Origin of the sequence: Sphingobium quisquiliarum P25, from assembly GCF_000445065.1 — a bacterium.
GTDB lineage: Bacteria > Pseudomonadota > Alphaproteobacteria > Sphingomonadales > Sphingomonadaceae > Sphingobium > Sphingobium quisquiliarum.
Map to the genome: position 1 here is coordinate 1 of NZ_ATHO01000023.1, position 57132 is coordinate 57132.

The window sequence follows — 57132 nt, forward strand, 5'->3', positions numbered from 1 at the left end:
GCGCGGAGCGGCTGCGCGCTTGTGGCGCGGGGCGGCCTTGCGGGCCTTGGGCAAGTTCTCGGTCTCGTCTTTTTCAGGCTTGGGTGCGGGGTTCGTCATGGGCAGTCTCCTTCGGTGGTAAAACTGAGTGGTGGTGGCGGACTGGGATCAGGAGCCGTAGCTGCCGTCGTCCCAGGAGGGGTCGCTCCGGCGGGCGCCGTAGGTGGCGTCCCTGCGATTCTGCTCGGCGACGGTCAGCTCCGGCGCCGGCGTGCTGTGCGGCGCGTCGCGGCGATCGCGGGAGTTGGCGCTGCCCCTGCCGCCCTTGCCGCCACGCCTGGCGCGGCTGCCCTTTGCTCCGCCGGCCGCGCTACGCGGCATGCGGCGCTTGGCGTCGCGGCGCGTTGAGGTACGGACATCGTGCTCGACGACGGACTCCATTCCGGTGGGCGACGACTTGATGCGCAGGAGTTCCGCGGTGTCGCCCAGATAGGTCTGAGCCTCCTCGGTATCCTTGAGGCGCGCGGCCGCCCGGCGGTCGGCGAAGTCGGCCTCGGGCACGTGGCGGGCGACCATCTTCGAATACTCCTCGCGGACGTGGAGCATCTCGTTGTCCTCCTCGAAGGCGAGACCCTGCGCCTTGGCGTAGGCCTTGACCCGTTCGTGGAGCCAGAGCGGCAGGTTCTCGGAATAGCGGCGCGTCGTGCACGGAACCGCGACGTACTCCTCGGTGTGCTCGTCGAAGACCCACGCCTGGCTGAGGTCATTGGGGTCGTACTTGACCTTCACCTCGTCGAACGTGCGCTTCTTGGTCTGCGCGACGGTGCCGCGCGCGAGGGCGAAGTGGTAGAGGAAGGTCTCGTTCGACTGTGGGAAGCGATCGTCGGTCCCATTGGTGCCGTAGCGCAAACCCTCTTTGATCCGGAAGCCATCACCGCGGAACTGGACCTCGTCGTAGCGGCCGACGGCGCGCTGGAAGTGGTCGGGATCGCGGACCCAGTCCCGGCCGTGCTCAGTCACCTGCTCGATCCAAACCTCGAGCGGGGGACGGTCGGTGAGCCCGGAGTGGCCGTGGGTGTGGTAGTACGCCACCACCTCGGCGAAGACTTCGCGGAACTTCGCGATGGTGACGACCGCGACCTCGGCAGGATTGTAATCGAACTCGCGCATGAGCGGGATGGCCCAGGTACAGCCGGGCAGCTTCTCGCGAATCATTTTCTGGAGGGCCCCGAGCGTGGCTTCGACAACGCCCTTGTGCGTCGGCTGCTTCGCGCCGGCCCAGCGTACGCCGGTGCCGATGTCGCCGCCGGCGTCCTGCGCGGCGCGGGCCGCCTGGTGCTTGGCGTTGTCGACCATGTACATGCCGGCTTTGCCGCACAGGAGCGCGAGCTCGCTGATGCCGGAGAAGCTGGAGGGGATGGCCTTGGGGAGCGCGGAATGCAGCAGCGTCCGCATGAAAGTGGCGTGGCAGGGCGGATCGAACGAGATGTCCCATCCGACGATGACGCGGGTGTAGACGCACACCGCGATGGTGACGGTGGGGGTGCCGACGACGAGCCGCCGTATCGGATCATACACCAGCATCAGCGGGAACGGCGTGTCGTCGATCTGGACGTATTCGAGGTAGCGGGTGGGCTCCTGGGCAGGACCGCCGCCGCCGAAGCGCTGGTTGCGGGCGGCGTTTCCGAAGGCGACCTGCATGGCCTGCGCACCCTTGGCGCGCTGGACCTCCATCTGGAAGATGCGGCGGCAGCACATCTTTACGTCGTCGATGTTATCCGGACGCTGGAGCTCGCGGTCCTCGAAATTGTGGAGTTCGAGCGCCTGGCCCTTCTTGTAACGCTCGATGTCGTCCTTCGCCTTGCGGAAGTAGGAGTTCCCGTACTGGTCCGGGCGCTTCTGGCACTCGTTGGCCCAATGCTGGATGATGGCGAGCGCCATGACGTGGATGCGGCGCTTGCGGGGGACGACGCCGCTTTCGGACGCGTTGTCGGCCGGACGCTGGTCGCGCCCGCGGTAGCGCGTCTTGATCCAGCGGACGAAGGTCGTCGCGCCCGGCACGCGGCCATATTCCTTCTTTATGACTTCGAGGCCGATCCTGTCGTCAAGCCACCCGTTGATGGCCTTGGCGTGCAGTTTGCAGCGGCCATCTATGTCCCGCCACTCTTCACAGACGCGCTCGCGCAGGGTGAACCGGTGGTCCCGCTTGCGCTTGCTGCCGTCCTTGACGGTAGCGTCGATAAGCTGCTGGCGTGTCCGTTCCAGGCGGCGTGCGCGCTGGCGGATGGGATCGTCGAGCGGCTTGGCGCGCACGATGAGATCCATTGACGCCAGAAGCACAAGAACCTGGGCCTCGGTCGGCCAGACCGGCATGCCGGTGTCGGTATCGGGCACCTCGAGGGTCCAACCGTCTCCGGACCTGAACAGGCAGCGGTCGTCCGTCATTCCGAGGTAGACGCATAGGCGACCCCGGTAGGCGAATTCGGCAAACTTGAGTTGTGACAGCTGGCTCAACGCGGGTCCTTCAGAAGTCGATCAGGGAGGTGAACTCGGGTTCCGGCAGCAGCCGGACGGGCGACCCGCCGAACAGGTAGTGGTCGAGATCGATCGAGACGCGGCCGAGGCAGATGAGGGCGTGGGCCATGGACTCGCCCTTCACGCGGGAGGGGTGGAGCGCCTCGGCTAGGGCGCCGAAGGCCAGGTCGGGCGTGTCGAGCACCAGCCGCTCGAAGCGGTCCATCGCGTCGTGGGGCACATGGACGGTGCGGTGAGTGTAGATTTGGCCGAAGTTGAGCTGCCGCTCGCCGCCGCCCTTTACCCCGTCCTCGTAGACAACGCGGAACTTCTGCCCGAGGCCCGCGAGGATGCGGGCGAGCGTGTTGAAGCGGGACCGCTCGGCAACGTCGCCTAGATAAGACATGTTAGGCTTGCACTCGATGGCCTCAACGACGTCGACGCCGTTCACCCGAATGTGGCGCAGGTGGTCGCAGATCCACTGCTCACGGTGGCCCATGTGGATGTAGCTGATGCGATAAGCCTGCGTCCTGTACTTGAGAACATCCGCGCGCAGCTCGCTCTCCTGGATGAGGGCGTATTCGGTCGCGCCCTCGTAGGGATTGGAGAAGCCGGTCTTCTGAGAAGGCTCTTCGCCTACGAAGTGGCGGTGGTTGTCGCCGACGATGGTGCGCAGCGGCCCACCGTCGGAAGCGACGTGGATGATAGCTGCGGGACGCGACAGGGCGGCCGCGTCGCCGCCGGCCTCGACCACCCGAAGCCGCTGCTTCGGATGGACCAGGCCATGGGCGGCGAGTTCCACCGCCGAGGTGCGGGTTGCCAAGGCTCAGCCCTCCTTCCGAGACCGCTTGGCCGCGAGTTCGATCGCGCGCATCACGCGCCAGCGGATGACGGTGCGTGCCGACGGACGCGGCCCCCACAGCTCCGCCATGGAGCGCTTCCAGAAGCGGTCGAGCGCAGCTTCGATCTTCGAAGCGTCGTTTGGAACGAGAAGACGGTCCATGAGGATGCAGATGTATGCGCGCGCCTCGGTACGGCGCTTATGCATCATGGCTGCTGTGGCTGTGCTGCGGTGACGGCGCGCAGCAGGTCGACCGTTTCCACGACGCCAGGTGGCGGCGCGGCGGATCTCTTCGGGGCTCATCAAAACGGGGGGCAGGCTCATGGGCAATCCTTCACAGAGAAAATACATCTATGTTCGAGATGCCCACTTAGGAATGGGATCCGATTCGCACAAGGAAAAAGTACGATACATTGAAGTATTCTTGCTGTATCGTTCTAAAGAAAAGGAAATGGCGCCTTTTTAAGCACCGTTTGGTGCCGTTCCTGTTCGAAGGGCTGGTCGAAGCAGAAGGCGAGGGTAGGCGTGGAACGGGTGTTCGGTTCGACGAGATAGCCCGCTCAGCGGCCGTCACCGTCACCACGCGGCCGCGCTTGTTCGCTTGAGGCTGAGCGTGCCAAGCGCTTCCCGCCGCTTGCACTTCCAGAACGGCGTCGCGGCGCAGCCCTGCTCCGCGCCGTCCTGTTGCTGATCGTCTTACGTATTCAGGGCGGATGGCCGCGAATGCCCGGATCGACATATAGGAGTATTTTATATGCAAACGCGGTCGTTTTGATAAACGTTGTAGTAAGTATGGAACTTCGGTAGATTTGATCCGTGAGCGATAAAGGCGAGATTGGGAGCAGCGGTGCGCTGTTCGGTGAGGAGACCCGGCTTGACCCGGGCGGGCAGCTGCGGGAGGCGCTAGGGCGCCCCCCCCGCGAGGACGAACTCCGGGTGTGGGCGAGAATGCCTACGGACCGGCGGATGAAGACGCTGGACCGCATTTTGGTGCTCCGTCGGTGGACCGAGGAGCCCGGCGAGCTGACGCCGGCGGAGGCCGCCCAGAAGGCCGGCGCGGCGGTCAGCCGATTCTATGAGATCGTCAACGCCTGGAAGGCCGATCCCTCGATCGGGTCGGTCGGCACCTTTGGGAAGAAGCCAGGACGTACGGGCGAACGGCTGGACGGCGAGGTCGTTAATGCTATTCAGTCCGTCCTGCCCAGACTGGTATCCAGGTACAAGGACGGCAAGGTCGCCTTCATCGTTGAACTCCTGTCCCGTGAGCCTGCCCTGCAGGGGGTCAGTCTTCCGCACCTCAACACACTGCGGAAGATGGTGGAGCGCGAGAAGCGGCGGCTGCGGGCGGAGGAGCAGGTCGGCAGCCGGCCCGGCTTCGACGCGGTGGGCTGCGACCTGCTGCGCGAGGATGGCACGCACCACGTCGTCTTCGGCGTGGTCGATCGGACGTCTCGCCTCATCCTAGGGTTCAGCGTCGGCCGCATCGAGGACAGCCTGGCGGCGTACCGCCGAGCGGCGCGCGATGCACTCGACCGGATCGGCCGCCGGGACGCGCAGGCACTGCCGTGGTCCGACGGCACCACGCGCGTCGACGTCATCGTGGGCGAGGATGCGCAGGCATGGGCGGCGGTCCATGCGGCCTATGTGGCCGATCCCATCGGCCCGGTCTTCGAGCTGGTTGAAGCCCCGCGCCGCTTTGGGCGCTACTTCAAGATCGTCGCTGGCACGAAGCTGGGTGGCATGAAGATCTGGCCCGGTAGGACCGGCGTGAAGGACGACGCCGCCGTCAGCGAGGGCGACGCATACACTAACGAGGCAGCCACCACCGCGATCGAGATAGAGATCGCACGACACAACGCGCAGGTCATGGCGGAGAGCACGGCTACCGGTTCGCCCAGGCCGGCGCCGGAAACGGTCCGCATTCTGGAGTTCTTCGCGCGCGCGTAGGCGCGCGGATGCTCACGCGCGGGCGTGCCGTGCGTGCGGGCGCGTCACGCGTATATAAGAAGTGTGGGGGAAATGGCGGTGATGACGTTCGACGAGGCGATCGAGGACTCCAAGCAGTTCAGTAAGCGGCACCTGCTGCTCGGCAACGGCTTCAGCATCGCGTGCCGGGCTGACATCTTCCACTACGGGTCGCTCTACGATCAGGCCGACTTCTCGGCGGCACACGAGCTCGAACAGGTCTTCGCGGCCCTTGGCACCAACGACTTCGAGGCGGTGATCCGCACGCTCGAGAGTTCGGCGACCATCCTGCCCGCCTATGTGGCGGACGGCGGAGCGGCGCCGCAGAAGATGCTTGAACATGCCGCGATGCTGAAGGAGATCCTGGTCCAGACCATAGCGGGCAACCACCCTCACATCCCGACCGATATACCCGACGACAAGTTCGACGCCTGCCGCCGGTTCCTTTCCCACTTTCTGTCGGGCGAGACGGCCGGTTGCGTCTTCACCCTCAACTACGACCTGCTTCTGTACTGGACGCTGATGCATGAGGATCCCTTCTTCGGCGCGGCCGTCGATCTCGCCAAGAACGACGGCTTCGGGAACGACGAGGACGAGCCGGATGCGGAATATGTCGTGTGGCAGGGGGAGACGAACGCGCACAGCGCCAGCGTCATGTTCCTACACGGGGCGCTGCACCTTTTCGACTCCGGAAAGGACCTTCTGAAGTACACCTGGGTGCGCAAGGGGGTGCCCCTGATCAACCAGGCCCGCGCCGCACTTGCCGGAAACAAGTTTCCGCTGTTCGTGGCGGAGGGCACCAGCGCGCAGAAGAAGGCCAAGATCAGGCACAACGCTTATCTCTATCAGGGGCTGAAGCAGTTCACCGCCAACGTGACGCAGGGCAGGCACTGCTGGTTCATCTTCGGTCATTCGCTGGCGGCGAACGACGATCACATCCTCACCCGCATCGGACGCGGCAGATTTAAGAAGCTGTACGTCGGCCTCTACGGCGATCAGATGGAGGCATGGAACCTGGAGATCACGGCGCGCGCGAACTGGCTAAAGAGCCTGCGCAACGACCGGTGGCCGCTGGAGGTCGAGTTCTACGACGCCGAGACCGCGCACGTGTGGGGCTGATCAGGCCTCGGCGTCGGCGCGGCCGGCGACCTTGTCGTTGTGGGCCGCGACGGCGCGCCTGATCGCATCGATCGAGTCGACGGGGCCGATGCCGCGACTATGCCGCGCGCTCAGCAGGCTGTCGGATGCGCGCACCTTGCTCAGCTGATACACGACGCCGATGTCACCGACCTTGGTGCCGAGCACCCGGTTGAGGGTCGGGGCGCCGGTGCGCGGGCCCGTCTCGGCACCGATCGCCATGCCGATGGCCGGTTCTAGGTGGGGTGCCCGCATCGGCAGCTCCCGAGCGGCGGCGTCCATGCCAGTCGTGAGTCTTTCCGCCAGGATTTCGGCGGACGGGGCCACGTCAGGGTCGAAGCTGACCTCCACGTCGAGGATCTCGCGCTCTGGCAGCCGCACTGCCATGAGCACGCGGGGCATGATCACGCTCTCGCCGCTCACCACCGGCAGCTTGAGCGAGCACTCGTCGATTAGGATCTCCGGCTCGAAGTCGGCTGGGCCAGTCATGTCGGCACGCGCCTCGGACAGGAGTTTCGTGACCATCGTGTTCGAGGGTCGGTCGATGCCCATCGCTTCGGCACGGCGTCCGACCTCGGCGATCACGGCGACGCGGCGGGCCATGGGTCCGAGGTCGCGGATCGTGCCCTGCACCATCTCGACGGTGCGCGCGGGGAGCCTGCGCCGCTTGGCCACGCCCACCTTCGAGCGGGCGCCGGGGATCGCCGCGGCGGATCGGCCGCCCCGCCAGATCTTCACGACCTGCATGAAGTGGGAGAGCGACATTCCCATGCGGTCAGCATATTCCTGACGAAGCCCGACCGGGCGGCCGGTCAGGCCGACGAATTCGTCGAGGAGCGCCGCACGCCGGCGGATTTCCGGCCAGCGCGCGGGATCGACGCCCGACAAATCAATGTCCTTTTCCATCTCAATGTCTCCTTCGGAAATCTCCGTCATTTCAAGGAAGCGTGTGCCGGATCGGCGAGGGACGCCGTCACTGGTCGTCCAGCGCGCGGTGTGCTCAGGTCGAGCGCGCGGATGTGCTGCGGATCGGGTAGGGATGAGACGCGTCCGGACGCAGCGACGGCGCGCAGACCATCATGCCGGTGCACGGCATGTCGTCGGGGCAACGCCCTGTTAAGGTCGGTGCGCTAGAGCATAATCCGACCTAACTGAATCTGGACGATTCCTTTTCGTTGGAAAATCTGATTCAAGATGTCAGCTGGACAAGGAGGCCAGCCTGGCATGACGAAGTCCATCTCAGAGGATTTACGTTCGCGGGTGATTGCGGCGGTTGACGGGGGCCTATCACGGCGCGCGGCAGCTGAGCGTTTTACGGCCGCTTTGCCCACCGGTTGACCGTCTAGCTGCGGGCCGGGGCGAGGCTGCTCCACAGTCTGACTGGCGAACCAAGCGATCGGCCGTGCCGACACGACCTGCAATCAGGGGAAGTTAGCGATGAAAGCAAAAGTGTCGTTGCACCGCCAGATGGTAGACAGCAATGCCAGCGCCTGGACGATCCTGATCCGCCTCGCAGTGGGGCTGGTCGTGTTTTTTCCCGAAGGCATCCAGAAGCTTATCTTTCCCGCAATTCTGGGCGCGGGCCGTTTTGCCAGGATCGGCATCCCCGCCCCCGAGGTCATGGGTCCATTTGTGGGCGTGGTGGAACTGGCCTGCGGGGCGCTTGTCATCCTCGGGCTGTTCACAAGATGGGCAACTATTCCGCTGATCGTCACAATGCTCGTGGCGCTGGTCGCGACCAAGCTTCCGATCCTTCTGGGGCACGGGTTCGGCCCGTTCAGCCTGCCCGACTTCAAGCGCTATGGTTTCTGGAGCGCGCAGCATGAGGCGCGCGCCGACCTGACGATGCTCCTGGGCTGTCTGTATCTGTTGATTGTCGGGGCAGGCCCATGGTCATTGGATCGACGTTGGTTTGGCACGGGCCGTCAGCCTTGAGCCGCGCTTTCCCTCCTGGGTTGGCTTTCACCACGGAAGCTCGTCGCCCGATGGGTTCGGCAACGTGACGGACATCAAGCGCGCAAAGGCATCGTCGCGCCGACCGCCTCACCACGTGCACTCGTTCTGGCTACTGACCAGAGCGACGGGTCATCGAGAGCAGTTTCTTCGCACCTATCGCACAATTGAGCTGCTATTTGACTAAATCACATCCCGCCGGTTCGTGCAGGCTGGCGATGACCTGCTCGGTTCCGGCAAGATCATGTCCGGATAACAGAAAAGCGAGCTCAAGAGACTCAGATCCATAGTGAATGAATTCTGTTCCGATCTGGGCGAGGTGGAGACACTGATCCTGAAGCTCAAGCCCTTCCTCGACCGAGCGGAAGAGATGTTCCAGTGTACGGCAAGGATGGCTGCCTGAGGTGACCACAGCAGCCATCGACCCCATGCATGACGCAGCTCTTCTGCGGCGCCAGACTGTTCAAGGGGTCCATCCATCTGTTCGATGGCGTTCTCGCAAGGAACCGACGACGCTGTCGCCGATGACATTGGCGAACCCGGGAACAAACCGGGCTTCCAGTTTCGTTCATCGGAGCGGGATTCCAGGTTTGGATGAACGGCAGGATTTGGCATGGGCCGCCATTCATCCGGTTCTCTGTGAACGGCCTATCTTGGTCGCCTGCCGCCGAAAGGTCATTAGTAAATCCGTGAAGACTCGGTGCTTTGCACAGCGACAAGACCGACCGATTGTACTATGGCGTTAACTATCTTGATTGGTCGATGACCGTACACGCTGCGATGGAAACCGCAGCACTGCGGCAAAGCCAGCATCATGCGAACAGAATTCCAGCATGCCTTCGGCAGGAGCGATCGCTGCCTCGACGATCGAAAGGCCCAGCCCGGTGCCGCCCGACATGGCGCGAGGGCCACGTTCGAACCTGTGACGCACACGTTCAACCTCTTCCGCCGCGATACCTGCGCCACCATCGATGACACGCAGTTCCAATCCATTGCTGGCGGCGCACTCGATCCGCACCGGGCCGGTGCTTCCATGGTGCAGAGCGTTCTCCACCAGATTGCCCAGCGCCAGGCGAAGCGCTTCGGCATCAATGGCAAGTTCGACATCGCGCAGCGTACAGGCGGTGACGATTGGCCGATCACTCGTCGCGGCGAGATGCGCATAGTCGCTGGTTACACCGTTCACCACGTCACGCACGCGGGAGAAGCGATTGGCTGGTTCAGCCTCTCGCCCCTCCTGACGGGCCAGTTCCAGCAGCTGACGTACCAATCGGCTGGTGCGATCCACGGAGATAGCGATCCGCTCCAGCGCATGATCGCGCATGGCCGGGTCCGTGGCGCGACGGGCCACTTCCGCCTGGGTTTTCAGACCAGCGAGCGGCGTCTGAAGCTCGTGCGCGGCGTTGGCCACGAAGTCGCGCTCTGCTCGTCTGGCCCCTTCAAGTCTGGCGAGCAGATCGTCCATTGCCTGCACCAAGGGCCGCAGCTCTTCGGGTACAGGGTCCACGGCGAGCGGTTCAAGGCTGTGGGGCGAACGCTGCTCGATGGCGCGCGCGATGCGCCCCAGCGGGGAAAGACCGCTCCTGACGCCAAACCAGAGCAGCAGCGCGAGCGCAATGAGCCCGACTGCTGCGGGCAACAGCAAGCCCAGCATCAGATCACTGACCAGATGCTGGCGGACCGCCAGGCTGTCGCCGACCATCACCCTGATCCCACGCGCTGTGTCGACATGCGTATAGACGCGCCACTGTTCATTCCCGATCTGCCGACTGGAAAAGCCGGGCGCGCGCCCAGCCAACGGTGCATCGGGCGCTCCGGCTGACTGGCCGACCAGGGCGCCGTTCAGCGACCAGATCTGGCAGGACAATTGTCGGGAATAAGGTGCCGGTGTTAGTCGCCGCGCCGGACCGCTGGCGGGAATGTCGAGCGCAGCGACCATCCGTGCCGCCTCCACCAACCGGCGATCCAGCACCCGCTCTATTTCAGCCCTCGTGGAAAAACTCGTCCAGCCCGCCGCCCCCGCCCAGACCATCACGGTCACGCCGAGGACGAGGACGAATAGGCGGATTCGCAAGGCGGTCATGATCGTGTAATCCGGTAACCCTCACCACGCACCGTTTCGATGCGACTCCGGCCGAGTTTGGCGCGGAGCTTGTGGATGTGGACTTCCACCGCGTTGCTTTCGATTTCTTCCTGCCAGCCGTAGATTCGATCTTCCAATTGGCTGCGCGACAGGACGTGCCCCGGGCGCTCGGCCAAAGCATGCAGGATCGCAAACTCCCGGCGAGAGACGCTAATTTCCTCGCCGTCCAAGGCCACCGATCTACAGGCTTCGCTGATTGTCAACGCACCCAGTTCCAGATGGCCGCTTGCCCGCCCGCTGGCCCGCCGCATGATCGCGCGCAGGCGGGCCGACAGTTCGGTAAGGTCGAAGGGCTTGCCCAGATAATCATCCGCACCGCGATCGAGTCCGTCGACACGATCCGTGACCATGTTGCGCGCCGTCAGTAGCAGCACCGGTGTTTCCATACCGGCCCGTCGCCATTCAGCCAGCAGGTCGAGGCCGGAACCATCAGGCAGGCCGATGTCGAGCACGACGCCAGCATGATCGCCGATCGCGGCGCGTGCGTCGGCAAGACAGGCGACTGCATCGACCTCGAACCCGTCAAGGCCTAGCCCGGCCACGATACCGTCGCGCAGCACGTCATCATCTTCGACAAGCAGTATCCGCATGTCTGCTCCTTTCCCTGCCCACCTTATCGCTGCCTTAAGCCGGATGCTAAGCCTGCCTTAAGAAAAGGCGGCAAGGAGGACCCCCATGGATGGCGTCATACAGATCGGCCCACTTGCCATGGCTACAGACCGTTTGATCGCTATTGCCGTGATCTGGGCGTTTCTGGCAATTGCGGGCGTTATAGCGGCTCGGCTGGATAGTGCGGCAATGCGAGCGGGATGGATGGCTTTGCTGGCCGGACTGCTAGCAGCGCGCATCGGCTTTATCCTTGGCAATCTCGATGCCTTCACTGCCGAGCCCTGGACCATGTTTGCAATCTGGCAGGGCGGTTTTTCAGTCTGGGTAGGCGCCGCCGCGGCGGTCGTCGTCATTGGGGGCATGCTGAGGCGTAAACCTGCAGGCCTCGCAATGATCGCTACGGTCGCCGGTCTCTTTGCGTTTCATCTCGCCGCAGCCACGCTGATTGCACCGGACGTACGGCCGATGCCACGCCTGACAGTGACTGACCTCAAAGGCCGATCGTTGGAACTGGGCATGCCGGGCCGCCCGATGGTCATCAACCTGTGGGCCACCTGGTGTCCGCCGTGCCGCCGCGAAATGCCGATGCTGATCGACGTGGCGCAGAGTTCCAAGGTTCCTGTCCTGCTCGTCAATCAGGGTGAGGACGCCACGGCGATCCGTGCGTTTCTGGCCAAGCAAGGACTGGCCGATGGAGCAATCCTGACCGATCCCGGGGGCGGGTTGGGCCAGGCAGTCGCATCCGCTGCGCTTCCAACCACCCTATTCGTCAACGAGGCGGGCGAAATTGCCGGCCTCCATGTCGGCGAGATATCCCGGGCGGCGCTGACCGCCGGGATGCGTGATCTGCAAAGGACCCAATAAGATGAAGAAACTCCCGATCGTGGCTGGCATCGGCATGGCCGCGCTTCTCGCTGGCGGCGTAGCGCTTTGGAGCGGTGAGGCCGACCCGGCGCAAGCGCGCCAGTCGTCGAGCGACACGCCCAGCGCCGACGCGCTGCGTATTCGCTCGCAGATTCAGAACGATCCTGTTGCCCCGGCCATCGTGCCGCAGGGGTATGATGTCACTGTCGTGGTTTTCTCCGACTATCAATGTCCCTTTTGTCGCAAGCTTCACCCGTCTCTCGAAGCGCTGGTGAACCAAGATCCCAAGGTGAAACTGGTCTTTCGCGACTGGCCGGTCTTCGGCGCCGCGTCCACCGAGGCCGCGCGGGCGGCCATCGCCTCCAAATGGCAGGGCAAGCATGCCGCGTTCAACGATGCCCTGATGAAGACGACCGGCAAGCTTAGTTCGGCGAGTATCCGCTCCGCAGCAGCCAAGGCAGGCGTGGATTGGACGAAACTGCAGGCCGACCTCACAGCGCACAAAGCGGAGATCGACGGTGTGCTGGATCGTAATGGCCGCTACGCCGCGATGCTGGGTCTTCAGGGAACCCCCGCTATGCTGATCGGCCCCTATCTCATCCCCGGCGGCACTGATCTGGGCGGCTTGCGTGAGGCAGTGGCGCTTGCGCGGCGCGACCCGAACGGAACTGCGTCACAATGACAACGTCGGTCGGCACGATGATCGATCGACCACCGCGTCTTGCGGTAAGGCTTTTCGCGCTGTTCGTGGCCGCCTTTCTTGGTATCATCGCCGGACCGGTTGCCGCTCAGGGCACGGCAAATATCGATGCGTCGGTGCTGGTCGAATCCAGTTCCCCAAAGCCCGGCACGACAACGCGCATCGCTATCCGCATGGTGCCACGCACTGGCTGGCATGGCTATTGGGTAAATCCGGGCGACAGCGGGCTCTCGGTAGAGGCGAACTGGACCGCGCCGGACGGCGTGACCATCGGTGACCTACGCCATCCCGCACCAACCCTGCTCAAGCTCGCGGGGCTGGCAAGCTATGTTCACAAAGATGCTTTCACGCTCCTTGCGAATATGAACCTGAACGACGATGTTGCTGCGGGCACTGCCATCCCGCTGCGCGTCAACCTCTCATGGCTTGCCTGTTCGGACACGCTGTGTGTCCCCGAACTCGCCACGTTCGATCTGCAGCTGACGGCGGGTGATGGAACAACCAATGCAGCTGCGGCGCCTGTTTTCCGGGCCGCCAAGGCGGCACTGCCGGTGGAAGGCAGGCTTAAACTGATGGTCGGGCGTCAGGGTGGAGACTGGCGCTTCGACATTGATGGCGAAGCCAGGCTGGATGCATCGTCGGTGCGCCTGTTTCCCGCTCAGGATGGCTGGTTCGCGGCATCGGCGCCGCAGACCGTCGTGCGACGGGAAGGTGGATGGCGCGTGACTGTCGCCGCATCGGACAATGCTGCGCCCAGGCCTTCAGATTTTCGCGGCGTGTTTGCGGATAGTAAGCGCAGTTTCGCGTTGATGGCTTCGGGTGCCCGTGAAACTCCGAGTGCCGAGGCGCCTGTAACACAGTCGGCGCCAGCCTCCACAGCGGCCGCTCTCCCCGACGCTGCCGAGAAGCCCACTCCGGCGCAGGGCTCTAAGCGTGCCGCGCCAGCCGACACGCGCGCGTTCAGAATTGCACTTACCGGTGCGATCCTTGGCGGGCTGCTGCTCAACCTGATGCCTTGCGTGTTCCCGATCCTGTCGCTCAAGGCGCTGAGCCTCGCTCGGTCGGGCGCTGACCGGCACACCGCGAAAGTGGAAGGGCTTGCCTATTTTGCCGGGAGCGTAGCGACGACCACGGCGCTGGGCGCGATATTGGTCGGCGCCCGCGCGATGGGCCATGACATTGGCTGGTCTTTCCAGCTTCAGGATCCCAGGATGATCCTGCTCCTGATGCTCTTGTCGCTGGCGATCGCGCTCAATCTGGCTGGTCTGTTCGAAGTGAGTGGCCCCTCTTTGTCCGGCAATTGGATGACGAAGAAAGGCGGTCTCGGCGCGTTTGGCACCGGTGCGCTTGCTGCGCTGATCGCGACCCCCTGTAGCGGCCCCTTCATGGGCGTCGCGCTGGGCGCGGCACTGGTTCTGCCTGTGCCAGCTGCGCTGGCGGTCTTTGCAGGCCTGGGCCTTGGTATGGCGCTCCCATTCCTGTTGATCGCCTTCGTGCCGTGGCTTCAACACTGGCTGCCGAAACCCGGCGCGTGGATGGCAACCTTCCGCCGCATTCTTGCCATTCCGATGCTGCTGACCGCGATCGGGCTTGCCTGGGTCCTGGGGCGGCAAAGTGGCGTGGACGGGCTTGCGATGGGCCTGCTGATCGCCGCGCTGGCCGCGCTGGGATTATGGTGGGTGGGTTTACGGCAAAGCGGGGGGCGCTCCGCCATGGTCGGGCTGGCACCGGTGATGGCGGCGCTGCTGGTCGCGGTCGCGATAGAGCTGCCGCGCCCGGCCGCCGCGACGGCTCCGGCGGATACCGGCCCACAAGTGTTCAGTGAAGCGCGCTTTGCTGAGTTGCGTGCGCAGGGCGTACCGGTCTTTGTCGATTTCACAGCAGACTGGTGTCTCGTCTGCCAAGTCAACAAGCGAGCGGCGATCGACCGGGCGGACACGCAAGCGGCATTCGCAAAGGCGGGTGTGACGATGCTCGTTGCCGACTGGACGCGGGGCGATCCAGAGATCACGCGCTTCCTGGCCAGCCGCGGCCGCAATTCGATCCCTTACTATCTCTTCGCGCCGCCAAAACGCCCGGTTCGGGAGCTGCCGCAGATGCTAGGCAGCGAGATGCTGATCGGGCTAGCCAATGAGTCGGAAGGAAACACAGATGATGAGCATTTATAACAAATTACTCTTTCTGGGGGGCGCCGCCGTATTGGTGGTTTGTATACCTGCATCCGCTCAGGTTGCGAGGCACCCGGCGGTCGCGGACTATGGCGCGATTGCGCCCATGGCGGAGGTCGCCAACCGTCCCGCCGCGACGGATGATATGCGTGCTCTGTTCGAAATCACCGGCGAGGCGCGCGGGCCAAAAGGGGTCAACCGCAGTCTTGACAGGGTCGCGCGCTATCTCAATCTGCTCGCATCAAGCGGCGTGTCCACCAAACCGGGCGATATCAAGGTCATCATCCACGGGCCAGCTACACCGCTTATTCTGCGTGACCAAGCTTATCAAAAGCGGTTCAAGTTCGCCAACCCAAACACGCCGCTTATTGCCGCACTCAAGCGGGCTGGCGTTGAAATCCATGTCTGTGGCCAGGCCACCGCTGGACAGGGCATTGCGCGGGAGGACATCGATCCGGCGGTCACTCTCGATCTGTCCGCGATGACGACGCTGGCCCTCCTGCAACGCCAGGGATGGCCGCTAGTTTCAGACTGACAATAGCAGTCGTCGCGGCGCGAAACCCATATCAGAAGGAGAGAACTATGCTGCTCGAAAAGATCAAGACGCCGGGCCTTTCCCACCTGTCCTATCTGGTGGGCTCGGGCGGGCAGGCAGCAGTGATCGACCCACGCCGCGACTGCGCCATCTACCTGGAAAAGGCGCGTGAAGCAGGGCTTGAGATCACGCATATCTTCGAGACTCATCGTAACGAAGATCTTGTATCTGGCGCGCCGGTGCTCGCCGGCATGACGGGTGCAAAGGTGCTGCATGGGCCGAACCCGGAACGGCCCATAGTCTATGCGACGACGGCGCGCGACGGTGATTGTTATGCCATCGGCCAACTGGAAATCCGGGCCATGGAAACACCCGGTCATACTGATGACCATCTGGCCTATGCGCTGTTTGATACCGCCTATCCGGACAAGGCGGTGGGCGTGTTCACTGGCGACGCCATGTTCGTTGGCGATGTCGGCCGCACCGATTTTTATCCCGACCGGCGCGAGGAAGTGGCCGGGCTGCTGTTCGATTCCCTCCGCAAGCTGCTGGCGCTCGGCGATCAGGCCATCATCTATCCGGCGCACGGTGCCGGCTCGGTCTGCGGATCAGGCATGGCCGAGCGCGAATTCTCCACTATCGGGCATGAGCGGCTGAATAACCCGCGCCTCCAGATTGTGGATCGCGACGAATTCATTCGGTTGAAAGTGAACGAGAACCACTATCAACCGCCCTATTTCCGGCTGATGGAACGGCTGAATGCGGAAGGGGGCAGTGCGCCGCCGCCGGTGATGCGCCCCCGCCGCCTTTCGCTCGCGCAGTTAAGGGACTGCAAAGCGGAACATCTGGTCGATATCCGCGAACCCATGGCCTATGCCTCGGGCCATCTGCCCGGTGCGATGAGCCTGCCGGTGGATATGATTTCTGCCTTTGCTGGCTGGTTCATCCGCGAAGGGGAAAGCGTCGCGCTGATCGCTTCAGATGAAGATCAACTGGCCGCTGCACTGGAACATCTGGTGCGGATCGCCCTGGACAATGTGGTGGGTGGCTATGTCGGCATGGTGCCTGCTGCCGCGAAAGGCGTAGCTGTGCAGCAAACACCCTTGATCGACACAGACGAGGTTGAAAACCGCTTAGGTGGTGCTGAAGGGTGGACGTTGCTGGATGTGCGCGATGCAGACGAACGGGCCAAATCCGCCATCGACGGATCGCACCATATCTATGTTGGCCAGCTCAATGATCGTTGGCAGGAACTGGACAGGAATCGCCATTACACCCTGATGTGCGCCAGCGGGATGCGCGCCACCGTGGCAGCGGGCTTGTTGGCCAGTCGGGGTTTTGAGAAACTCGACATTTATCTTGGTTCGATGGGCGCATGGAAGGCAGCGCATGACTGAGCGCATGGATTCAGCCGCATTCTGGGACAGCCGCTTTGCTTCGGAAGATTATGTCTTCGGGACGGAGCCGAATGCCTTCCTTCGGCGCGAAGCGGGGCGTTTGCCGCGAGGCGGGCGGGTGCTGGCCGTGGCCGATGGGGAAGGGCGCAATGGGGTCTATCTGGCCCAACAGGGGCTGGACGTTACCGCAACCGACATATCCGCCGCCGGGATCGCGAAGGCGCGCAGGTTGGCGCAACAGCGCGGCGTTTCCTTGACGCTGGAGCAGGTCGATCTGGCCGCCTACGACTGGCCAGAGGCTGCATTTGATGCGGTCGTGGCGATCTTCGTGCAATTTGCCGATCCCATATTGCGGACCAACATGTTCGCCGGCTTTGCCAGAACTTTGCGGCCCGGCGGCATTCTTCTGCTGGAGGGCTATCGCCCGGAACAGCTGGAATATGGCACCGGCGGGCCGAAAGTGGAGGACAACCTCTATACCGAAGACATGCTGCGCGAAGCCTTTGCCGGGTGGGATATTGTTTCCCTGCAAAGCTACGATGCCGATATTCGCGAAGGCAGCGGCCACGGCGGCATGTCCGCCCTGATCGATCTGGTGGCGCGGCGGCGCGGGTAATCGCATCAGCGGAGTGCTGGGGCGGCCCCGTCCTGCGCTCCGCCCCCCAGCGCTCGAACGAGCGTGATCGCCGCCCGCCTTCGCGCCGTCTGCACAGTGATGAAGGCCTGTTGCGCCGCCAGCGCGGCAGTTTGTGCAGTGACGACTTCCAGATAGTCCGCCGCGCCATCGCGATAACGGTCCAGCGCCAGTTCTTCCCCGCGCGCGGCGGCCTGTGCCGCCCGCTGCCGGTCGGCTTCCTCGGCCGCCAGCGCCGCGTTGCTGGCCAGCGAATCCTCTACCTCCTGGAAGGCATTCAGCACTGTTTCGCGGTAATTGGCGGCGAGGATGTTATATTCCGCCTCGCTGACGGCAACCCGAGCCCGCTGCCGCCCGCCATCAAAGAGGTTGAGCACCGCCGACAATGGTCCCAGCGCCCAATATCCGGTTGGGGCGCTGATAAGGGGCGCGCCACTGGCCTGAAAACCACCGGCCAGAGCCAGATCGATGCGGGGGAACCGGGCCGCCTTCGCCACGCCGATGCGGGCATTGGCAGCGATCAGTCGCCGCTGCGCCCCGGCAATGTCAGGTCGCCGTTCTAGCAGGGTGGATGGCAGGCCCGGCGCAATGGCGGGCAAAGCCGCAATGCTATCGGCTGGGGTAATGGCAAATTGCCCAGGCATCATGCCAGTCAATGTCGCGATGCGGTTCTCCAGCGTCGCCCGGCGCGCGGCGATCTGCCGGAACAGCGCCTGAGCATTGGCCAGCTGCGTTTGCGATCGGCTGCGATCCACGCCCGATGCGATGCTGCCTTCATGGCGAATGCGGATCAGTGCGTCTGACGCTTCGTAAGCGTCCACGGTGCGGCGCAGCAGGGCGCCTTCCCGGTCAAGTCCACGCAACTGGAAATAGGCATCCGCCAGCGCGCCATGAAGGCTGAGGCGGACGGAGGCGAGACTGGCCGCTTCGACTGCCGCGTCCGCTTCGCTAGCCCTGACGCTGTGGCGGACCCGGCCCCACAGGTCGATTTCATAGTTCAGCGCACCGCCCAGAATATATTGGTCCGCCGTTACCGGAACGCCGGGACCGATGGGCCGTCCAGCGGACAGCCGTTCGCGCGAAAGGGCCATCTGACCATCCAGTGTGGGGGCGAGGTCCGCACCGGCAAGGCGCGTCTCCGCCTGCGCGCGGTCAAGCCGGGCTACTGCTGCGGCAAGGCTGGGGCTGTCCACGTCCGCCCGCGCGATCAGGTCGTCCAGTACAGGGTCGTCGAAATCACGCCACCATTGCCCTCGCGGCTGCCGGTCCGCCGGCGCGGCATTACGCCACAGCGCGCCATATTTATAATCTTCGGCCATCGGCGTGGCCGGAATGTGCAGAGGCGGCGCCATGGAACAGCCCGCCATCAACAGCAGGGCGGGCGCGGCGAAGTTAATCCTGCGCATCGGCGGCACCTTTCCCCCGGTTGCGGACGATCCGAACCTGATCCCCTTGTGCCAAAGCCTCCGGCGGGGTGGCGATCACGCGGGCCTGCGGGGTCAGGCCGGAAGCGATCTGCACGCTGGCGCCATCGTCCCGTCCGATCACAACCGGGCGCATCGTCACGCGCCCTTCGCTATCGACCAGCCCCACCATCGTTCCCTTCGGTGTGACAATCAGCGCACTGGCAGGCAGCGTTACGGCGGTGCCTGCCGCCATCGGGATGGCCACTTCAGCGTAGCCGCCCGGCTTCAGCCGCTGGCCAGTATTGTTCACCTCGAACTCGGCCAGCACCGTGCCCGATGCCCGGTCCACCGCACCTGCCGTCCGCACCAGTGCGGCGTCGAAACTCTCGCCCGGATATTCCGGTACGGTCAGACTGGCCACCACACCCCGCGTCAGCTGTCCTGACAAGGCCTGGGGCACACGGACGCGCAGGCGCAGTCGGCGGTCATCTGCAATGGTGAACAGGGGGCTGGCCACGCCGTTTCCCGCATTCACCAGGGCGCCTATTTCCGCGTTGCGGCTGGTCACCCGGCCTGCAAAAGGTGCCACAACACGGGTGAAGCCGAGCGTGGCGCGCAATCGTTCGACATTGGCACGGGCGGAACTGGCAAGGGCCGTTGCCGCCGCTAGCCGCCCGCTTTTTTCATCGGTTTCCTGTTGCGATACCGCGTCCTTCGCCCGCAGCGCGTCCCAACGTACGGCCGTAGTTTGCGCCAGTCCCCGGTTGGCTTCTGCCGTGCGCAGGTCCGCTTGCGCCTGTGCCAGTTGTTGTTCAACCTCCGGCGCGTCCAGCACGGCCAGAACCTGCCCCGCACGCACATGATCGCCAATATCGACCAGTCGCCGCGCAACATAGCCGCTGGCGCGGGCATGGATGGCGGCCTCGTTATCCGGTTCCAACATGCCGGGCAGACGAATGGCGCCTGCTTCCGCCGGTTTTGGGTGCATCACATTGACGGTCGGCAATGCATTGGCGCGGGCGAATTCCGCCTGTTCGGTATGGTCCGCATTGCGGGCAACGATGCCGCCACCCACCAGCAGCGCTACGCCAATAGCTGCCGCCGCACCATAAAGGCGGCCCTTTCGCGATGAAGTCCGTGATGGGGTGGGATCAGACATGGCTCGGTTCCAGTTCGATAGTGCGGGTTTTCGGGGCGCCCTTGCGGTGGGCCAGCGCGAACAGCGCAGGCACCAGCACCAGCGTGGCGATTGTGGCGAACGCCAAACCGCCGATCACCGCACGGCCCAGCGGCGCGTTCTGTTCCGCCCCTTCGCCCAGGGCCAGCGCCATGGGCGACATGCCGATAATCATGACCAGCGCGGTCATCAGCACCGGGCGCAGGCGCACCATGCCCGCTTCCAGTGCGGCGGTTGCAGCATTGCCCGTTTCCGCCAGCCTTTCGCGCGCGAAACTGACGACGAGGATGGCATTGGCGGTCGATACGCCCATTGCCATGATCGCGCCGATCAATGCCGGCACGGACAAGGTGGTGCCGGTCAGGAAAAGCATCCATGCAATGCCTGCCAATGCGGCGGGCAACGCGCCGATGATGACAAGCGGATCGATCCAGTTCTGGAAGTTCACCACGATCACCAGATAGATCAGCAAGATCGCCGCGATCAGGCCGAATGCAAGGCCGGTGAAGGCTATGTTCATCGTTTCATATTGGCCGCGCAGTGTGACGGTGGATGCTTTCGGCAATTCCTTTTTCAGCGCGGCGATGGCGGCGTTCACATCGCTCGCAACGGCACCCAGGTCACGCCCTTGCGTAGTGGCATAGATGTTGATGACCGGCTGAATGTCATATTTGCTGACGACGGACAGTGTGTTGCTGCGTGTGATCTGCGCGACACCGCCAAGCGTTTGCGATGCGGCATCGACGCCACCTGCGACTGGCAGCGCAGCCAGATCGACGACGGAGCCTATGTCCCGTTCCGGCAATTGCGCCACGACAGGATAGGACACGCCATTTTCGGGGTTGAGGTAGAATATGGGCGAGCTTTGCGCCGTACCGGCAAGCGCAGTGCCGAGGCTGGCCGTAACATCCCGCTGGCTTAGACCATATTGCGCGATGCGTGCGCGGTCGACATCGACATTCAGTTGGGGATAGCGGGTCGATTGCTGAATGCGCGCGTCGGCCAGCCCCGGAATCTGCCGCACGCTTTTCAACAGTTTTTGCGCATATCGCTGATTTTCCGCGATGTTGCGCCCGCGTATTTGGATATCGAGAGGGGCTGGCGATCCGAAATTGAGGATCTGGCTCGTCATGTCTGCTGGCAGAAAAGCAAAATCGACGCCTGGGAATTTGAGCGGTAACTGTTGGCGCAATGCACGCACATAGTCATTCGTGTCCCCGCGATCCTTTGACAAAGTGATCAGGATATCGCCTTCATTGGTCCCGACCGTGCCGGAATTGGCATAGATATTGTTTAGCGCCGCCAGAGAGATGCCGATATTATCGACCATCGTTTCGATTTCCGCATCGGGGATCACGCTGCGGATATGTTGTTGCACCTGCGCGAAAGTGGCGGAACTCTGTTCGATCCGCGTCCCCGCAGGCGTCCGCACATGCAGGGCGATCTGGCCGGAATCCACCGCCGGGAAGAAGTCCCGACCGAGCAGCGGCACCAGCGACAGCGACAGAAGCATGACGCCTAGAAAGACCATGGCAAAGCCGCGGCGAACATCCAGCACGCGGCGCAGCAACTGGCCATAACGGGCGCGCATCCGTTCGAACCGCTGATCGAAGCCGCGCTGAAAGTGAACGAAAATATTGCGCGTCGGGCGGGTCTTTGCTCCTTCATCATGCGGGCGCAGCAGGAACATCGCCATGGTCGGCACCAGCGTGCGGGCGAGCACGAAGGACGTGAGCAAGGCGAATATCACCGCCAGCGCCAGCGGCACGAACAGGAACCCTGCAATGCCCGGCAGAAAGAACATCGGCACGAACACGATGCAGATGCTCAGCAGCGCGACCAGCGCAGGTTTCACGATTTGCGCCGCACCATCCATGATGGCGGCGATCACGCCCTTGCCCTGTTCCAGATGCCAGTTCATGTTTTCGATAGTCACGGTGGCGTCGTCCACCAGAATGCCGATGGCCAGCACCAACCCGCTCAGCGTCATCAGGTTCAGCGTGTGGCCCACCGCGCCCAGACCGGCAATGGAACCCAGGATCGCCAGCGGAATGGCCGTGACGATGATGATGGTCGATCGCCACGATCCAAGGAACAGCAGGATCATGAGCGACGTCAGCAGTGCAGCGAGAGCGCCTTCGGTCACCACCGACGAAACCGCCGCCTTCACCAGTTCTGACTGGTCACCTATTGCCGTCACCTTCAGCGTATCGGGCAGGCCGGCCAGCGCTTGCGGCAGGCGCCGCTTGATCCCGTCGACAATGGCGAGTGTGGATGCGCCACCGCTTTTAAGCACGGTCATCAGAGCGGATCGCTGCCCATCCACATGGACCACGTTGATCTGCGGGGCGGAGCCGTCGCGCACCTGTGCGATATCGCGCATCAGGATGGTGGCGCCGTCCACCACCTTCACCGGCAGATTGTTCAGTTGCTCGACCGATGCCGGGGCGTTGTTCAGGCGGATATTATATTGCAGGTCGCCGATCTTGGCGAAGCCGACCGGGCTGATTTGCGTCTGCGCGGTCAGCGCGTTCGCTACGTCTTGCGCAGAAAGGCCACGCGCTTGCAACGCGGCCGGATCAACATCAATCTGCATCTGGCGCTGCTTCCCGCCAGAAGGGAATGGCATGGCTACGCCGGGCACCGTGACCAGTAGCGGACGGACCTGGTTCAATCCCAGATCGAATAGCTGCTGTTCGCTCAAGCCCTTTCCCGACAAGGCCAGTTGCAGGATGGGCACGGTGGAGGCGTCGTAATTGACGATCATGGGCGGGGTGATGCCCGGCGGCAGCTGACGCAGGATGGTTTGCGAAATGGAGGTGACCTGTGCCGTAGCCGTGCGGATGTCGACGCCCGGCTGGAAATGGATTTTCACCACTGCGACCCCGTTCAGGGACTGGCTTTCGATCCTCTCGATATCGTTGACCGCATTTGTCAGCACGCGTTCGTAAGGCGTGACGATGCGCCCGGCCATGTCCTGCGGCGACAGGCCGGTATAGGTCCATGCCGTCGCAATCACCGGCACGCCGATGCGCGGGAAGATGTCCACCGGCATTCGCAGGATAGACAATGTCCCGATGCCGAAGATCATCACGGCCATCACGATAAAAGTCAGCGGTTTGGTCAGCGCGGTGCGCACTAGCGCGATCATCGTTCGCCGCGCCCTGATGAATTGGTCATGGTTTCGAGCCTCCCGTCGGGGAGGTCAAAAGCGGCACTACCTTAAGGCAGGCTTATGCCAGGACGATAATTTTGCTGCCGCGCAGCGCGGATCTCGCCGCATCGGCGAGTGGTAAGGATGCCTTAAGCTGCACGGCTATCATGCAGGGCTGCAACGCGCGCGCGATATTCGTTGTACTAACGTATCGCCACCCGCGACGGCCAAGGAGATTGCTATGCCACACTATGATGGTCGCCCCCATGTCCTCATTCTTGGCGGCAATTTCGCCGGGTTGGCCTGCGCACAGAAGGTGCGGCAATATGTGGGGGACAGGGCGCGCATCACCGTGATCGATCGCAAAAGCTATCTGCTTTTCATTCCCAACATTCCCGCTGACGTGTTCGAAGATCGCAACCCAGCACTGCACCAGCGGATGGATCTGGTGCCCATCCTGGCAAAGGATGATATCGATTTTATCCATGGAGAAGTCACTGCTGTCGACATTGCAGCGCGCAATGTAACCTTCAGGCCCGCAGAACGAGGTGGCGCCGAAGATCATGTCGAACATTATGATTATGTCATCTTCGCACTGGGTGCCCGGCTTGCCTATGATCGGATCGAGGGCTTCGCCGAGCACGGCCACACTGTCAGCGACCTGTATCACGGGGAAAAGCTGCGCCGCTATCTCAACACCCGCTACGCAGGCGGCCCGATCGCGATCGGATCGGCAAGGTTCCACCAAGGGGACGGAGCTGACGGTCTGGAACCCTATCCCGGCGGATCGATCCCGCGGGCGCTTGCCGCCTGTGAAGGGCCTCCTGTCGAGGTCATGATGTCGATGGCGACCTGGCTCAAGGATCGGAAACTTGGCGGCCCCGAAAACGTCACTGTCTTTACGCCAGCCCCCATGATCGCGGAAGATGCAGGCGAGGATGTCGTCAAACAACTCCTGACACTCGCGACCAAGATGGGCTTCAACTACTGGAACAACACGCAGGACGTCACGCGACTGACGGCCGACGCCATCGAGTTTGCCGATGGCCGCACCCTGCCGGCAGAGGTGAAGATCATTTTCCCCGACTGGGTAGCGCACGACTTTGTCAAAGGCCTGCCTGTCAGCGATTCCGAAGGGTTCATCAAAACCGACCTGCTGATGCGCAACCCTGACCACCCCGAAGTGTTCGCCTGTGGCGATTGCGCCGCTGTTACGGTGCCCAAATTGGGCGCCATCGGACATCAGCAATCAGACATCATCGGGCTTCAACTTGGCAAGATTTTCGGCACCGTGGACGCGGAAAAGGCTGACGTTCCGCTGAAGCCCGAGGTGCTCTGCATCGGCGATATGGGCGATCGGAAGGCGTTCTGGCTACATTCCAACAGCTGGTTCGGCGGTGACCGCCAAATACTGAAGATGGGGCGCGTGCCCTATTTCCTGAAAATGCGATATCGCGACATGTTCTTCGCCGCCGATGGCAAAGTGCCCGCATGGGGACTGGATGCCGCAGAACTGATCGCGGAAGGGCTTTGAGCCGCCATGACAAACCTGACCATACTGCAACTCAATGATCTACACGGCTATGTGGAGGCCCACCCCGAACTACAGCGGGATGCGCGCGGCGATTTTCAGTTCGCGCAAATGGGCGGGCTGGCGCGGATCAAGACTCTGTTCGATCAGGCGCGGCAGGAAAATCCCGGCGGAGTAATTGCGCTGGATAATGGCGACACGTTCCACGGCACCCATTTCGCCGTGCAGGACCAGGCGCGGGCGATGGTGCCCCTGATCAACGCGCTGGGCTTTGATGCGATGACCCTGCACTGGGAATTCGCCTACGGCCCGGAACGTGTGGCTGAAATGTCGAGGGAACTGGCCCATCCCATACTCGCCGCGAATATTTTTCGCGAAGACAGTGGCGAACTGTTCATGCCCCCCTCGACCATCGTCGAACGCAATGGGGTGCGGGTCGGCATTGTCGGCCTCGCTTGCCCGATTGTGGACAAGACGATGCCGCCCTCCTTCAGCAAGGGGCTTCGCTTCGTCATCGGCAATGCCGAACTGCCCGGCCATATTGCGCGGCTTCGGCAGGATGCCGATCTGATTGTGGTCCTGTCCCACCTCGGTTTTCCGCAGGATGTGCAACTGGCCAAGGACGTGACCGGAATCGACGTCATCGTCAGCGGGCACACCCACAACCGCATGGAAAACGCCGTCGTCGTCAATGGCGCAATCATCTTCCAGTCGGGCTGTCATGGCTCCTATGTCGGGCGGCTTGATCTGGATGTTTCGGACGATGGCCTTCAGGGCTGGCGCCATCGCCTGATACCTGTCGATGACAGCGTCGCGAGCGATCCGGGCCTGGCGGATGGTGTCGCCACGGCTCTCGCAAGCGAAAGGCAGGCGATGAGCGAGGTCGTCGGGCACACGGACGTCGCACTGCATCGGTATGCGATGCTCAACAGCCCGATGGACGACCTGCTGCTCGAAGCCATCGCCGAGGCAGTGGGAACGCCGATCGCCTTTTCCAATGGCTGGCGTTACGGCGCACCGATCGCGCCCGGGCCGATAACGATGAACGACCTTTGGAACATGGTGCCGGTGGACCCGCCTGTTTCGGTTGTTGACGTTACCGGCTCGGAAATCCGCGAGATGCTGGAGGAAAATCTCGAGCGGACCTTTGCGTCGGATCCGTATGATCAGATGGGTGGCTACATCAAAAGGATGCGTGGCGTCCGGCTCGTCTTCAAGGCGGAGAACGATAAAGGCCGCCGTATTGACCGACTATATGTCGACGGCGCTCCGATTGAGGAATCCGCTCGGTACACCGCCGCTTTCATTACTGCCCAAGGTGTTCCAGCGAAATTCGGGACTAACCGGCGTAAACTGCCTATCTCGGCGATTGAAGCTCTGCGTCGAAGGCTTGCGAGACCATGGCTTGGGGCGGATGGCGCAGAAAGCTCGAGCACTGAACTCGTATAATTGCGCGCAATCATATACACGATGACAGAAAGTGAAATATTGTGTTGGGTGCTTCCGGTTTCCTGCGGTAGGGGTCTGTTATCGCAATCCTGAAAGGACCCGACATGACCCTGCACATTGGCGACACCGCACCCGATTTCACCGTCGACACCCAGAACGGCCCCATCAGCCTGCATGAATGGGCTGGCGACTCCTGGGTCTTCTTCTTCAGCCACCCGGCCGATTTCACTCCGGTTTGCACGACCGAGATGGGCCGCACAGCCCAGCTTGCCGATCAGTTCGACGCGCGCAACGTCAAACCGCTCGGCCTGTCGACCGACACTGCCGACGAACACCGCAAATGGATCGAGGATGTTAATGACACCCAGAACACCAACCTGACCTTTCCCATCGTCGCCGACGCGGATCTGTCGATTGCCAAGATGTATGACATGATTCACCCCGATCAGAGCGCGACCGCAGCGGTGCGATCGGTCTTCATCATCGATCCAAAAAAGAAGATCCGGCTGACAATGACCTACCCGATGAGCGTGGGACGCAACTTCGACGAGATATTGCGCGTGATCGATGCGCTTCAACTCGGTGACGCCAAGCGAATCGCGACCCCGGCAGACTGGCAGAAGGGCAAGGAAGTGATCATTCCTCCATCGATCAAGGATGACGAGGCACGCGGCCTCTTCCCGCAGGGCTGGACCGAGCACCGCCCTTATCTGCGCACCGTATTGGTGGACTGAGAGTCTGATGCTGCGAGGCTCTACAGCCTCGCAGCATCATTTGCGTGGCGCGATCCGAGCGAACATGGCCGCGCCGCCGCCGGCCTGCAGTCGGGCCGCGACCGCGTCGGCACGGGATATGGCCACCGTCCCCGCATAGGCATCAAGCAAGGCGCTGACTTCAGCGATACGGGCCTGGTTGATGCGATAGAAAACCAGCTTTGCCTCGCGGCGCGTATGGACAAGGTCGGCCTTCCGCAGGACGCCGAGCTGCTGGCTAAGGCCGGGCTGCACGACATTGGCTAATTGTTCGATCTCACCGACTGAGCGCTCACCATCTATGAGGGTGCGCAGCAGGGAGAGGCGCACCGGATGCGCAAGCGCGCGGAGCAATTCCGCTGCGGCATCGAGATCAAGCGTCGCGATGTCCGCCATCATGCCTGATCCTTGATCGGCGTATAGAACCAGTCGGTGCCGGCGAGCGCGGCCAGCACGTCGGCGACATCATGACTCGGGACCGCGAGCAGGTCGCCGCCCGGCATCCAGCCTTCCGGCGCCAGAGCCGATCCATCATGGACACGCTGAAGCGCGGCGACGAGCCGTAGCATCTCCTCCACCGAACGTCCGACGCTGGCCGGATAGCAGGTCGAGGCGCGCAAAATCCCGTCCGGATCGAGGAAATAGGTCGTCCGCACCGCGCTTGCGTCCATCGCGTTCGGGCCAACCATGCCATAGGCGCGCGCGATCTCCAGCGTCGGGTCTTCGATGATCGGGAAGTCCACGACGACATCGAACCGATCGCGGATCGCGCGGATCCAGGCGAGGTGGGAAAACAGGCTGTCGACCGACAGTGCCATCAGTTCGCAGCCCAGCGCGGCGAATCGATCATGTGCGCGCGCGATCGACACGAACTCGCTGGTGCAGACCGGCGTGAAGTCCGCGGGGTGCGAAAAGAGCGCAAGCCATCGTCCGCGGAAATCCGAAAGTGAAACCACGCCACGTGTGGAGCGGGCGGTGAAGTCGGGGGCTTCCTCGCCAAGGCGCAAAGCGGAGCAGGAGGGGAGCTCAGAAGCCAAATCGAACCTTTCATTCATAGTGATCGCCATTGTCATCCATCTCATTAGTTGACGCAATAACAATACTCGATTATTTGAAACGTGTAATCGAGAAAGTTTGGAGAGTCGAGATGGACCACCCTGATGAGCCGCTCATGCTCGCAACGCAGATTGTCGCTGATACCCACGCCGGGAAGATAACCGCGCCGGTTGTGCGCTCGTTCTTTGACGAGCCGACATTCACGGCAAGCTATGTGGTGCACGACCCGGCAACCCGGTCAGCCGCCATCATCGACAGCGTGCTCGACTTCGATCCCGCATCCGGCCGCACGGACCACGGCTCTGCGCAGGCGATCATCGATTATGTCGAGGCTGAAGGGCTGAAGGTCGAGTGGCTGCTGGAAACCCATGCCCATGCCGATCATCTGTCTGCCGCGCCTTTCCTTCAGGAAAAGCTGGGGGGCAAGCTCGCCATCGGCCGCGTGATCACGACAGTCCAGAACGTGTTCGGCAAGATCTTCAACGAAGGCACGCAGTTCGAGCGTGACGGGTCGCAGTTCGACCATCTGTTCGATGACGGAGACAGATTCTCGATCGGTTCGATCCCTGCGGTCGCGCTGCATGTGCCGGGGCATACGCCCGCTGACCTGGCCTATGTGATCGGCGACGCGGTGTTCACCGGCGACACGCTGTTCATGCCGGACTATGGCACCGCCCGCGCGGATTTCCCCGGCGGCAATGCGCGAATGCTTTATCGCTCTATCCGCCGCCTGATGGATTTGCCGCGCGAGACGCGCACTTTCCTGTGCCATGATTACAAGGCACCGGGCCGCGACGACTTTGTGTGGGAAACCACCATCGGACAGGAACGCGACTCCAATGTCCATGTCCATGAAGGCGTGGGCGAGGACGAGTTCGTTGAAATGCGCACCCGGCGTGACGCGACGCTGGGGATGCCACGGCTTATACTCCCCTCGATACAGGTGAATATGCGCGGCGGGCATCTGCCTGAGCCGGAAGAGAATGGCACGCGCTACCTCAAGCTTCCGCTGGATGTGCTGTGATGCCTGACTATGCCATGCCGGTGCAGGGACTGATCGGTGGTCTGATGATCGGCACGGCGGCTGCCATCATGCTGCTGGGCGCGGGCCGCATCGCTGGCGTCAGCGGCATGGCGGCGCGGGCGATCGGGCTGGGCGGCGGCGCACCGCGCACGCTCGCGCTGGCCTTCATCATCGGCCTGCCTCTCGGCGCGGCACTTGTCGCATGGCTGGCGGGACCGATACTGTCACGCTTCCCCATGAGCATGGCAATGCTCGCTGTCGCCGGGCTGATCGTCGGCATCGGCACGCGGCTGGGGTCGGGGTGCACCTCCGGCCACGGCGTATGCGGCATGTCGCGGCTGTCGAAGCGATCCATCGTTGCGACATGCACCTTCATGGCGACCGGCTTTGCGACCGTGGCCATCGTCAATGCAGTCGGAGGTGGCTGGTGATGCGCACCGTGATCGGCCTTGCCTCCGGCCTGCTGTTCGGTGCGGGTCTTGCCGTTTCGGGAATGCTGGACCCTGTGCGGGTCCGCGGGTTCCTGGACCTGTTCGGCGTCTGGGATCCCACCCTTGCCTTTGTCATGGGCGGGGCGATGATCCCCATGGCCATCGCCTGGCTGGTCCAGCGGCGGATGGCGGCGCCCGTCGCCGATGCCGATTTTCATCTCCCCGATACCAACCCGATCACGCCGCGCCTGCTCGGCGGGTCTGCCTTGTTCGGCATTGGATGGGGGCTTGGCGGCCTTTGCCCCGGTCCTGCGCTGGCCGCCTTTGCCATCAATCCTGCGGCAGCCGCCGTTTTCACTGCTGCGATGGCGGTCGGCTTCGCGATCGTCTGGGCGCTTGATCGCCCGCCGGTCCACGCCTGAACTTAAAAAAGGAGAGGTTCGATGAATCCTCATAAGCTGGATGAGAAACTGCTCGTTTGCGGCCAGATTATACCTGAAGACATTGCCCAGGCCGCATCTGCCGACATCCGTCTGATCATCAATAACCGGCCCGATGGAGAAGAGCCCGGCCAACCCCTCTCAGCCGACCTGAAGGCACAGGCTGAAGCGCTCGGCATCGTCTATCGTCATATTCCCATCAGCGGTGGCAATTTCGATGAGGCGTCTGTGACGGCTTTCGGCGATGCGCTGGCATCTTTCGATGGCCCCGCGCTCGCCTTTTGCCGGACGGGCACCCGTTCCACGACGCTGTGGGCCTTGTCGCAGGCCGGATCGCGCCCGACCGCCGCCATCCTGAGCGCAGCAAATGCAGCTGGTTACGATCTGTCGCAATTGCGCGATCGGATCGAGGCCATAGGGGCCGGCGGCCCGGACAGCCGGGCGATCGATCGCCCCGCCGCGCGCTATGATGTTGTGATTGTCGGCGGAGGTGCAGGCGGCATCGCGACGGCAGCATCAATCCACAAACGCGACTCTTCTCTGTCGATCGCGATCATCGAACCACGCACCGACCATTATTACCAGCCCGGCTGGACGATGGTCGGCGCGGGCGTTTTCGACCCGAAAACCACTTGTCATTCGATGGCATCGGTGATGCCCAAGGGTGTCACCTGGATCAGGGAAGCCGCGCACAGCTTCCAGCCCGAACAGGATCAGGTGACGACGGCCAGTGGCAGCGTGATCGGGTATCGCGCACTGGTCGTTGCGCCGGGCAACGTGCTGGACTGGGACGCGATCGACGGGTTGGCGGAGACGCTGGGCCGAAATGGCGTCACCTCCAACTATCGCTACGACACGGCGCCCTACACCTGGGAGCTGGTACGCAATCTGCGGGAAGGTGTGGCGCTGTTCACCCAGCCGCCAATGCCCATCAAATGCGCGGGCGCGCCGCAGAAGGCGATGTATCTGTCGTGCGACAACTGGCTTGAACGCGGGGTTCTGAACAACATCGATGTTGCCTTCCACAATGCGGGCGGCGTGCTGTTCGGCGTGAAGGACTATGTCCCCGCGCTGATGGGCTATGTCGAGCGATACGGCATCGACCTCAATTTCGAATCTACCTTGATCGCGGTCGACGGCGCGGCAAAGACCGCGACCTTCCGCGAAAAGACGGGCGAAGTGACGCGCGCGTTCGACATGATCCACGTAACCCCGCCCCAGATCGCGCCGCGCTTCGTTGCCGACAGTCCGCTGGCGGACAAGACCGGCTATGTCGAGGTCGATCAGGTAACGATGCGGCACGTCCGCTACCCCAATATCTTCGGCCTTGGCGATGGCGGCTCCACGCCCAATGCCAAGACCGCCGCAGCGGCGCGCAAGCAGGCGCCGATCGTGGCGGTCAATCTGCTCGCCATGCTGAAGGGTGGCGAGCCGGTTGCAGGCTATGACGGCTATGGCTCATGTCCGCTGACGGTGGAGAAGGGCAAGATCGTGCTCGCCGAGTTCGGCTATGGCGGCAAGCTGCTGCCCAGCTTCCCTACATGGCTGATCGACGGAACGCAGCCTGCGAGACTGTCCTGGCTACTCAAGTCGGAAGCGCTGCCGTGGATTTACTGGAACGGCATGCTCAAGGGGCATGAGTGGCTGGTGAAGCCGCAACCGATCGACCGCGTCCGTCAGGCGGCGTGATCGCCATGCTCGAACCGCTGCAATATGTCCTGGGCCTGCTGTCTGGCTCGCTGGTCGGCTTTTCGCTGGGGCTGGTTGGCGGCGGTGGATCGATCCTGGCCGTGCCGCTGATGGTCTATCTGGTCGGCGTCTCCAGCCCGCATGTCGCCATCGGCACGTCGGCGCTGGCGGTCGCGGTCAACGCCGCAACGGGGCTGGCCAGCCATGCGCGGGAGCATACGGTCAAATGGCGCTGCGGCGGCATGTATGCGGCGGCGGGCGTCCTTGGCGCGCTGGGCGGGTCGACAATCGGCAAGGCGTTCGATGGACAAAAGCTGCTGTTCCTGTTCGCTCTCGTGATGATCGTCGTTGGCATATTGATGCTGCGCGGGCGCAAGGCGCTCGGCATAGCGGGCGCCCAATGCAATCGTGAGAATGCGCCCAAGGTGCTGGGCTATGGGCTGGGCACTGGCATCTTCTCCGGCTTTTTCGGTATCGGCGGCGGTTTCCTGATCGTCCCCGGCCTCGTCGCATCGACCAGTATGCCGATCATCAACGCGGTCGGAACCAGTCTCGTGGCGGTGACGGCATTCGGCCTGACGACAGCCGCCAACTACGCATTTTCCGGGCTGATCGACTGGGCGCTGGCTGGCGTATTCATCACTGGCGGCATCGCTGGCGGGTTCATCGGCACGATCGTGGCCAAGCGGCTGTCTGGCACCGGCACGTTGACCACGGTGTTCGCCGTCCTGATCTTTGTCGTGGCAGCCTATATGCTGGTTAAAAGCGTTGGCGCGATAGTGTAGCATATTGTCCAATTGGAAGATGCCGGTCCGTCTGCAATTGCGGCCTGGGAGTAATTGCCATGTTCGACGCTTTCGATGCCTTGCTGCTCGCCCGAATCCAGTTCGGGTTCACGGTCAGCTTCCACTTCATCTTTCCGGCCTTTTCGATTGGCCTGGCCAGCTATCTGATGGTCCTGGAGGGACTGTGGCTGAAAACCGGGCGGGACATCTATCTCGACCTGTTCCGCTACTGGGTGAAAATCTTTGCAATTGCCTTTGCGATGGGCGTGGTTTCCGGCATCGTCATGTCCTATCAGTTCGGCACCAACTGGTCGGTTTTCTCGACAAAGGCAGGGCCGGTGATCGGGCCGCTGATGGCCTATGAAGTGCTCACCGCTTTCTTCCTGGAGGCAGGCTTCCTTGGCGTCATGCTGTTCGGCATGTCCAAGGTGGGCAAGGGGCTGCATTTTGCCGCTACCTGCATGGTGGCGCTCGGCACGTTCATTTCGGCTTTCTGGATATTGTCGGTGAACAGCTGGATGCAGACGCCCACGGGCTTTGAGATCTCACCCGATGGCCGTTTCCTGCCGGGCCCTTCCTGGCTGGCGATCATCTTCAACCCCAGCTTTCCCTATCGGCTCGTCCATACGGTGATTGCTGCCTATCTGACGACGGCTTTTGTGGTTGGCGCGGTCGGGGCCTGGCATCTGCTGCGCGACTGCAGAAACCTGCACGCGCGAAAGATGTTCAGCATGGCGATGTGGATGGCCGCGATCGTCGCGCCGGTCCAGATTTTCGCCGGTGACATGCATGGCCTCAACACGCTGGAGCATCAGCCCGCCAAGGTCATGGCGATGGAGGGGCATTATGACAGCCATCCGGACGGCGCGCCGCTAATCCTGTTCGGCATTCCCAACAGCGCGGAGAAGCGCATCGATTATGCCGTCGAAATTCCCAAGGCGTCTTCGCTGATCCTGAAGCACGATCTGGACGCACCGCTCGCCGGCCTCGATACGATTCCCGATGACCGCGAGCCTCCCGTGCCGGTCATCTTCTGGTCGTTCCGCGTAATGGTTGGCATTGGCTTTGCCATGCTCGGTCTTGGGTTGTGGAGCCTGTTCGCGCGGATGCGTAAACGCCTTTACGACTGGCCGGGGCTGCATCGCGCTGCCGTGCTGATGGGGCCGTCGGGCTTCGTTGCGGTTATCGCGGGGTGGATCACAACCGAAGTCGGCAGGCAGCCATATACCGTCTATGGAGAATTGCTGACAGCCCAAAGCAGTTCTCCCCTTGCAGCGCCCGCTGTCGGTGCATCCCTGATCGCGTTCGTCATCGTCTATTTCGCGGTCTTTGGTGCGGGCACATGGTATATTCTGCACCTGATGCACAGGCCGGCCGTGCCGCATGAGCCCGAACATGAACCTGTGCCCGTGCGCGCCGCGGGCATAACCCCTGCGCCTGCCATCGTCACCGGGGCGGAGTAAACGCGATGGGCATCAATGTCGATCTGACGGTCATCTGGGCTTTCATCATCGCCTTTGCCGTATTCATGTACGTCGTCATGGACGGGTTCGACCTGGGCATCGGCATCCTGTTCCCCAGCTTCAAGGTGGGGGAAGAACGCGATCAGGCGATGAATTCGATCGCGCCGGTGTGGGACGGTAATGAAACCTGGCTGGTGCTGGGCGGAGGCGGGCTTTTTGCCGCTTTCCCGCTGGCCTATGGTGTGATCCTGACCGCGACCTACCCCCTCATCATCGCGATGCTTCTGGGGCTGGTGTTCCGCGGCGTGGCGTTCGAATTTCGCTGGCGCGATCCACGCCACCGCGCGCTGTGGGATATGGCATTCAGCGTCGGTTCCTTCATCGCCGCCTTTGCACAGGGCGTGACGCTGGGTGCGATCCTCCAGGGCGTTCAGGTCGAAAACCAGGCCTATGCCGGTGGCTGGCTCGACTGGCTGACCCCGTTCAGCCTGTTGACCGGCGCCGGGGTGGTGATCGGCTACGCGCTGCTAGGCGCCACCTGGCTGATCTGGAAGGTGGAGGGGACCGCTGAGGCGCACGCGCGCAGGCTCGCCCTTTGGGCGGCGATCGGCACCTTGTTCGCAATGGCCGCAGTCAGCGCCGCGACCCCATTTTTGCAGTTCGAATATTGGAAGCGCTGGTTCGATATGCCCGGCGTGCTGGCGACCGCACAGGTGCCGTTGCTTACCGCGATTGTCGCATTCCTGTTGTTCCGGAAGCTGCGCGGCGGGGCGACGGCAGCACCGTTCCTGCTCGCGCTGGCCCTGTTCGCTTTGGGATTTGCAGGTCTTGGCATCAGCCTGTTCCCCTATATCGTGCCCGACAGCATAACGATTTGGGACGCTGCCGCGCCAGAGCGGAGCCAAGTCTTTATGTTGATCGGCACCGCGATCATCATGCCAATTATCCTTGCCTACACAGGATGGGCCTATTGGGTCTTTCGTGGCAAAGTTGGCACGCACGGCTATCACTGATGAACGGTGCTCCGGACCCTTTGTGGAGGCGGCTCATCTGGCTTATCGCTATATGGATGATGAGTGTCGGCTCACTGGTGCTGGTGGCAGGGGTTCTCCGATATTGGCTGAAGACTTAGCATCAGCATAAGACGTTTGAGTGCCAAGAGCGAACGTCGAGCACCAACCGTTCGAAATATTCGAACGGCTGTTTCCGTCACAAGCTGCCGCCTGCATCCACTTTCCTAGGCTCAGGACCCATTAAATCGTTTGCGCTGGACGCAAGTGTTTGATTCAACATCAGCACCAAGGAGGTGCTGCCGATGTCCGAATTGTGGTTGTTGAGCGAGGCGCAGATGCGCCGGATTGAGCCCTATTTCCCACTGTCGCACGGCATCCCGCGGGTCGATGATCGGCGGATCGTGAGTGGGATCATTTTCGTGATCAGGAACGGGCTGCGCTGGCGTGACGCACCGGTCGGTTAGCCTGCCGTGATGAGAACGCTTTGCTCCCGCACGATCCGCGACTGAAATTGCCGGAAGAGATCCGCGTAGGGCGAACCGAGCGAAGAGTTCTGCTTCGCTGGCGTCGGATAGATCATCATCTGGTTCGCGGACGCTGGCGGCCAGACTTCCCTGATTGGGAAGAGGCCATGATCGTCCTCGGTCCAAGTGACCGAACCATGCAATTTGCAGAGATAGACGAAGGCGTCGACCGCTGTCCATTTGCGGCTGGCGACGTCGAGCTGCTCGGCTAAGGCGTAGCGAAAACTGGCCGGATTGAAGCGGCGTTCCACCACGCCGGAAAAGCCATTGGCATATGGAATGCCGAGGCGGTCCATCGCCAGTTCGCTGAAATGATCGTAGTTGGTCGTGAACACCCACGGCCGGGGCAAGGACCGATCCCGCAAGACCAGCTTCTTGTAAAACCGCTCGTAGAGGTCGCGCACGGTGGTGTCGCCATCCGTGGCAAATCTCCCCTTGGTGACACGGGTCCAGAGGAAATCCTGGACCTTTTTGATGATGCCATCGAGCACCGCCCGATTGGGGTGAAGAGCAGCGTTCTCGCTATGGCGCAGCACGAACCGCTGCGCGAACAACACCTCCATCAAGCGTTCAAGGTTACGACTGTAATCCTTCGCTAGGTTTCCCCGCAAAACTCCTCCGCCAAAGGCGCCATCGTAGAAATGCCAAGCTCTTTGTCGTCCTTCATCAAAGACGAGCATCCAGCGCCGAGCAGGAATGCGATGTTCTTGGCGCTCATCGCCTCCGAAATGGCCTGACGAGCGCTCTCGGCCCCCCTGTTCCAATCAAGATCTGAAGGTTCAGCGTCGCCTTTCCGCAGAAACTGGAATTTTCGCCCTTCGCACCCTCACCCATATACCCCCATCCCCAATCTTATCTGGCCACGCGATTGGCTCGCGCGGCTATATCTGCACATCGCGCCATGAGCGCCTCGAACGGCTCTGCGTCATCGAAGAGCAGGTGACTAGCGGTCAGCCTTAATCTGGTAGGCGAGACGCTCTCGGCTTTCCATCAAGGCTGCCAGAGCCTTGTTGTACCAGCGTAGCGAAATGAAATGTCCGCGGAGATGTTGGTTGTGTGGCTCCCAATCCCAAACGACTGTGACGTTCAGCTTGATAGAGACTCACCTGTGCGACAATATCGATTTCGACAATTAGTTCAAATATCATTGAACTGTGAATCGAAATCCCTATCTGGGTTGCCTTCCCAACGACCGGAGGCCAAACCATGCAGTTGATTCCGTTCGTGCTAGACGGCGCCGCGCCATCCGTCTGCATCTCCATGCTCGACACGCCCTACGGGGTCGACGCGCTGTCGTCGCCCGTCGCGACATTTGGTGGCAGCGGCGCCAGCCAGCTATACACTGCCACCATGCAGCTGACCTTCGAAGGCTACGGCATCAGCATGTTCCACGCCTGCTGGGCGTCTTCGCGCGACGAAGCGACTAAACGGGTCAGCGTGCGCATCGCGTCACATCTTCTGGCCGAAGTGGAAGTTCATAGCGGCATTGTGCTCGACCATCCCGTCGTCCGACGTCTAGTGCCGAGCGGGGTGGCCCGCCGGCTTGCGGAAGAGGGTGACTGCTGTCCGCGCTGGCGGCCGCTCCAACAGGGCGGCGACCTCCACATTCAAGAGCGGGCCGGCGCGTGAGCCGGATCGATCAGCTCTTATCGATCGCCTTGAGCAGCGTGGCCGCAGTCTCCCGCGCGACCGCAGGCGTGACCCGGTAGGTCACTTCGCGGCCGTTCTTTTCGGACGCGACGAGTCCGGCCTCCCTCAGCACCTTCAGGTGCGTCGACATGAGGTTCTTGTCCACATTAAGCGACTTGGCAATCTCGCCCTGAAGCATGCCATGCTCGCCCTTGCCGAGCAGGAGCTCGAACGTCCGCCAGCGCGTGGGCTGGCCTAGGGCAGCAAAGATGGGAAGTTTATTCAATTCCATGATTCATAGATAATCAATCATTGAATTCTTCGCTAGTCCCATCTTCCTTCGTTTCGGACAAAACAAGAAAAATCAGAAAAGTGACGCGCGGTCGTACGATAGTTCTTGAAATATTGAACAATGTACCATATATGTGACGCTTGCGCGGTGGGAATGAGAGACCGCGATGAGAGGAGCAAACAACAGACGATGGTGACGGAGACGAAACCCATGGACGATTCCTTCAATCACGCCGACCCTATTTACACCTCGTGGGAGGTGGAAGACCCGCTGGGTCGCGATCGCGACACCGACCTGGTCGTCGTCACCACGCGGCGGGCTCTCTGCCGCATGGCATTTGTGGCGGCGGAGACCGCCACCCGCTTCGAACGCGATGGGATCGACCATGATCCGGTCGCCTGGATGATGACGCCGCGGCGGCTCTTCGACGGTGAGAGCGCGCTTGATGCCTGCCTCGACCGGACAGGGTTCAAGCGGGCCGTCATCCTGCACAGCCTGTGCTTCGGCATGGATGCCATGCCGCAGCAGATCGACGACCTTATGGACGACGATGACGATTTCGAGGAGGATGAAATTGAAAAGGCGTTTGCGCAGTCGCAGGCACCGGGGCACAACGGGCGCATGCGGATGATCGGAAAAGGACAGGTGACCCTTGCGGTGCCACACTGCCGTACATCCGTTCCCTACGCGCCGCCGCGTGAAAGCTCGCGTCGCGCGCACCGACCGAAGCTCAAGCGCCGCGCCGAAGCGTTGGGCGCCATGAAGGCGCATCCCTGATGGGCGTGGCCGCCGCTTCGGCGGCGGTCCGACCCCGCTTCGCCGGAAGCGGTAGCCGACAGCTGTATCAGCTCGAACTCACCGAGGGGCCGACCGGCCTCGGCGATCCCGACGCACCGAACATCGCGGTGGTCGTCGACGTCGAGACCACAGGCCTCGACCGGAAGCGCGACGTCATAATCGAGCTGGCCATGCGCCAGTTCCGATATGACGACGCGGGCCGAGTCACCAACATCGGCCGATCCTTCACATGGCTGCAGGATCCCAGCCGTCCGCTGACGGAGGAGATCATGAAGCTCACCGGTCTGGATGATGACATGCTCAAAGGGCAGTCGATCGACAAGGAGGTTGCGGCGCGCATCCTGCGCAGGGCCGATCTGGTGGTGGCTCACAACGCCAGCTTCGACCGGCCGCGCGTCGAGGACGAGATCCCCGAAGCCGCCGGTAGAGCCTGGGGCTGCAGCTGCGTCGAGATCGGCTGGCGCGACTTCGGCTTCGACGGTCGGAGTCTCGGCTATCTGCTGTCGCAGGCCGGGTACTTCAACGGTGCCCACCGCGCCGCGGCGGACGTGGACAGCACGATTGCGCTCCTCGCGCACGAGGTGGCGCCGGGGCGTTCCGCAATGGCGGAGCTGGTGACCCGGTCGGCGCAGGACAGCTGGATGGTGCGTGCCGTCGGCACCGCGTACGAGCGCAAGGACGACCTGAAGGCGCGCGGCTATCGCTGGGACCCGGATGATCGGATCTGGTGCCGCGAGATAGCCGACCGTGAGGAGGAGGAGGCGTGGCTCATGCTTAACGTCTACTCCCCATGGGCGAGCCCGACGTCGGCAGCGCCCGAATGGCGCCGGATTTCGGCCCGCGAGCGCTGGGCCTGACTCACCTGAATGGCTGACCCACCGATCGGGCGGCACCGGTCGCGACCATCCCTTCCGGGATGCCTCGCAGAACGGGAACACTGACCCTTTTCCTGTCCGTCGGGCGCGTCCTCCGCTGCCCTTCATACGCATGGAGATTCCACATGGCTGAACACCTAGCTGACGGTCTGTTCGTCGGACCGGACAACTATGTTCCCCGGCTCGGTACGGGCGACGACGCTTGCACGGTCGAAATCCTCCGGCGTCGGTCGGACGGCCAGATCGTGCCGGTCTGGTCCGTCGTCCTTGACGGCCCGAAAGCGGCGAGGACGCTCTACGACTGGATGATGACAAATCCCCCGAGCTGGAGCATGTGGGGTCGGCTGTCGCTGCGCGTCGGGCCGGAAGCGGCGGGTCGTCTAATCATAAGGGCGGCCGACGAGCACGAGCGCGTCCGGATCGAACAGGAGCGGCTGCGGCGCGAAAATCAGAAGGAGCAGGCGCGCCTCTCCCGGCAGATCACGCTCTATTACTACGATCCGAAGAAGAAGGCGCCGTCGCTCGGACTGGAGCGCGGCAGCGAGAATTCGCCCTTCTTCCGCATGACCTTCACCGAGAAGTGGGAGCGCGACCGGGTTCTGGACTGGCTCACGAATCAGCGCGCGCACTTCGCCGACATGGAGGAACTGTGGGCCGAGCACGGGGCGCTGGCGCTCGAGCGGCACATCCTTGCCGGCATGCGCGAGACCGAACGCGTGGTGAAAGCGCGCGGCGACAGCGCGGGCGGCCGCCGCCCCCTGCGCTTCTGGAGGGGCGAATGATGGCTGGCGGCCTTATTCCCGTGGGCGGCGGATCGAAGCTGCCTGTCGGACCGGCAACGTCCGATCCGGGCCGTGTCGGCAGGCCTTCCATGATGCTCGCCAGGAGCTTGTCCGGCCGCCCGCTGCAGTTCGGCGCCGATATCAAGCTTCCGCTGCGGGGCGGCGATCGCCTCGGTCCGTCGGGGATCGTCTCCGATCTCGAACTCGACTGGGAGCCGGAACTCATGCGTTTCGTGGAGGACGCGTGCCTCGATCAGCGGATCCGGGGTCGCGATTGGTTCGCCTTGCCGCCGGTCCTGCTCGGCGGAGAGGCAGGGGTTGGCCGCACCCATGTCGCGCGCCGTCTGGCGAGGGCTGCTGGCGTGCCGCACATCATGTTCGACGCCACGACGTGGATGTTCACCTGGCGCTGCGCCGGACCCGACGTTCATCTTCCGCTTCCCATCGCTGCGGCTATGGCCGCCAGCGGTTGCGCTAACCCGGTGGTCAGCGTGACAGGTGTGCCGCGCGCCACTCCCGCAATGGTCGACCTGCTGATCAGGCTGGTCGACCGCTCGATCAACGAGAGTTTTGTTGACCAAGCGGCAGGCGTGGTCGTCGACTACAGCGCAGTCACCTGGATCGTCCATGCGCCTCCGCGGCGCCCAGCGTCCGGACCGCAGGCCTACCGTCACTATCAGCAATCGGTCGACCCCGAGCCGCACGTCCCGGCGGCGCTCGCGAGGCACCTGCATCGCATCGATCTGCAGGACGTCGCCCCAGAGCAGTACCAGCTGCTGGTCGTAGACCTGTTGGCCGAGGTCCTGGACGATCTCGGCGTCCCGCTGCCGCCTCTGATGGATCTCCAGGCGCTGTTCGACCTCGCCGGCCAGTGGCGCGATCTCAGCGTGGGCGAGATCTACGACCGGCTCCAGATCGAGGTTCGCCTCCACGTGGATGACCACCCCCTCTGACCACCACCCAACGAAGGAGAAGAAGATGGAAGACGAAAATCCGAAGTTGCGCATCCTGGTCGATGGCCGGGAGATCGAGCTCCCCTCGACTGAGCCGAGCGGGCGCGACGTGCTTGCCGCCTTGGGGGCCGACCCAGACAGCCGCGACGTGCTCATTCGCGTCGATGGCGGCTGGGCCCGCCTGATGGCGCCGAGCAATCCGGTGGTCGGCCTTGACGGCGAGGCACACTTCCGCCTCCACCGCAACGCTACGCTGAGGTACCTGCGCGTCGATGACGCAGTGTGGGAGTGGGGCGCCCCCGGCATCCAGGAGCATGACATCCGCGAGATCGCCGGCATTCCCGACGGGCGGCGCCTGTTCCAGGCCGGCGACGTCCTGCGGACGGGCGAGGTCGTCGATCTCACCGTCGACTGGGTCCCGAAGGTCGAGTCGCGTCCCGAGATGGCGGGCGCCCTGACCGTGCCCGTGGTCGTGAACGGCCGCCGCCAGAGTCTCGCCGTCCCGGAAGTGTCGTTCGAGGATCTGGTGGGCATCGCCTATCCCGACGTTCCGGCGATCTCAAACAGCATGTTCACCGTCACCTACCGTCGCGGTCCTCTCGACCGGCCGGAAGGCAGCCTCGCCCCTACGCAGCGCCTGCGGGCCGTCCATGGAGTGGTGTTCAATGTCACGGCAACTAATAAGTCTTAGTCCGGACCTGCAGCGACTGGTCGACGAAGGCTACGACGTGTCGATCGAGGGAGGATATCTCATCCTGCGGGATGTCCCCTATCTCGATGCGCGTCGGCGCGTGTGTCGCGGTGCGCTTGTCAGCGGGCTCGACCTCGCCGGCGACCGCACTGTGCCGCCGCGCGACCACACGGCCTATCTTGCCGGTTCCATGCCGCACACCGCCGACGGTCGCCCGCTCAGCCGGATGGCCCATGCTCGGTTTCGCCGTGACCTCGGCCACGGCATCGTTGTCGAACACATGCTCTGCAGCAGGCCCTTCGACGGCGAATTCCCGGACTTCCACGCCAAGATGGTGACCTTCGTCGAGCAGCTCTCCGCCCATGCGAAGATGTTGGAGCCAAACGTCACCGCTCGCACCGGACAGGTCATGCTGCCGGAACGGGAGCGTTCTTGTTTCGCATATCTCGACACCGGTAGCGCCCGCCACGGGATTGGGGCCTTCACGTCCCGGCTGGAGGGGCTGAGCGTCGCCATCGTCGGCCTGGGCGGCACCGGCTCCTATATCCTCGACCAGATCGCCAAGTGCCCGGTCGCGCGCATCCATCTGTTCGACGACGACCGCTTCGACCAGCACAACGCGTTCCGTTCGCCCGGCGCGCCGTCCCTCGACGACCTGCGCGCGCGTCTCACCAAGGTCGGCCACCTGGCCAGCATCTACTCGCGAATGCACACTGGCATCATCGGGCATGAGGCGAAGCTGGGTCCGAACAACGCCCATCTGCTCGATCATGCCGACTTCGTGTTCGTCGCGATCGACGTCGGCGTCTCCCGCCGGATCATCGTCGAGCAGATCGAACGCCGCGGACTGCCCTTCATCGACACGGGCGTCGGTCTGGAGGCCACGGACAAAGGCCTGACCGGCGCGGTCCGCGTGACCACCAGCACGGAGCACATGCGCGAGCACGTTCGCGATTCAGCCCGCATCCCGATGGCGGCGGCCGGTGAGCACATCTACGGTTCCACCGCGCAGGTGAGCGACATGAACATGCTGGCGGCCGCGCTCGCCGTGATCCGCTTCAAGAAGCATTTCGGCTTCTATCTTGATCTGGAGCGGGAGCACCATTCGGTCTTCCAGATGGACGGCGCACAGCTGATAAACGACGATCGTCCGGGGGGAGGGCTATGAAGGAAAGGGCTGCGCCGCGCACCGCTATCGGCGAATCGACCCGGTTGGAACTGGCGACTCTGGCACTGGAGGTGCGTGCGCGTCGGGTTCAGATCTACCGCAACCATCTGGCCCGCTCGATCCGGCTGGCGTCGCCGCTGCTGATCGACGCCTGCACGTCGCAGGAGCTGGACGAGGCGACATGGCGGGTGAAGCCCAGTCGCCACTGGCCGCAGGGACCGGACGGCCGGATCGCAGTGCGCGGCTGGTCCGCCGTGAGCCGTCGCGACGATCGCACGCGCGTGAGCGCAGTCAACCGCATGACCGGCGAACGGTTCGAGGTGCTCGAGAAGCTCGTCCTGCGGATGGGCAGCAACACGGCCCACATGATTCTTAGCGTCGGCTCGCTCTCGATAGTGACGAGGCTGCGGGGCGGCATCCTCTCGCTGCCCCGGGTGCTCGCCGACGCCGAGCGGGCGGACCTCGTCGGGGCGACGCTCGATCGAGCCGTCGAGCATCCAATCCTCGTCGGGCGCCCCTATCCGATCGTGGAGGTGCCGCGGCCCCGCTCCGCCCGCATGACCCTGATCAGGTTCGAAGCGGCGCCAGTCGAGTGGCGGGTGCCGTGGGCGCGCCCGTGGGAGGTGCCGTATTGACCGCGGTCATCGTCACCACCACCCCATGCGCCGGCTCAACTGGTTGAACGCGTTCAAGCATCCGGCCCAGTGCTCGGTCGATCCGCGGCAGAAGCCGGCACTGAGGATCAGCGGCTGGATGTCCGGTGCTTGGAGCCTCTCCACGATGGCGGCGCGGGCGTCGACGTTCCAACCTGTCTGGCCACACGGCATCCAGATGGGGCCGTCCAAATTGGAGAGATAGTCTGCTTCAGATCCGGTCAGATTGGCGAAGCCGCCGAGAACCTCAAGCGTATGGAAGTTGTCGACTGCCTCGCCGCCGATCAGCCCGAAGTCGCGCGACCAGGGAACAATCGCATCGATCATGTGGTCCGCCCACGCCGTCTTGCGCCGGTCCAGACCAGGCCATCGCTTCCACCAGTCCGTCTCGACCCCATCCCAGAAGGAAAGGAAGATCGAACTCACGGCCTGCGAAGTCTGTCGGTGTCGACGGGTCAATGGCATCGTGAACCACCGGAACAGGTCCTTCCAGCGCTCAGCCCTGGTCATGCCGAGGGCATAGGTGTGATAGAGCAGATAGGCTGGATAGTTCGCAATGCCGATGAGACCCTGATTGCCGTTGTCGGGCTGGCTCCCGACGATCGCCTTCAACGCGCTGCGCACGTGCTCGAACTCGCTCCCATCACCCCATCGCCCCGCAATGCCGCCCATCCGGGCAAGGGGTTCGCTAACGCCCTCAAGCGCCTGCCATCTTTCGATGAGCACCTCGTTCGTGACGCTGGAGTGCTGGACGGGAAACTCCTCGCCCCCGATCCGCCTGATCACCCGCTCCGCCTCGTTCGCGAACGCATCGGCGAGTTCGATCCTCCGCTCGGGGGAGGCGAGGTTCCGCTTCGTGGCGGCGATCAGCATCTCGATTGTCTCGGGCGCTGGCCGCCGGGCCTTCTCCAGAACCTCCACCCCATCGGCCAACTGGACGAAGAAGCTGTCGGCGTCGGAGATCGGAATGACCGTCGCGGCGCGGGCGGATATCAGATCACCGGCGGCGGCGGACGGTCCGCCCCGTGATGCCCACCATGTCGGATAGCGTCGGTTCGGCGCACGCGTCAGCGCTGACCGCAGCGCCGGATCCCAATCACCGGACCACCCCGATACGATCAATCCATATTCGTCGAGGATGCGATCTAGCAGAGCGTCGTACTCACTGGGGTAGGTGGCCAGTTCGTCCTCGGTATTGAGGATGCGGTTGTCCAGATAGTCGCCGTGGATCTTGAGCAGATAGCAGCGGCTGTGGGGAAGCGGGCTTGCGCCAGCGAGATCGTCCACCGACTTGATGACACTCGGCTCGACGCCCACCATGCTCAGCGCTGTCTCCAGCAATCTGTCGAAATTTGTCGTGATCACGACCTTGATGAAACCCGCCTGCACCATGCGGGCAATCGCATGGTGCGCCGGCGTCGGGATGCGTCGCCCGGCCTCCAGATCGTCGGGCGACGGCTCGATGTAATGGTGTAGGATCGACCGGCGCTCCGTCGGCGTGGCCGACAGCGCGTCGAGCAGCGAAGAATAGCCGGGCTCGCCGCCGAACCTCGCCACGTGCCATGCTGCCCAGTCGGACTCATCCGTCACACCCTCTGCGGCTGCAACCCGCCGGACGAGATCGAGGGTGATGTCCCACCCCGTCGGTATCTCTGCCGCGCGGGATATGCCTGATCCGAGGAGGAGCGCGTAGACGCCAGGATTTTCGACGACGGAAAATGCGAGGCGGGTATTCGGGTCGATCAACGGCTGTCTCCAGGGCGGGCGACGTCGTTGTAGCGGGCGCAGTCGGCTAGGCAATATGGGCGGGGCAGGACCCCAATATTGCTTTTTCAATGCACCAGCGTTAAGTAGCGGATCGCTGAGTTGTTATGGCGCATTAAGTAGCACAATTGCCGATCGGACCAGGATTTCCGGGGTGCTACATAAACCGGCGCTAAGTAGCCTTGGCATGCCACTCGGCTCGTTTCGAGCCTGGGAGCATTCGGCAGGCGGCGCGAGGCCGCCTTTTTCATGTTCACCCCAGGCGCATCGTCAGTTCGACGTCATCGCCATAGGGCACGGACATATAGCCGCTTCCCGCCGCGCGCACGCGTTGCAGATAGTCCGGGCAGTGATCGGCATTGTCGGCGATGATGAGCGCGCCCGGCCGCAGCCGCGGTTCAACTCGGTCGAGGACGTCGGGATAGAGCGCCTTGGCGCCGTCGAGCAGAAGCATGTCCACTGTGTCCGGCAGGTTGGCGCCTAGCGTCTCCAGCGCGTCGCCCGCGCGAAACTCGACCAGATCGGCCAGACCGGCGGCTTCCAGATTGTCTCGCGCCCGCGCCAGTTTGGATGGCTCGAACTCGGTGGTGATCAGGCGGCCGCCGCCATTCTCACGAAGCGCCGCCGCCAGATGGATGGTCGATATGCCGAAGGATGTTCCGAACTCCACAATCTCGCGCGCGCCCATGCTGCGGGCGAGCATGTAGAGGAGCTTGCCCGTGTCCCGCGACACGGGAAGGGCATAGTCGCGCATTTCCCCGTAGAAATGGAGATATTCGGTGCGGCTCTGCATCAGGCGCATGATCTCTTCCTGCGGGATGCCGGTGAACGCCGGGTTCGCCCATGGAGCGTTAGCCTCCGCCTCGTCGAACAGACGGTCGAGCAGCGGCGCGATCGGGGATGTGGTGAGAATGGACATGAGCAACTCCGGTGGAACATGAGCTTTTCTTGTGCGGCCCGCAAAATACGACTAATTCGTCGCATTCGCTAATCGCATTATGGAGGCGATGCTTGGCCGGTCCCCGGAACGTTCAGCTTTCCTTGCGGAAACAGCCCCGGCAGGCCCGCTCGGCCGGACTGGTCGAAGCGGTTCTGGAGGCCGCTGTTCAGGTTCTGGTGACGGAGGGCGCGGCGCGTTTCACCATGGCGCGAGTCGCAAAGCGGGCCGGGGTGAGCGTGGGATCGCTCTACCAATATTTCCCGAACAAGGCCGCGATCCTCTTTCGCCTTCAGAGCGACGAGTGGCGTGAAACCAGCCAGCTGCTCCAGGCGATCCTGGAGGACCGCGAAAAGCCGCCCATGGAACGGGTGCGCATCCTCACGCGCGCCTTCGTCCGGTCGGAATGCGAGGAAGCGGCGGTGCGCAGTGCCTTGAACGATGCCGCGCCGCTCTATCGGGATGCGCCGGAAGCGAAGGAGAAGAAGGGCGGCGTGGATGCCGCCTTGCAGCATTTCATGGCGGAAGCCCTGCCCGGCCTTCCGGCGAGCGGCCGGGATGTGGCCGCGAACCTCTTGAAGATGACCTTGGGCGAGGTGGGCAAGCATTTCTCCGAAACGCCGCGCACCGCTTCGGAGATCGAGGTGTTTGTCGATGCGCTGGCCGACATGCTCTGCGCCTATCTTCTTGCGCTTGGGAAGCGGGGCAATGGGGCGGCCAGCGCCGCTGCTGCGGCGGCGCTGCCGCGACAGGGGGCGTAGGAGCCGGGCAATTGAAGACCGGCATCATATCCGTGCCGGACCCTTTTGGCCGTTATAGGCCTCAGACCGGAAGGATGAACTCGATCGGGACGGTGAATTCGATGCGTTCGCCCGGCAGTTCGTTCGGCGCGCGGGGATAGGGGGAGGCGCGCCGCATCATCGCTTCGGCTTCTTCATCCAGCGCGGCGACGCCCGATCCCCGGATCACCGCGCCTTCCAGGAGCATGCCCGCGCGGTCGATCACGAAGCGGACCTGAACCCGTCCTTCTTCCCGCCGCATCCGGGCGCGGCGGGGATAGATTTTATGGGCGTAGAGCCAGGAGCGGACCTTGGCGGCATAGCTGCGGCTCGTGCCGGAGGGCGCCTTGGCGTCCAGCCCGTCAGCCGCGCCCCGCCGCGCCGCCGGGGTAGCGGGAGGAGAGGGGGAAGCCGCCGCCGCTGATACTGGCTGCGCTGGCGCGGTCGCTGCGCTGACGGCCGCTCCGGCGAGGGCAGCGGGCATGGGCAGGGCCAGTCTGGACGGGATCATCACGGCCGCTGGGGCGATGGCGGCAGCGGCAGGGGGCTGCGCGGGCAGCGGCTCGGCAGGAGGGACAGGCGGAGTTGCCGCAACGCTGGGCGCGTCCGCTTTCGCCTCTTCCTTCCCCTGCTCCGCGCCCTTGGGCAGGGCGAGGGACAGGACCGTCAGCGCCGGAGACTCCGCGCGCCGGCCGGCATGCCCGATCCCCAGGTTGAGCAGGGCCGCGACCAGCAGTCCGTTGACCAGCAGCGATGCCGCCGCTGGCCCGCTCACCCGGAAAGGATGCCCCGCACCCGCCATGGCGTCAGAAGGTGCTGGCCACGGTGAATTTGAAGCTCTGCCCCTCCGCCGCCAGGGAGGAAAGGTGGCGGCGATATTGTTTGTCGAAGATATTGTCCGCCGCGATGCGGAATTCAAATCCCCTGGCCGGGCCGCTTTGCGGCTTGAAGGCGAAGAAGAGATTATGGACGCTGTATCCCGGCGTCGGCAGTCCCGATCCGGCGGAGGAGAAAGGCCCGGTGGCGACCTTGTCCTGCCGTTCCGCGAACTCGCCGGTCCATCCGCCTGACAGGCCGCTCGCCGCGTCGGCATAGCCCAGCGTCAGCCGGTAATCATTGGCGGGAATGGTGTTGAGATAAGCTCCGGTCCGCCGGTCCTTGCCGTCGATGAAGGACGCATTGCCGCGCGCGAAGAAGCCGCCAATGCCATATTCGGCCTCGATCTCCAGCCCCTTGAAGCGGGAACGGTTGATGTTCTGGAAATAGGGCGTGCCAGCGGGCGCCGAAACATTGACGATCAGGTCCTTGACGTCATTCTGGAACAGCGTCGTCTTGGCGCGGAACCTGTCGCCCTTGCCCAGCGCATCATCGAACGACAGGGTGAAACCGGCTTCGATATTGTCCGACTTCTCCGGGCGCAGATCGGGATTGTTGGGCCGGGTCGCGGAGCGGGTGAAGATTTCGTCGATATTGGGCATGCGCACGGTGCGCGCGACCGATCCGAACAGGCCGAACCATGGAGTGATGTTATAAAGCGCGGCCAGCTTGGGCGACACGCCGCTGCCCCGCGCTTTTTTGGTCAGGACGGTGCCGCCGACCACCGTGTCGCCGGGCTTCAGGTCGTTCCAGTCGACCCGCACGCCCGGCATGATGGTCAGCTTGTCGGACCAGATGATCTCCAACTGGCCGAACAGGCCATAGCGGGTCATGTCGCCTTCGGGATGAGTGCCCGCGCCCGGCGTCACCGTGCCGCTGGTGGAAACGCGCGGATTGCGCCGCTTCTGCTCGCTCCACTGGCCGCCGACAATCAGGAACGTCGTCCAGTCGCCGCCCAGGTCGAACTCGCTGGTGTTCTGGACCTTCGCCTGCCAGCTTTCATAGGAGAAATCCGAATAGGCGAGCGGGCCGAGGAAGCTGGTTTCGGTCTGGTGCACCTTCGACAGCGAATAGGCGATCTGCGCGTCGATGTTCAGCAGCTTGCTGCCGTTGAAGTCGTTCACATAGCCCAGCACGGCGGTCTTGTCGTGAACGCGGCGGCGCATCAGGCTGTTGCCGGTGGCGGCGGAAACCTGATCATAGACCTGCGGTGCGTCGCTGATCCAATCCTGATAGCTGGCCCAGATGGCATGCTTCCTGTTGCCGCCGATCGATACGCGGCCCTTGACCAGCCAGCTATCGGATTCCGTGGCGGATGCCGCGACGGTCTGCCCATTGCCACTCTTGTAATCGTCGCTGCGGCGGTAATTATAGCTGCCCAGAAGTTCGACGCCCTCGACCGGCTGCGCCGCGACTATGCCCGACAATGTATGGGCGGCGGCATTGGTTTCCGTCGCCGCCTTCACCCTCACCGCCAGCGGATCGCCGCCGCTCAGGAAGTCCGACGCATCCTTGGTCGTGAAATTGATGACGCCCGCCAGCGCCCCCGCGCCATAGAGGGTCGATGAGGCGGGGCCGCGCAGCACCTCCACCCGCTTGTACAGTTCCGGCTCGCTGAAAAAGGCGCCCATGCGATATTGTTCGTAGAATTTGGTGACGCCATCGACGGTCATCAGGATGCGATTGTCCGAATCGCCGATCGCCGTGCCCATGCCGCGAATGTTGAAGCCCTGGCCAAGCTGGCCGACGCCGCCCTGCACATTGACCCCCGGCATGCCTTCCAGCAGATCGCCGATGGTGGTCGCCTGCACCTGGTCGATATCGTCCTGATCCAGCGTGCTGACCGCTTGCGGCGTGTCGATCGCGACCTTCTCCGTGCCAGCGGAAATGACCATGCGGTCCAGCGTCATGCGCGTCGTTTCCGGCGCATCCTCCTCCTGCGCCCAGGCGGTTACCGGCGCGGCGATCAGCGCGCTTCCCAACAGCAGCATCGATTTCATCTTCATCATATTTGCGGCCCCCTTTGCAGCAATGGACAGGACATGAATGCGCCCGAGGCCAGCCACCTAGCAGATAGAATTGATATTGCAAGTGAGTCGCATTAGAGTTAGCAGCGCCGCAGAAAGGGGGTACTCATGCCATCATTATCACTTCGTTCCGCCGGGCTTCTGCTCGTCCTGACCGGCGCTTCCGCCGCGCAGGCGCACATGCCCTATGTGCTGCCCACCCAGTTCGATCTGGGGAAAGGCGATCATGTCACCGTCCAGTCCGCCTTCGCGGAGGACGCCTTCCTGCCCGAAGTCGCGATGCGCGGCGCGCCCTTCCATCTGGTGGGGCCGGATGGAAAGGATCTGCCCGCCGGGCCGGTCACGCATCTGCGCGACCTGTCCGTCTTCGAAGCGGCGATCCCGGCCGATGGCACCTATCGCGTGACCAGCGGCCAGCGCGCCGGGCGCAAGGGCAAGATGTTCAGGCTGGACGGCAAATGGCAGATGCGCGGGGAGGGCGGCGAACCGCCCGCCAATGCCGAACAGGTCGATGTGCAGAGCATGACGCTGGCCGAAGCCTATGTGACGCGCGGCCAGCCCAGCGCCGCCGCACTGAAACCCACCGGACGGGGCCTGGAAATACAGCCGGTCACGCATCCCAACGGCATCACGGCGGGATCGGACGCGGCTTTCCTGCTGCTGTTCGACGGCAAGCCGCTGGCGCAGGCCGGCATCACCCTGTTCCGCAGCGCTGGCCTGTATGACGGCCGCAAGGTGGCGGCGCAGGTCAGGAGCGGCGCGGACGGCCGGTTCAGCCTGAAGCCGGAGGACGCCGGGACCTACCTCATCCTCGTCCGCCATCGCGCCGCCGCGCCCGCCGGGGCGGAAACGCCCTATCGCAGCTACACCTACACCCTTGCCTTCGATGCGGCCTGAGCGCTGCGCCTTTTCCATCTGACGGAGACCTTATGAAAATCCTGCTTCCCTTGACCGCCGCCCTGCTGGCCCTTCCCGCATCGGCGATCGCCGCGCCGCATGAAGGGTCCGCCTTCATCCATGACTATGACGCCGACCATGACGGACAAGTCACCCGCGCCGAATTCGACGCCGCCCGCGCCGCCCGTTTCCAGGCGACGGACGTCAACAAGGATGGCTGGGTTTCCGAAGAGGAATATGTCGGCGAATATCGTGCCCGCCTCGAACAGCAACTCGCCGCCTCCGGCCAAAGCGAAGAGAAGAAGGAAGAGGAGCGGCAGCGCCAGATCCGCCAGGCCCATGTCCGCTTCGGCGTTCTCGACAAGGACAAGGACAGCAAGATGACAGAAGCGGAATATGACGCGTCGGGCGCCCGCGCCTTTGCCGAGCAGGATGACGACAGGAACGGCATCGTCACCGCCACGGATGCCGCCGCCACGGCCGCCCGTCAACTCGCCGCGCGGCAGGCGAAGGACAAGGCCGGCCGTTGACCGCAGGGGAAGAGGGCGGGGCCGCTGAACGGCCTCCGCCCCTCGACCAAAGCCGCCGCCAAAAAGTGAGCTATCGCCTTTCCAGAACAGCCGGTCGAACGGTGCCGGTTCGCTCGATGTCAGGCGCTCAACCATGCTGTTCACGTAAAGCAGGGCAGCGGCGCGCATTAACCCTCTTTCCGTTGAACTTATCGGCGCCTCACGACTTTCCTGCGCTTCAAAGCAGACGGGAAGTTTCTGTAAACCATGAACATAAATGAGCAGGCGCGCTTCGAGCAACTGGCCAAACATAATCAGGACCTGGCATCAAATGCGGGCAGTCCGAATATCCGCGCGGTGCATGAGGCCTGGGCAAGCTTCTACAAGCGGCTGATCGCAATATCGCCGTTCGACACTCCGAAATGCGCCTGCTGCGAGCCGCGGCCATGACATTCATCGCAGTTCACCTTTCACTGGAATAGCGCGCGTCATCCAGACCGGCACGGAGCGAGCCTGCAAGGCGGCGGCTTCGATCTGGGAGCTTTCGCACATCGGATCGGCGCGGGCGCGCAGGGCAAAATCCTGCTCCGGCGAACGATTTGGAATAGATAGCCGCTCCATCTCCCAGGCTGACATCCGTCGGGCCCTGACAGGGATGAAGGCAGCAGGCGTTTCACGGGCCACATTTCTGCCGGACCTCAACGCGCACAATCCAGATTGCTATGGGTTAAGGGCGGCCGAGGGAATGGAGTAGATGCGGCTGTTGCGGAACATTGGAGGCGAAATTTGAGCGCGCCGAAGCCCGCGCCATCGCCCTTCTGACGCCTGTTCCATGTGTTTCCCTGTCGCATCGGGCCAATGGAAAGGCGGGGGAGCCAGGAAAGCCGCCGGGGTGCTGCGCAACTGGAAGCGACGCGAAAACAGCGCCGCTCCGGCAGGGACTGACCCGCATAAGCGATTAATAACGCGATGGAAGTTCTGGATGCCCGACGAGGATTCGAACCTCGATTGACGGAGTCAGAGTCCGTAGTCTTACCTTTAGACGATCGGGCACCGGGCGAGGGTCGCTCGCACGGGAAGCGCGCAAATAGGCCTGCTCGGCAGATAGGTCAAGGGGCTTGGGTACAGCTTTTCAGGAAAATCACGACGAGCCAGCTACCGAAAAGCCCGCCGGACGACCAGCGTCCGGCGGGCTCTTTCATCTTCCTTTGCAGGATCGATGGGCTTGGGAGCCGCTATCCAAGATAGGAAGCGGCTCCGCTATTTCAAAGCGGCTTAGTCTTCATCGCTCTTGAGCAGGTAATCGCCGGCATCCGCATCGGTGCCATGCGCTTCCCCGCTGACCATGCCCAGCGGATCGTCGCCGATCGCGGCTTCCGGGCCCTGCGCCAGTTCGGCGGCATGCTCCTCAGCGGCCGTCTTGGGCGCGATCAGGTCGACCTGGCTCGACGCCCGCAGAGCGGCCCGCATCGCTGCGTCACGCGACGAGGCGGCAACGCGCATGCGGTTCATGCCAGCGCCCGTGCCCGCCGGGATGAGGCGGCCGACGATGACGTTTTCCTTCAGGCCAACCAGCGTGTCCTTCTTGCCCTGAACCGCCGCTTCCGTGAGGACGCGGGTGGTTTCCTGGAAGGACGCCGCCGAGATGAAGCTGCGCGTCTGGAGCGAGGCCTTGGTGATGCCGAGCAGCACCGGCTTGCCTTCGGCGGGCTGGTATCCGGCCGGAAGCTTGGCGTTGATCTCGTCCATCTCCTCGCGATCGACCTGCTCGCCCACCAGCAAGGTGGTGTCGCCTGACACGGTGATCTCGACCTTTTGCAGCATCTGACGAACGATCGTTTCGATGTGCTTGTCGTTGATCTTCACGCCCTGCAAGCGATAGACTTCCTGGATTTCCGCGACCAGATATTCGGCCAGCGGCTCGATGCCGAGCACTTCCAGAATGTCATGCGGGTCGGGCGAACCACCGATCAGGTTGTCGCCGCGCTTCACATAGTCGCCTTCCTGAACGTCGATCACCTTGCTCTTGGGGATCAGATATTCGACCGGCTCGCCGCCATCCTCAGGGACGATGGCGATCTTGCGCTTCGCCTTGTAATCCTTGAGGAACTGGACGCGGCCCGACACCTTGGCAATGATCGCATTGTCCTTGGGCTTGCGGGCTTCGAACAGTTCGGCGACGCGCGGCAGACCGCCGGTGATGTCGCGGGTCTTCGCGGCTTCGCGAGAGACACGCGCCAGCACGTCACCGGCCTGAACCGCCTGACCGTCCTCGACCGACAGCGTAGCCCCGACCGCCAGCATGTAGCGGGCAGCTTCGCCCGACTGGTCGTCCAGCAGGGTGAGGCGGGGACGCAGATCCTCCTTGGTGCGGGCGGAACCGCGATGCTCGGTGACGACGCGCTGGGCGATGCCGGTCGCTTCGTCGGTCTGTTCCGTCAGCGTCTTGCCGTCGATCAGGTCCTGATACTTCACGATACCCGGCTTTTCCGTGATCACCGGCATGGTGAACGGGTCCCACTCGGCGAAGCGATCGCCCTTCTTCACGGCATCGCCATCCGCGAACAGGATGGTGGCGCCGTAAGGCAGGCGGTGCGTTTCGCGCTCGCGGCCTTCGCTGTCGATGATCGCGATCTCGCCATTGCGGGCAAGGCTGAGGCGGCGGCCATTCTTGTCGGTGATGGTCGGCATGTCGCGCAGCTCGATCGTGCCGTCCGACATGGCTTCCAGGTTCGACGTTTCGTTGAAGTTCGCCGCGCCGCCGATGTGGAAGGTACGCATGGTAAGCTGCGTGCCCGGCTCACCGATGGACTGCGCCGCGATGACGCCGACCGCTTCACCGATATTGACCGGCGTACCACGGGCGAGGTCACGGCCGTAGCACTTGCCGCACACGCCCATCTTGCTTTCGCAGATGAGGGGCGAACGGATCTTCACGGCCTGCGTGCCGATCGCCTCGATCTGCGCCACCAGCGCTTCGTCCAGTAGCGTGCCGATCGGCACGATGACGCTGCCGTCCTTGCTGTCGACGATGTCCTGCGCCGTGGTGCGGCCCAGGATGCGCTCGCCCAGCGAGGCGATGACCGAACCACCCTGAACGATGGCCTTCATCTCCAGCGCCTTTTCGGTGCCGCAATCCTCCTCGACGACCGTGCAGTCCTGCGACACGTCGACCAGACGGCGGGTCAGGTAACCCGAGTTCGCCGTCTTGAGCGCGGTGTCGGCCAGACCCTTGCGGGCGCCGTGGGTGGAGTTGAAATATTCAAGGACGGTCAGGCCTTCCTTGAAGTTGGAGATGATCGGCGTTTCGATGATTTCGCCCGACGGCTTGGCCATCAGGCCGCGCATGCCGGCAAGCTGCTTCATCTGGGCCTGCGAACCACGAGCGCCCGAATGCGCCATCATGTAGATGGAGTTGATCGGGGCCATGCGGCCGGTGTTCGGGTCCTTGGGCTGGGCGCGGATTTCGTCCATCATGGCGTTCGCGACCTGGTCGCCGCAACGGCTCCAGGCGTCGATCACCTTGTTGTACTTTTCCTGCTGGGTGATCAGGCCGTCCTGATATTGCTGCTCATAATCGGCCACTAGCGCCTTGGTTTCATCGACCATCGCGGTCTTCGAATCCGGGATCACCATGTCGTCCTTGCCGAACGAGATGCCCGCCTGGAACGCGTGGCGGAAGCCCAGCGCCATGATGGCGTCGGCGAACAGCACCGTGTCCTTCTGGCCGGTGTGACGATAGACCTGATCGATGACGTCGCCGATTTCCTTCTTGGTCAGAAGGCGGTTGACGACGTCGAAGGGCACCTTGTGGCTCTTGGGCAGGCATTCGCCCAGCAGCATGCGGCCCGGCGTGGTTTCGAACCGCTTCATATACTGGTTGCCATTCTCGTCGGTCTGCGGGACGCGCGAGATGATCTTCGAATGCAGCGTCACGGCCTTGGCATAGAGGGCCTGATGGACCTCCTGCATGTCGGCCAGCAGCATGCCTTCGCCCGGCTCGCCTTCGCGCTCCATGGACAGGTAATAGATACCCAGGACCATGTCCTGCGACGGCACGATGATCGGCTTGCCGTTCGCGGGCGAGAGGATGTTGTTGGTCGACATCATCAGCACGCGCGCTTCGAGCTGCGCCTCAAGGCTCAGCGGAACGTGCACGGCCATCTGGTCACCGTCGAAGTCGGCGTTGAAGGCCGAGCAGACGAGCGGGTGAAGCTGGATCGCCTTGCCTTCGATCAGCACGGGTTCGAACGCCTGGATGCCGAGGCGGTGGAGCGTCGGCGCGCGGTTCAGCATCACCGGATGCTCGCGGATCACCTCGTCCAGAATGTCCCAGACTTCCTTGCGCTCCTTCTCGACCCACTTCTTCGCCTGCTTCAAGGTCATGGACAGACCCTTGGCGTCGAGGCGGGCGTAGATGAAGGGCTTGAACAGTTCGAGCGCCATCTTCTTGGGCAGGCCGCACTGGTGCAGCTTGAGTTCCGGGCCGGTCACGATGACCGAACGGCCCGAATAGTCGACGCGCTTGCCGAGCAGGTTCTGGCGGAAGCGGCCCTGCTTGCCCTTGAGCATGTCGGACAGCGACTTGAGCGGACGCTTGTTCGCGCCAGTGATCACGCGGCCGCGGCGGCCATTGTCGAACAGCGCGTCAACGGCTTCCTGCAACATGCGCTTTTCGTTGCGGACGATGATGTCCGGCGCGCGCAGTTCCATCAGCCGCTTCAAGCGGTTGTTACGGTTGATGACGCGGCGGTAGAGATCGTTCAGGTCCGACGTCGCGAAGCGGCCGCCGTCCAGCGGCACCAGCGGGCGCAGTTCGGGCGGGATGACCGGCACCACGTCCAGGATCATCCATTCGGGACGGTTGCCCGAATCCAGGAAGCTTTCCACGACCTTGAGCCGCTTGATGATCTTCTTGGGCTTGAGTTCCGACTTGGTGGTCGCCAGTTCTTCCAGCAGCGCCTGCTTTTCGCCCTCAAGGTCGAGGTCCATCAGCATCTGCTTGACCGCTTCCGCGCCGATGCCGGCGGAGAAGGCGTCCTCGCCATATTCGTCCTGCGCGTCGAGCAGTTCGTCTTCGGTCAGAAGCTGGAACTTCTCCAGCGGCGTCAGGCCCGGCTCGGTGACGATGTAGCTCTCGAAGTACAGGACGCGCTCAAGCTGCTTGAGCTGCATGTCGAGCAGCAGGCCGATGCGCGAAGGCAGCGATTTCAGGAACCAGATGTGCGCGACGGGGGCGGCCAGTTCGATATGGCCCATCCGCTCGCGGCGGACCTTCGACACCGTGACTTCGACACCGCATTTTTCGCAGACGATGCCCTTGTACTTCATGCGCTTATATTTGCCGCACAGGCACTCATAATCCTTGATCGGACCAAAGATGCGCGCGCAGAACAGGCCGTCACGTTCCGGCTTGAACGTGCGGTAGTTGATGGTTTCCGGCTTCTTGATCTCGCCGAAGGACCAGGACCGGATGCGCTCCGGGGAGGCAAGGCCGATCTGGATCTGGTCGAAGGTTTCCGGCTTCTGGATCGGATTGGCGAAGTTCGTCAGTTCGTTCATTTTTTAGCTCCTAAGCCAAAGGCTTCAGGTTCAAATTCCGTCCGTTCGCCCTGAGTAGGGGCTGAGCTTCTCGAAGTCCCGTATCGAAGGGGGCCTTCGATACGCCATTTCGACTTCGCTCAATGGCTACTCAGGACGAACGGTAATGGCACAGGCCGGTTTACTCAGCCGCCTGCGCGAAGCCGTCATCGTCCTCGATCTCGTCCATCGACGCGAGTTCGACGTTCAGGCCCAGCGAGCGCATTTCCTTGACCAGCACGTTGAAGCTTTCGGGAATCCCGGCCTCGAACGTGTCGTCGCCCTTGACGATCGCCTCGTAGACCTTGGTGCGGCCGACCACGTCGTCCGACTTCACCGTCAGCATTTCCTGCAAGGTGTAGGCGGCGCCATAGGCCTGGAGCGCCCACACCTCCATTTCACCGAAGCGCTGGCCGCCGAACTGCGCCTTACCGCCCAGCGGCTGCTGGGTAACAAGCGAGTAGGGGCCGATCGAGCGAGCGTGGATCTTGTCGTCGACCAGGTGGTGCAGCTTCAACATATAGATGATGCCGACAGTCACCTTGCGGTCGAACTTGTCGCCCGTGCGGCCGTCATACAGGTCCGACTG

The 57132-nt window shown here is 63.2% G+C and carries 51 protein-coding genes, 1 tRNA gene and 1 pseudogene (1 of these 53 only partly in view); 32 read left to right on the plus strand and 21 right to left on the minus strand.

Annotated features, from left to right (window positions below; all coding sequences use genetic code 11):
- Positions 1–147: 147 nt before the first annotated feature.
- The 3 genes from L288_RS25310 to L288_RS25320 are packed head-to-tail and all read right to left on the minus strand — an operon-like array spanning position 148 to position 3658.
- Positions 148–2493, minus strand: coding sequence for a Mu transposase C-terminal domain-containing protein (locus tag L288_RS25310; RefSeq protein WP_021236930.1), 2346 nt, complete (start codon positions 2491–2493; stop codon positions 148–150).
- 10 nt (positions 2494–2503) lie between these two features.
- Positions 2504–3316 (minus strand): hypothetical protein, encoded by an 813-nt coding sequence (locus tag L288_RS25315; protein ID WP_021236931.1) that lies wholly within the window; start codon positions 3314–3316, stop codon positions 2504–2506.
- A gap of 3 nt (positions 3317–3319) precedes the next feature.
- Positions 3320–3658, minus strand: coding sequence for a hypothetical protein (locus tag L288_RS25320; protein ID WP_152522029.1), 339 nt, complete (start codon positions 3656–3658; stop codon positions 3320–3322).
- Between the two features lie 642 nt (positions 3659–4300).
- Here L288_RS25320 and L288_RS25325 point away from each other — a divergent pair.
- Together L288_RS25325 and L288_RS25330 are read left to right on the plus strand one after the other, a co-directional pair.
- Positions 4301–5281, plus strand: coding sequence for a hypothetical protein (locus L288_RS25325; RefSeq protein ID WP_021236933.1), 981 nt, complete (start codon positions 4301–4303; stop codon positions 5279–5281).
- A gap of 72 nt (positions 5282–5353) precedes the next feature.
- Positions 5354–6418, plus strand: a complete 1065-nt coding sequence (locus tag L288_RS25330) for a DUF4917 family protein (RefSeq protein WP_021236934.1) — start codon at positions 5354–5356, stop codon at positions 6416–6418.
- On the opposite strand, the gene L288_RS25335 is transcribed toward L288_RS25330, so the two are convergent.
- On the minus strand, positions 6419–7342 hold the full coding sequence (locus L288_RS25335; protein WP_021236935.1) for a hypothetical protein: 924 nt from the start codon (positions 7340–7342) through the stop codon (positions 6419–6421).
- A 531-nt stretch (positions 7343–7873) separates the two neighbouring features.
- On the opposite strand from L288_RS25335, the gene L288_RS25340 reads away from it, so the two are divergent.
- On the plus strand, positions 7874–8371 hold the full coding sequence (locus L288_RS25340) for a DoxX family protein (RefSeq protein ID WP_031303876.1): 498 nt from the start codon (positions 7874–7876) through the stop codon (positions 8369–8371).
- A 193-nt stretch (positions 8372–8564) separates the two neighbouring features.
- Here L288_RS25340 and L288_RS42955 read toward each other — a convergent pair whose 3' ends face one another.
- The 3 genes from L288_RS42955 to L288_RS25350 form a co-directional block, all read right to left on the minus strand.
- Positions 8565–8810, minus strand: a complete 246-nt coding sequence (locus tag L288_RS42955) for a hypothetical protein (RefSeq protein WP_161625642.1) — start codon at positions 8808–8810, stop codon at positions 8565–8567.
- Positions 8811–9131: 321 nt separating this feature from the next.
- On the minus strand, positions 9132–10472 hold the full coding sequence (locus tag L288_RS25345; RefSeq protein ID WP_021236938.1) for an ATP-binding protein: 1341 nt from the start codon (positions 10470–10472) through the stop codon (positions 9132–9134).
- On the minus strand, positions 10469–11122 hold the full coding sequence (locus L288_RS25350) for a winged helix-turn-helix domain-containing protein (protein WP_021236939.1): 654 nt from the start codon (positions 11120–11122) through the stop codon (positions 10469–10471). The genes L288_RS25345 and L288_RS25350 overlap by 4 nt, the downstream gene beginning before the upstream one ends.
- 85 nt (positions 11123–11207) lie before the next feature.
- Between L288_RS25350 and L288_RS25355 the strand changes: the two genes are divergently transcribed.
- Genes L288_RS25355 through L288_RS25380 form a run of 6 tightly spaced genes read left to right on the plus strand, consistent with a single transcriptional unit; the run spans position 11208 to position 17421 of the window.
- On the plus strand, positions 11208–12005 hold the full coding sequence (locus tag L288_RS25355; protein ID WP_021236940.1) for a TlpA family protein disulfide reductase: 798 nt from the start codon (positions 11208–11210) through the stop codon (positions 12003–12005).
- A gap of 1 nt (position 12006) precedes the next feature.
- Entirely contained in the window at positions 12007–12687 is a 681-nt protein-coding gene (locus tag L288_RS25360) for a DsbA family protein (RefSeq protein WP_021236941.1), read from the plus strand.
- The gene (locus tag L288_RS25365) at positions 12684–14873 is read left to right on the plus strand and encodes a protein-disulfide reductase DsbD family protein (RefSeq protein WP_021236942.1); all 2190 of its coding nucleotides are present in this window, start codon (positions 12684–12686) and stop codon (positions 14871–14873) included. The genes L288_RS25360 and L288_RS25365 overlap by 4 nt, the downstream gene beginning before the upstream one ends.
- Positions 14857–15408 carry a DsrE family protein gene (locus L288_RS25370; protein WP_021236943.1) on the plus strand — a complete coding sequence of 184 codons (552 nt, stop codon included), beginning with the start codon at positions 14857–14859 and terminating at the stop codon, positions 15406–15408. The genes L288_RS25365 and L288_RS25370 overlap by 17 nt, the downstream gene beginning before the upstream one ends.
- A 47-nt stretch (positions 15409–15455) precedes the next feature.
- Entirely contained in the window at positions 15456–16805 is a 1350-nt protein-coding gene (locus L288_RS25375) for an MBL fold metallo-hydrolase (RefSeq protein WP_021236944.1), read from the plus strand.
- Complete coding sequence (locus L288_RS25380; RefSeq protein WP_031303880.1) at positions 16798–17421, plus strand: class I SAM-dependent methyltransferase; 624 nt, start codon at positions 16798–16800, stop codon at positions 17419–17421. The genes L288_RS25375 and L288_RS25380 overlap by 8 nt, the downstream gene beginning before the upstream one ends.
- A 5-nt stretch (positions 17422–17426) precedes the next feature.
- On the opposite strand, the gene L288_RS25385 is transcribed toward L288_RS25380, so the two are convergent.
- Genes L288_RS25385 through L288_RS25395 form a run of 3 tightly spaced genes read right to left on the minus strand, consistent with a single transcriptional unit; the run spans position 17427 to position 23173 of the window.
- Positions 17427–18845, minus strand: coding sequence for an efflux transporter outer membrane subunit (locus L288_RS25385; protein WP_021236946.1), 1419 nt, complete (start codon positions 18843–18845; stop codon positions 17427–17429).
- Complete coding sequence (locus L288_RS25390; protein WP_021236947.1) at positions 18832–20004, minus strand: efflux RND transporter periplasmic adaptor subunit; 1173 nt, start codon at positions 20002–20004, stop codon at positions 18832–18834. Before L288_RS25390 ends, L288_RS25385 begins: the two co-directional genes overlap by 14 nt.
- On the minus strand, positions 19997–23173 hold the full coding sequence (locus tag L288_RS25395; protein WP_021236948.1) for an efflux RND transporter permease subunit: 3177 nt from the start codon (positions 23171–23173) through the stop codon (positions 19997–19999). Before L288_RS25395 ends, L288_RS25390 begins: the two co-directional genes overlap by 8 nt.
- A 244-nt stretch (positions 23174–23417) precedes the next feature.
- On the opposite strand from L288_RS25395, the gene L288_RS25400 reads away from it, so the two are divergent.
- The 3 genes from L288_RS25400 to L288_RS25410 all read left to right on the plus strand — a co-directional run bounded on the left by L288_RS25400 (position 23418) and on the right by L288_RS25410 (position 26890).
- Positions 23418–24710: an NAD(P)/FAD-dependent oxidoreductase gene (locus L288_RS25400; protein WP_021236949.1), complete on the plus strand. Its 1293-nt coding sequence runs from the start codon at positions 23418–23420 to the stop codon at positions 24708–24710.
- Between the two features lie 6 nt (positions 24711–24716).
- Entirely contained in the window at positions 24717–26156 is a 1440-nt protein-coding gene (locus L288_RS25405) for a bifunctional metallophosphatase/5'-nucleotidase (protein WP_021236950.1), read from the plus strand.
- A 104-nt stretch (positions 26157–26260) separates the two neighbouring features.
- The gene (locus L288_RS25410) at positions 26261–26890 is read left to right on the plus strand and encodes a peroxiredoxin (protein WP_021236951.1); all 630 of its coding nucleotides are present in this window, start codon (positions 26261–26263) and stop codon (positions 26888–26890) included.
- Positions 26891–26926: 36 nt separating this feature from the next.
- Here L288_RS25410 and L288_RS25415 read toward each other — a convergent pair whose 3' ends face one another.
- Both L288_RS25415 and L288_RS25420 read right to left on the minus strand, forming a co-directional pair.
- A complete protein-coding gene (locus L288_RS25415; RefSeq protein ID WP_021236952.1) occupies positions 26927–27307 on the minus strand; it encodes a metalloregulator ArsR/SmtB family transcription factor in 381 nt (126 codons plus the stop codon).
- Positions 27304–27975, minus strand: a complete 672-nt coding sequence (locus tag L288_RS25420) for a peroxiredoxin (protein WP_021236953.1) — start codon at positions 27973–27975, stop codon at positions 27304–27306. The genes L288_RS25415 and L288_RS25420 overlap by 4 nt, the downstream gene beginning before the upstream one ends.
- Positions 27976–28079: 104 nt before the next feature.
- On the opposite strand from L288_RS25420, the gene L288_RS25425 reads away from it, so the two are divergent.
- From L288_RS25425 to L288_RS25460, 9 genes and pseudogenes are all read left to right on the plus strand, one after another.
- A complete protein-coding gene (locus tag L288_RS25425) occupies positions 28080–28988 on the plus strand; it encodes an MBL fold metallo-hydrolase (protein WP_021236954.1) in 909 nt (302 codons plus the stop codon).
- Entirely contained in the window at positions 28988–29419 is a 432-nt protein-coding gene (locus L288_RS25430; RefSeq protein WP_021236955.1) for a YeeE/YedE family protein, read from the plus strand. The genes L288_RS25425 and L288_RS25430 overlap by 1 nt, the downstream gene beginning before the upstream one ends.
- Positions 29419–29841, plus strand: coding sequence for a DUF6691 family protein (locus L288_RS25435; protein WP_021236956.1), 423 nt, complete (start codon positions 29419–29421; stop codon positions 29839–29841). The genes L288_RS25430 and L288_RS25435 overlap by 1 nt, the downstream gene beginning before the upstream one ends.
- 21 nt (positions 29842–29862) lie before the next feature.
- A complete protein-coding gene (locus L288_RS25440) occupies positions 29863–31548 on the plus strand; it encodes a TIGR01244 family sulfur transferase (protein WP_021236957.1) in 1686 nt (561 codons plus the stop codon).
- A gap of 5 nt (positions 31549–31553) precedes the next feature.
- Positions 31554–32333 (plus strand): sulfite exporter TauE/SafE family protein, encoded by a 780-nt coding sequence (locus tag L288_RS25445; RefSeq protein ID WP_031303886.1) that lies wholly within the window; start codon positions 31554–31556, stop codon positions 32331–32333.
- A 59-nt stretch (positions 32334–32392) separates the two neighbouring features.
- Positions 32393–33796, plus strand: coding sequence for a cytochrome ubiquinol oxidase subunit I (locus tag L288_RS25450; RefSeq protein ID WP_021236959.1), 1404 nt, complete (start codon positions 32393–32395; stop codon positions 33794–33796).
- A 5-nt stretch (positions 33797–33801) separates the two neighbouring features.
- Positions 33802–34809, plus strand: a complete 1008-nt coding sequence (cydB, locus tag L288_RS25455) for a cytochrome d ubiquinol oxidase subunit II (protein WP_021236960.1) — start codon at positions 33802–33804, stop codon at positions 34807–34809.
- Positions 34809–34928 carry a DUF2474 family protein gene (locus L288_RS42250; RefSeq protein WP_152522031.1) on the plus strand — a complete coding sequence of 40 codons (120 nt, stop codon included), beginning with the start codon at positions 34809–34811 and terminating at the stop codon, positions 34926–34928. Before cydB ends, L288_RS42250 begins: the two co-directional genes overlap by 1 nt.
- 183 nt (positions 34929–35111) lie before the next feature.
- Positions 35112–35264, plus strand: a pseudogene (locus tag L288_RS25460) (transposase); the annotation flags it as partial.
- Positions 35265–35269: 5 nt separating this feature from the next.
- On the opposite strand, the gene L288_RS25465 reads toward L288_RS25460, so the two are convergent.
- On the minus strand, positions 35270–35896 hold the full coding sequence (locus L288_RS25465) for an SIR2 family protein (protein ID WP_236612997.1): 627 nt from the start codon (positions 35894–35896) through the stop codon (positions 35270–35272).
- Between the two features lie 643 nt (positions 35897–36539).
- Here L288_RS25465 and L288_RS25470 point away from each other — a divergent pair.
- Entirely contained in the window at positions 36540–36962 is a 423-nt protein-coding gene (locus L288_RS25470) for a hypothetical protein (RefSeq protein ID WP_021236962.1), read from the plus strand.
- A 10-nt stretch (positions 36963–36972) separates the two neighbouring features.
- Here the strand turns inward: L288_RS25470 and L288_RS25475 are convergent, their stop codons facing one another.
- On the minus strand, positions 36973–37254 hold the full coding sequence (locus tag L288_RS25475) for an ArsR/SmtB family transcription factor (protein WP_021236963.1): 282 nt from the start codon (positions 37252–37254) through the stop codon (positions 36973–36975).
- A gap of 210 nt (positions 37255–37464) precedes the next feature.
- On the opposite strand from L288_RS25475, the gene L288_RS41885 reads away from it, so the two are divergent.
- The 7 genes from L288_RS41885 (at position 37465) to L288_RS25500 (ending at position 43156) form a co-directional block, all read left to right on the plus strand.
- On the plus strand, positions 37465–38031 hold the full coding sequence (locus L288_RS41885; protein WP_152522032.1) for a hypothetical protein: 567 nt from the start codon (positions 37465–37467) through the stop codon (positions 38029–38031).
- The gene (locus L288_RS25485; protein WP_021236965.1) at positions 38031–38909 is read left to right on the plus strand and encodes a 3'-5' exonuclease; all 879 of its coding nucleotides are present in this window, start codon (positions 38031–38033) and stop codon (positions 38907–38909) included. The genes L288_RS41885 and L288_RS25485 overlap by 1 nt, the downstream gene beginning before the upstream one ends.
- A gap of 143 nt (positions 38910–39052) precedes the next feature.
- On the plus strand, positions 39053–39709 hold the full coding sequence (locus L288_RS25490) for a hypothetical protein (RefSeq protein ID WP_021236966.1): 657 nt from the start codon (positions 39053–39055) through the stop codon (positions 39707–39709).
- The gene (locus L288_RS41890) at positions 39706–40662 is read left to right on the plus strand and encodes a hypothetical protein (RefSeq protein ID WP_051209610.1); all 957 of its coding nucleotides are present in this window, start codon (positions 39706–39708) and stop codon (positions 40660–40662) included. The genes L288_RS25490 and L288_RS41890 overlap by 4 nt, the downstream gene beginning before the upstream one ends.
- Positions 40663–40687: 25 nt before the next feature.
- A complete protein-coding gene (locus tag L288_RS41895) occupies positions 40688–41353 on the plus strand; it encodes a multiubiquitin domain-containing protein (protein WP_021236968.1) in 666 nt (221 codons plus the stop codon).
- Positions 41328–42521, plus strand: a complete 1194-nt coding sequence (locus tag L288_RS25495) for a ThiF family adenylyltransferase (protein ID WP_031303894.1) — start codon at positions 41328–41330, stop codon at positions 42519–42521. The genes L288_RS41895 and L288_RS25495 overlap by 26 nt, the downstream gene beginning before the upstream one ends.
- A complete protein-coding gene (locus tag L288_RS25500; RefSeq protein WP_021236970.1) occupies positions 42518–43156 on the plus strand; it encodes a hypothetical protein in 639 nt (212 codons plus the stop codon). Before L288_RS25495 ends, L288_RS25500 begins: the two co-directional genes overlap by 4 nt.
- A gap of 12 nt (positions 43157–43168) precedes the next feature.
- Here the strand turns inward: L288_RS25500 and L288_RS25505 are convergent, their stop codons facing one another.
- Both L288_RS25505 and L288_RS25510 read right to left on the minus strand, forming a co-directional pair.
- Positions 43169–44920: an SIR2 family protein gene (locus L288_RS25505; RefSeq protein WP_021236971.1), complete on the minus strand. Its 1752-nt coding sequence runs from the start codon at positions 44918–44920 to the stop codon at positions 43169–43171.
- Positions 44921–45191: 271 nt separating this feature from the next.
- Positions 45192–45857 (minus strand): O-methyltransferase, encoded by a 666-nt coding sequence (locus L288_RS25510; protein WP_021236972.1) that lies wholly within the window; start codon positions 45855–45857, stop codon positions 45192–45194.
- 92 nt (positions 45858–45949) lie between these two features.
- On the opposite strand from L288_RS25510, the gene L288_RS25515 reads away from it, so the two are divergent.
- On the plus strand, positions 45950–46636 hold the full coding sequence (locus tag L288_RS25515; RefSeq protein ID WP_021236973.1) for a TetR family transcriptional regulator: 687 nt from the start codon (positions 45950–45952) through the stop codon (positions 46634–46636).
- 61 nt (positions 46637–46697) lie between these two features.
- Here the strand turns inward: L288_RS25515 and L288_RS25520 are convergent, their stop codons facing one another.
- Positions 46698–47456 (minus strand): energy transducer TonB, encoded by a 759-nt coding sequence (locus L288_RS25520; protein WP_021236974.1) that lies wholly within the window; start codon positions 47454–47456, stop codon positions 46698–46700.
- 4 nt (positions 47457–47460) lie between these two features.
- Complete coding sequence (locus L288_RS25525) at positions 47461–49539, minus strand: TonB-dependent receptor domain-containing protein (protein WP_021236975.1); 2079 nt, start codon at positions 49537–49539, stop codon at positions 47461–47463.
- 126 nt (positions 49540–49665) lie between these two features.
- On the opposite strand from L288_RS25525, the gene L288_RS25530 reads away from it, so the two are divergent.
- Both L288_RS25530 and L288_RS25535 read left to right on the plus strand, forming a co-directional pair.
- Positions 49666–50454 (plus strand): DUF4198 domain-containing protein, encoded by a 789-nt coding sequence (locus L288_RS25530; protein WP_021236976.1) that lies wholly within the window; start codon positions 49666–49668, stop codon positions 50452–50454.
- A 32-nt stretch (positions 50455–50486) separates the two neighbouring features.
- On the plus strand, positions 50487–50984 hold the full coding sequence (locus tag L288_RS25535; RefSeq protein WP_021236977.1) for an EF-hand domain-containing protein: 498 nt from the start codon (positions 50487–50489) through the stop codon (positions 50982–50984).
- Between the two features lie 958 nt (positions 50985–51942).
- Here the strand turns inward: L288_RS25535 and L288_RS25545 are convergent.
- From L288_RS25545 to rpoB, 3 genes are all read right to left on the minus strand, one after another.
- Positions 51943–52016: transfer RNA gene (locus L288_RS25545), tRNA-Gln, on the minus strand.
- Between the two features lie 222 nt (positions 52017–52238).
- On the minus strand, positions 52239–56525 hold the full coding sequence (gene rpoC / locus L288_RS25550) for a DNA-directed RNA polymerase subunit beta' (protein ID WP_021236979.1): 4287 nt from the start codon (positions 56523–56525) through the stop codon (positions 52239–52241).
- A gap of 160 nt (positions 56526–56685) precedes the next feature.
- A protein-coding gene (gene rpoB, locus L288_RS25555; protein WP_021236980.1) for a DNA-directed RNA polymerase subunit beta crosses the window boundary here: on the minus strand, positions 56686–57132 show its 3' end. 3717 nt of this gene lie beyond the right edge of the window; only the last 447 of its 4164 coding nucleotides appear in the window; its start codon lies off the right edge, out of view — the gene reads right to left on this strand; the stop codon is at positions 56686–56688.

Bases quoted from the DNA above. Each gene is read 5' to 3' on its own strand.
- L288_RS25415 (WP_021236952.1), bottom strand. From the start codon at position 27,307: ATGATGGCGGACATCGCGACGCTTGATCTCGATGCCGCAGCGGAATTG.
- L288_RS25340 (WP_031303876.1), top strand. From the start codon at position 7,874: ATGAAAGCAAAAGTGTCGTTGCACCGCCAGATGGTAGACAGCAATGCC.
- L288_RS25430 (WP_021236955.1), top strand. From the start codon at position 28,988: ATGCCTGACTATGCCATGCCGGTGCAGGGACTGATCGGTGGTCTGATG.
- L288_RS25420 (WP_021236953.1), bottom strand. From the start codon at position 27,975: ATGGCGATCACTATGAATGAAAGGTTCGATTTGGCTTCTGAGCTCCCC.
- L288_RS25500 (WP_021236970.1), top strand. From the start codon at position 42,518: ATGAAGGAAAGGGCTGCGCCGCGCACCGCTATCGGCGAATCGACCCGG.
- L288_RS25435 (WP_021236956.1), top strand. From the start codon at position 29,419: ATGCGCACCGTGATCGGCCTTGCCTCCGGCCTGCTGTTCGGTGCGGGT.
- L288_RS41890 (WP_051209610.1), top strand. From the start codon at position 39,706: ATGATGGCTGGCGGCCTTATTCCCGTGGGCGGCGGATCGAAGCTGCCT.
- L288_RS25390 (WP_021236947.1), bottom strand. From the start codon at position 20,004: ATGTCTGATCCCACCCCATCACGGACTTCATCGCGAAAGGGCCGCCTT.
- L288_RS25525 (WP_021236975.1), bottom strand. From the start codon at position 49,539: ATGATGAAGATGAAATCGATGCTGCTGTTGGGAAGCGCGCTGATCGCC.
- L288_RS41895 (WP_021236968.1), top strand. From the start codon at position 40,688: ATGGAAGACGAAAATCCGAAGTTGCGCATCCTGGTCGATGGCCGGGAG.
- L288_RS25350 (WP_021236939.1), bottom strand. From the start codon at position 11,122: ATGCGGATACTGCTTGTCGAAGATGATGACGTGCTGCGCGACGGTATC.
- L288_RS25475 (WP_021236963.1), bottom strand. From the start codon at position 37,254: ATGGAATTGAATAAACTTCCCATCTTTGCTGCCCTAGGCCAGCCCACG.
- L288_RS42955 (WP_161625642.1), bottom strand. From the start codon at position 8,810: ATGGCTGCTGTGGTCACCTCAGGCAGCCATCCTTGCCGTACACTGGAA.
- L288_RS25330 (WP_021236934.1), top strand. From the start codon at position 5,354: ATGGCGGTGATGACGTTCGACGAGGCGATCGAGGACTCCAAGCAGTTC.
- L288_RS25450 (WP_021236959.1), top strand. From the start codon at position 32,393: ATGTTCGACGCTTTCGATGCCTTGCTGCTCGCCCGAATCCAGTTCGGG.
- L288_RS25490 (WP_021236966.1), top strand. From the start codon at position 39,053: ATGGCTGAACACCTAGCTGACGGTCTGTTCGTCGGACCGGACAACTAT.
- L288_RS25375 (WP_021236944.1), top strand. From the start codon at position 15,456: ATGCTGCTCGAAAAGATCAAGACGCCGGGCCTTTCCCACCTGTCCTAT.
- L288_RS25355 (WP_021236940.1), top strand. From the start codon at position 11,208: ATGGATGGCGTCATACAGATCGGCCCACTTGCCATGGCTACAGACCGT.
- L288_RS25465 (WP_236612997.1), bottom strand. From the start codon at position 35,896: ATGGAGGTGTTGTTCGCGCAGCGGTTCGTGCTGCGCCATAGCGAGAAC.
- L288_RS25370 (WP_021236943.1), top strand. From the start codon at position 14,857: ATGATGAGCATTTATAACAAATTACTCTTTCTGGGGGGCGCCGCCGTA.
- L288_RS25405 (WP_021236950.1), top strand. From the start codon at position 24,717: ATGACAAACCTGACCATACTGCAACTCAATGATCTACACGGCTATGTG.
- L288_RS25530 (WP_021236976.1), top strand. From the start codon at position 49,666: ATGCCATCATTATCACTTCGTTCCGCCGGGCTTCTGCTCGTCCTGACC.
- L288_RS25400 (WP_021236949.1), top strand. From the start codon at position 23,418: ATGCCACACTATGATGGTCGCCCCCATGTCCTCATTCTTGGCGGCAAT.
- L288_RS42250 (WP_152522031.1), top strand. From the start codon at position 34,809: ATGAACGGTGCTCCGGACCCTTTGTGGAGGCGGCTCATCTGGCTTATC.
- L288_RS25320 (WP_152522029.1), bottom strand. From the start codon at position 3,658: ATGAGCCTGCCCCCCGTTTTGATGAGCCCCGAAGAGATCCGCCGCGCC.
- L288_RS25345 (WP_021236938.1), bottom strand. From the start codon at position 10,472: ATGACCGCCTTGCGAATCCGCCTATTCGTCCTCGTCCTCGGCGTGACC.
- L288_RS25380 (WP_031303880.1), top strand. From the start codon at position 16,798: ATGACTGAGCGCATGGATTCAGCCGCATTCTGGGACAGCCGCTTTGCT.
- L288_RS25445 (WP_031303886.1), top strand. From the start codon at position 31,554: ATGCTCGAACCGCTGCAATATGTCCTGGGCCTGCTGTCTGGCTCGCTG.
- L288_RS41885 (WP_152522032.1), top strand. From the start codon at position 37,465: ATGGACGATTCCTTCAATCACGCCGACCCTATTTACACCTCGTGGGAG.
- L288_RS25360 (WP_021236941.1), top strand. From the start codon at position 12,007: ATGAAGAAACTCCCGATCGTGGCTGGCATCGGCATGGCCGCGCTTCTC.
- cydB (WP_021236960.1), top strand. From the start codon at position 33,802: ATGGGCATCAATGTCGATCTGACGGTCATCTGGGCTTTCATCATCGCC.
- L288_RS25485 (WP_021236965.1), top strand. From the start codon at position 38,031: ATGGGCGTGGCCGCCGCTTCGGCGGCGGTCCGACCCCGCTTCGCCGGA.
- rpoC (WP_021236979.1), bottom strand. From the start codon at position 56,525: ATGAACGAACTGACGAACTTCGCCAATCCGATCCAGAAGCCGGAAACC.
- L288_RS25440 (WP_021236957.1), top strand. From the start codon at position 29,863: ATGAATCCTCATAAGCTGGATGAGAAACTGCTCGTTTGCGGCCAGATT.
- L288_RS25395 (WP_021236948.1), bottom strand. From the start codon at position 23,173: ATGATCGCGCTAGTGCGCACCGCGCTGACCAAACCGCTGACTTTTATC.
- L288_RS25425 (WP_021236954.1), top strand. From the start codon at position 28,080: ATGCTCGCAACGCAGATTGTCGCTGATACCCACGCCGGGAAGATAACC.
- L288_RS25495 (WP_031303894.1), top strand. From the start codon at position 41,328: ATGTCACGGCAACTAATAAGTCTTAGTCCGGACCTGCAGCGACTGGTC.
- L288_RS25385 (WP_021236946.1), bottom strand. From the start codon at position 18,845: ATGCGCAGGATTAACTTCGCCGCGCCCGCCCTGCTGTTGATGGCGGGC.
- L288_RS25470 (WP_021236962.1), top strand. From the start codon at position 36,540: ATGCAGTTGATTCCGTTCGTGCTAGACGGCGCCGCGCCATCCGTCTGC.
- L288_RS25510 (WP_021236972.1), bottom strand. From the start codon at position 45,857: ATGTCCATTCTCACCACATCCCCGATCGCGCCGCTGCTCGACCGTCTG.
- L288_RS25535 (WP_021236977.1), top strand. From the start codon at position 50,487: ATGAAAATCCTGCTTCCCTTGACCGCCGCCCTGCTGGCCCTTCCCGCA.
- L288_RS25410 (WP_021236951.1), top strand. From the start codon at position 26,261: ATGACCCTGCACATTGGCGACACCGCACCCGATTTCACCGTCGACACC.
- L288_RS25335 (WP_021236935.1), bottom strand. From the start codon at position 7,342: ATGGAAAAGGACATTGATTTGTCGGGCGTCGATCCCGCGCGCTGGCCG.
- L288_RS25520 (WP_021236974.1), bottom strand. From the start codon at position 47,456: ATGGCGGGTGCGGGGCATCCTTTCCGGGTGAGCGGGCCAGCGGCGGCA.
- L288_RS25325 (WP_021236933.1), top strand. From the start codon at position 4,301: ATGAAGACGCTGGACCGCATTTTGGTGCTCCGTCGGTGGACCGAGGAG.
- L288_RS25365 (WP_021236942.1), top strand. From the start codon at position 12,684: ATGACAACGTCGGTCGGCACGATGATCGATCGACCACCGCGTCTTGCG.